We start from the raw sequence: 57671 nt of genomic DNA, 5'->3' as shown, positions 1-57671 counted from the left end.
CCTTCGTTACTTCTTACATTAAAAACAGTTTCGTCATCAAAAATTAAATATTGTCCTTTTATTCCGACTAATTTACCTTTATAAGTTGGTGTTTTAATCAAGTTTAAACTTTTAGGCTTTTCTGGATATTTAACTACAGGAAAATTAATATGTGTTTCCGTATTATTTTCGATAAAGTATTCTTTTGCTTCTTCTGGAATAAATTCTTTTAATTTTTCTCGCCAAGCTACCAAATCTACATCTTCAATATCATTTTTTAGCATTTTGCGCCAATTGGTTTTATCTGCTACATGGTCTTTTAAAGCAACCTCGGTAATACCTGCTAAATATCTATTTGGAGCTTCCAAAATTTCAATAGCTTCATGCGCTCCTTGATCTATCCAACGTGTTGGTACTTGTTGTTTTCTGGTAACGCCCACTTTTACATTGCTCGAGTTTGCCAAATATACAATATGTGGTTTTAGTTGCACTGCTTGCTCATACGCCAAATCTCTATCTTCTATACCTAAATGTGCTTTGCTTAATTCTGGTTTCATAATCCAATCTGCAGCACTCGGTATTTCAAAAAAACAAGATTTACAAAAACCTTGTCTATAAATAGTCTTTTCTAAATGGCAGTTTAAACATTCGTAGGTAACAAAATTAATTGTTATTTCTTTATTTATTAACTGATTCATATTTATAAAATCAGTTTTCATATCTAAATAATACTGAATTTGTTCTGCTTTTTCAGTCATCATTTTTTTTAAAACTCCTTGGTAAATCATCGCACAAATTTTAGTATTTTTAACAAAAAATTATTCGTCATTACGAGTAGAACGAAGTAATCTGTTTTTTTTTAAAGAGAGATTGCTTCATGACGCAAAAAAAAGCGTAATTCGCAATGACTTTGTACAAATTTACGAATTTCTATGGCTTTTCAAATTATCAATTCTATAATTTCTTGGTTTTTAAAGAAACGGAAACATCAAATAGAACTCTTTTTAAAATATCCTATTGATGTGCAAGATGAATTACTTTTAAAACTTGTAAATCTTGCCAAAAACACTCAATTCGGTAAGGAATATAAATTTTCTAGCATAAAGAATCATAAAGATTTTACAACAAATGTTCCTATTCAGAAATATGAAACTTTTGAGCCTTTAATTGAACGTTGTAGAAAAGGAGAACAAAATTTATTTTGGCCAACAGACATTAAATGGTTTGCAAAAAGTAGTGGAACAACCAATGCTAAAAGTAAATTTATACCTGTTTCTGATGAAGCTTTAGAATATTGCCACATGAAAGCTGGCAAAGATATGTTGTGTTTGTACATCAATAACAATGAAGATACGCAGCTTTTTACAGGAAAAGGATTGCGCTTAGGTGGAAGCTCTGATATGTACCAAGATAACAATTCTTATTTTGGAGATTTATCTGCTATTATTATAGAAAACATGCCTTTTTGGGCAGATTTTAGCTCTGCTCCTAGTCAAGAAGTTGCTTTAATGAGCGATTGGGAAACAAAAATGGATGCTATTATAGATGAAACCATAGATGAAGATATTACCAGTTTAGCAGGCGTACCAAGTTGGATGTTAGTTTTACTTAACCGAGTTTTAGAACGTTCTGGAAAAGAAAATATTTTAGAAGTTTGGCCTAACCTAGAAGTCTATTTTCATGGAGGCGTAAACTTTAATCCTTATAGAGAGCAGTATAAAAAAATTATACCTAAAGATAGTTTTAAGTACTACGAAATTTACAATGCTTCGGAAGGTTTTTTTGCCATTCAAGATAGAAATAATTCAAAAGAATTGTTATTAATGTTAGATTACGGAATTTTCTATGAATTTATTCCGATGAGTGATTATAAAGGTGAAAACTCTACAACAATAACACTTGCTGATGTTAAAAAAGACATCGATTACGCTCTAATTATTACTACAAATGGAGGTTTGTGGCGTTACTTAATTGGAGATACCATTCGTTTTACCTCTTTAGAACCGTATAGAATTAAAATTACCGGACGCACCAAACATTATATAAATGTTTTTGGAGAAGAGTTAAATATAGAAAATGTAGAGGATGCTTTAAAATTAGCATGCGAAAAGACAACTGCTACTATTGCAGATTATACAGTGGGACCTATTTTTATGGAAGGCAAAGAAAAAGGTGGACATGAATGGGTTATAGAATTCACAAAAAAGCCTGATTCTATGGGCTATTTCTCTGAAGTTTTAGACAATGCTTTAAAATCTATCAACTCAGATTATGAAGCTAAACGTTATTTAAATATTACTTTAATGGCGCCAAAAGTGCACCAAGCACAAGAAGGATTATTCTACAAATGGCTAAAACAAAAGAACAAATTAGGGGGCCAACATAAAGTACCTAGATTGTCTAATTCTAGAGATTTTGTAGATGAATTAATAGTGTTAATGAAACCTTAAATTTATTGTAATTTTAACTTAATTAGGCATGATTGTTGATAAATAGCTTAGAGATTTATCAACATCAAAAACCTAAAAATGATTAAAAAAATTACTTTTATTTTTTTTCTTTTACTCTTAAACTACACTACAAGCGCTCAAATTCTTACAGTACTTAACAAAGAGACTAAAGAAACCTTAGAGCAAGTAACCATATTTAACAAGCTAACCAATAATTACGTTACTACAAACGGAGAAGGACAAGCAGATATTAGTGATTTTATAAATGCAGAAACATTAGAAGTTCGGTTTCTTGGTTTTAAAACTAAAATTAAAAGTTACGAAGCTTTTAAACAAAATAACTTTCTAGTACACCTAACTCCTACTATTTTAAGAATAGATGAAATTGTAATTTCCGCTACAAAATGGAAACAAAAAACATCTGATTTAGCTACTAAAGTTACTGTTATATCTCCAAAAGCCATAGCATTAATGAACACACAAACGGCTGCAGACTTACTTACCGTTTCTGGAAAAGTGTTTATGCAGAAAAGCCAACAAGGAGGTGGAAGTCCGTTAATTAGAGGTTTTGCTACCAACAGATTGTTATACACTATTGACGGAGTTAGAATGAATAATGCCATTTTTAGAGCTGGTAATATTCAGAATGTAATTTCTTTAGATCCTTTTGCCATAGAAGAAACCGAAATCATTTTTGGTCCTGGTTCTGTTATTTATGGAAGTGATGCTATTGGTGCTGTAATGAGTTTTAAAACCCTATCGCCAAGTTTGTCTTTAGATGATGAAACATTAATTACAGGAAATGCGTTAACACGTTTTTCTTCTGCGAATGAAGAAAAAACCTATCATGCAGATTTTAATCTAGGCTATAAAAAATGGGCATTTGTTACCAGTTTAAGTTATAATGATTATGGAGATTTGAGAATGGGAAGTGATGGACCTGAAGAATATTTAAGAAACGTATATGTAGAAAGACAGAACAATGAAGATATTATAATTACCAATAAAGACCCAAAAATTCAGACGCCTTCTGGATACACACAAACCAACTTGATGCAAAAAGTGAGGTTTAAACCAAATGAAAAATGGAATTTTGAGTATGGTTTTCATTTATCAGAAACCTCTAGTTATTCTAGATACGATAGACATTTAAGAACAAAAGATGGAAATCCTCGTTATGGAGAATGGAGCTACGGTCCACAAAAGTGGATGATGAATAATTTTGAAATCAACAAAAAAGGAAGCAATTCTTTTTATGATGATGTTACTTTAAGATTAACGTATCAAAAATTTGATGAAAGTAGAATTAGTAGAAATTTTAATGATAATGAAAGAGAAACAAGAACAGAACGTGTAGATGCCTATTCTACCAACTTAGATTTTTCTAAAAGCTTAAGTGCAAAAAGTAAATTATTTTACGGAACAGAGTATGTTTATAATGATGTAAATTCTACTGGAGTAAACACAGATATAGATACCAACATTTCTCAAGCAGGACCTAGCAGATATCCAAATTCTAATTGGTCTTCTTTAGGAGTTTATGTTTCTAACCAATATAACCATTCTAAGAAATGGGTTTTACAATCTGGTTTGCGTTATAATTTTTACAGCTTAAACGCTACTTTCGATACTACTTTTTACCCTTTACCTTTTACCGAAGCAAATATAAATGACGGTGCCTTAACGGGTAGTTTAGGTTTGGTTTTTAGACCGGAAGAAGATTGGTTATTAAGTACAAACTTCTCTACTGCTTTCAGATCGCCCAATGTAGATGATGTTGGTAAAATTTTCGATTCAGAACCTGGTTCTGTAGTGGTTCCAAATCCTAATTTAAAAGCAGAGTACGCTTATAATACTGATGTTTCTGTTGCAAAAACTTTTGGTGATTATTTAAAAATTGAATTGACCGGTTTTTACACCAATTTAAAAGACGCCATGGTACTAAGAGATTTTACTTTAAATGGTAAAACTGAAATGCTATATGATGGTGAATTAAGCACAATACAAGCAATACAAAATGCAGCTGTTGCTAATGTGTATGGATTTCAAACTGGTTTTGAAGCAGATTTAGGAAATGGCATTGGATTTTCATCAACAATTAGTTATCAAAAAGGAGAAGAAGAGTTAGACAACGGAGAAAAAAGTCCTTCTAGACACGCTGCTCCTTGGTTTGGCACAACACGACTATCTTATAATGCGAGTAAATTAAAAGCGCAATTATATGCAGATTATAGTGGTTCTGTCTCTTATAAAGATTTACCAGAAAGTGAAATAGCAAAAGATTATATCTATGCAATTGATGCAAATGGAAATCCATATTCCCCTTCTTACATTACGATAAACTTAAAAACGTCTTATAAATTTACCGATAATTTATTAATATCTACAGGTTTAGAAAATATTGTAGACAAACGTTACAGACCTTATAGTTCTGGAATTGTTTCTCCTGGTAGAAACTTTGTAATTTCTTTAAAAGCAAATATTTAAAAGTATCCTAAACTATATTTTACGTTTTACCACGTAATCTATCATGGTTAATAGCGAACTTTTATATTCAGATTCTGGATAGTTTTCTAAAATAGCTATTGCTTTATTTTTGTAGTCATTCATTTTAACGGTGGTATATTCTATACCGCCATTTTCTTTTACAAAAGCAATTACCTCTTTTACGCGTTTTTTGTCTTTATTGTGTTTTTTGATAGAATTGATCAACCAAGATTTCTCTTTTTTAGAACAGGTATTTAAAGTATAAATTAAAGGCAGTGTCATCTTCTGTTCTTTAATATCAATTCCGGTAGGCTTACCAATTTTATCATCGGTATAATCAAACAAATCATCTTTAATTTGGAAGGCAATACCAATATATTCTCCAAATTTTCGCATTTGCTGTACCGTGTCATTATTTGCACCAACCGAAGCTGCACCAATACCACAACAAGCTGCAATTAAAGTAGCTGTTTTTTGTCGAATTATATCAAAATAAATATCTTCTGTAATGTCTAATTTTCTTGCCTTTTCTATTTGAAGCAATTCCCCTTCGCTCATTTCACGAACAGCAATAGAAATTAGTTTTAGCAAATCGAAATCTTCATTATCTATGGATAACAACAATCCTTTTGATAATAAAAAATCACCAACTAGAACTGCAATTTTATTTTTCCAAAGTGCATTTACAGAGAAAAAACCACGTCTTCGGTTACTTTCATCCACCACATCATCATGCACTAAAGTAGCAGTATGAATCAATTCTACAACAGAAGCACCTCTATATGTTCTTTCATCAAAACCACCATCAGAAACCATTTTTGCTACTAAAAAAACAAACATTGGTCGCATTTGTTTTCCTTTTCTACGAACAATATAATAGGTAATTCTGTTTAAAAGCGGAACTTTAGACAACATAGAATCTTTGAACTTCTCTTCAAAGAGTTCCATTTCATTTTTAATGGGAAGTTTAATAAGTTCTACTGGTTTCATTTTACGAAAAATAAATTCGAAGCAAAAATAATAGATTAATAATAAAAACAGAGTTTTAAACAAAAAAACAATAATTTTACACTAAAATTTATCTATTTATTAAGACTAAAAAAACAATGAGAAAAGCATTTATCTATTTTATTATTTTATTTCTATTTCAAAACGTAATTTTTTCGCAAGAAACAATGCTTTGGAGAGATGTTGATATTCAAAAATTTGGAAAAGAAACCATTTACAAAGATTTAAAAGGAGACAAATTAAAAGGTACTTTTAAAATTGCTGAACATGATGGATCTTATTCTGAAATTTCATTTACAGATGGAATTATTTTTAATATGCGCATAAATTATGATAGTAATGGTAACTTACTTTCTGAAGTAAATTATAAAGATGGCCTTAAAGAGGGAGGTTTCACTACTTATTTTGAAGATAAATCTATAGAACAAAAAGGAAATTTCTCTGCTGGTAAAAAAACTGGAGAATGGATTACCTATAATAATGAAGGAGAAAAAATAGAGAAAGAAAACTATAAAAATGATTTAAAACATGGAATCTTTTGGAAAAAATCTAACTACAGAAGAAATACAGAAAAAATTATTATCAGTCAAGAAGAGTATCAAAATGATATTCCTAAAGGAACTTGGTTTAGTAAAATTGAAGGAGAAAACCTTCTTTTTGAAAAAAAATACACTGCACCAAAAACGTATACTTTAAAAGCATATCATACAAACGGAAATCTAAAATATGTCCAAAACTATAAAGAAGGTAAAAAGGATGGTTATTGGTTTGAAAAAAATGATGAAGGTATCTTAAAATGGGAAAAAACATATCTTTCTGAAGGTGATTATACTGAAAAAAGGTTTTATGACGATGGTACTTTACGCTCTAAAAAAACATATAAAGACAGACGTGTTGATGGCGAATATGTTCAATATAATAAAGAAGGAGAAAAAACAAAAGTTGAGTTTTTTAAAAATAACAAAAGACACGGCAAGTGGTTTAGACAATATTCTGGAGGTACTATTTATTTAGAAGAATATAATTTAGGAGAACCTAGTGGTAATTGGGTTGAAAAAGATAAAGATGGAAACGTTACCTACGAAAAATCTTACAAAAGCCCTAAAAGTTATGCCTATAAGAGATATCATATAACAGGAAAATTAAAAGAATCTGGAACCTATGAAGATGGAAAATTAGAGGGAGATTATTTTAAATACAATGTAAACGAAATGGTTTTGGTTAAGCGATTCTATGAAAAAGGGAATCCAATTAATTTAGAATCTTATTTTGAAAATGGAAATAAAAGAGAAATTACAAAAAGAATAGGAAAATCGGACAATGCTACTGTAGAAATATATAATAGTGATGGTGTTTTAATTAAAAGTGGAAATTTTTTCAAGAAATATAAAAACGGATTGTGGAAGTTTTTTGATTCTAAAAAAGGCAGATTACTTGAAGAGATTACCTATGAAAACAATTACAAACATGGCCTTTACAGAAAATATAACGCAGCCAATACCCCTTCTATAGAAGGTAATTATGCAAATAACGATAAAGATGGTATTTGGAAACACTATAGTTTGGCGGGAGATGTAACTCAAGAAATTCTTTATAAACTGGGTAAAAAAATATCTACAAAAACTTTTAATTAAACAATTATAAAAAAGATAAAACTCATTTAATAAGTTACTGATTTTTAATTTTCTACTATCTTAGAGCTAAAAATTCACAAACTAAATTACTATGCAAAACATTCATTTTCCGATTACTTTCGAATTTAAAATATCTACACTAGCCAATGATTTTACCGCAAAAGATAGCAGCGGAAAGCCAATTGCTTGCGTGCGTCAAAAAATGTTTAAATTAAAAGAAGATATTCGTATTTATGAAAATGATACAAAAGCGAAATTAAATTATCAAATTAAAGCTGATAAATGGTTAGATTTCTCTACTGCGTATTCTTTTTTTGATGAAAAGGGTGTAGCGTTTGGTAAAGTTGCTAGAAAAGGATGGAAATCTCTTTGGAATGCTCATTATGAAATTATAGATCAGCATCAAAAAAAACAATATGTAATTAATGAGAAAAATCCGTGGGTTAAGGTTTTAGACTCTATGCTTGGAGAAATTCCTGTTTTAAGTTTTTTTACTGGGTATCTTTTTAACCCAACCTATTTGGTAAAAAACTCAAAAGGTGAAACTGTTGTAGAGCTTAAAAAATTAAAATCTTTCTTTGGGAAAAACTTCGAAGTTTCTAAAATAGGCGAACTAGATAGCGATGATGACGATAGAGTTATCTTGTCTTTAATGATGTTTGTTTTACTAGAAAGAAGAAGAGGTTAAATCTGTTTCTTAAAAACATAAAAAAGAGCAAAACAAATTTTAAAAATTTGTTTTGCTCTTTTTTATGTTACACTATATTTTTCTAAAACTTAAGATTTGTTTGCCAACTGACCGCAAGCAGCATCAATATCTTTACCTCTACTTCTTCTTACATTTACAGTAATATCATTCATTTCTAAATTAGAAATATAATTATTAATTGCAGACGCACTAGCTTGTTGAAACTCTCCATCATCAATAGGGTTGTATTCTATTAAATTGATTTTACAAGGCACCGCTTTACAAAACGCAACTAAAGCCTTAATATCCTCTTTTCTATCATTAATTCCGCCCCAAACAATATATTCATACGTAATTGCTCTTCCTGTTTTTTCGTACCAATATTCTAAAGACTCTCTTAAATCTTTTAAAGGAAAAGTAGCATTAAAAGGCATTACTTTAGTTCTAATTTCATCAATTGCAGAATGTAATGAAACGGCTAAGTTAAATTTCACCTCTTCGTCTGCCATCATTTTTATCATTTTTGGCACGCCAGATGTAGAAACTGTAATTCTTTTAGACGACATACCTAAACCTTCTGGAGATGTAATCATCTCTATAGATTTCATTACATTTTTATAGTTCATAAGAGGTTCTCCCATTCCCATAAAAACAATGTTGGTTAGTTTCTTGTCATAATACAATCTACTTTGCTTATCAATTACTACAACCTGATCGTAAATTTCATCTGGGTTTAGATTACGCATTCTTTTTAAACGTGATGTTGCACAGAATAAACAATCTAAACTACAACCAACCTGACTAGAAACACAGGCTGTTGTTCTTTTTTCTGTAGGAATTAAAACAGATTCTACAATTAAACCATCGTGTAATTTTATTCCGTTTTTTATAGTTCCATCTTTACTTTTTTGCATAGAATCTACTTTGATATGGTTAATAACAAAGTTTGCTTCTAACATTTCTCTGGTTTCTATAGAGATGTTTGTCATTGCATCAAAGGTATGTAAAGACTTACTCCAAAGCCATTCATATACTTGATTTCCTCTAAAGGCTTTGTCGCCATTTTCTACAAAAAAATCGCGTAATTGTTCTTTAGTTAAGGCTCTTATGTCTTTCTTTTTAGTCAAGTTTTCTAGTTTTTAAAAATAGAGTTGCAAAAATACGCATATAATTTTAGCTTATTACTATATTTTGCTAATTGGCTGCGTTAGTGATTGAAGTGGCATCCTTTTTTGTTTTTTTAACAAAAAAGATATAACGGAAAGCGCGACCTTTTTAGGGAACGCCAAAAAATAGAAAAACTGACAATTAAAATAACTGTCAGTTTTTAGTTTTTAAATTCTTAACGGTTCGTATCTTAAAACTAATCGATTTAAAAGCATCAAATTTTTCGGTAAGCACAGAGTTTAACTCAGCTAAAAACCTTAAACGTACTACTGCTTTGCCTATTTTTATAGATACTTTATTACCTGTCTTCTTTTTTATGTTTCTAAAACTTATACAAGTTTAATCCAGTCTCTTTATCAGAATAACGATCAACAGTACCATCAAAACTTTCTATAACAAACTCTCCAGCTCCATTAATTTTAGCGGTAAGCAAATGTCCTGCTAACGCAGAATAATCGTAACGACCAAGTGTTATGTGCATGTGTATGTAGTGCTTCTCATTTTGTTGAGAAATATTACCTGTTATGTTGGTAATTTCCATTTGTTCAGAAAAAGTTTTATCTACAAACTTTTTAGTCGCTGGATCAAGAATTCGTAAAGTTGCTTCATTTACAGCACCAAGACCAGTAATTGTTCCTGCTTTTATATCTTGTTCTTCAACAAACGCAGTAATTGCTTTTGTAATTTCAGAATGGTTTAGAATACTTATAACATACTTGTTACCAAACTGCTTGTAAGTGTATAATTTAGAATTTGATTGTGCGTTTGCTAAAAAAGATACTGTAAGACACAGTACTATTAAAATTGAACGTTTCATTTTGTATACTATTTTAAGTTATAAAATTAATAACACTCTTTTATGATATCTATTGTTAAACTATCTGCCTTTTTTCCAAGATCATTCTTTAATACTAAAAAATGCGCTGTTTGATTATGAAAGTCGATTGCTTCTTGAGATTTCCATTCTTCTAAAATGATAACCTTTAAGCTGTTATTAATATCTTCATGTAATACATATGAGATATTACCTTCCTCTTTACGTGTTGCATCAGTTACGGTTTGCAACATGCTTAAAACTTCTTCCTTAAACTCAGGTTTTACAATAATTGTAGCTATAATTTTTAATTTACTCATAATAAATACTATTAAAATTAATTTTTACGATATATTTTCTTTTATGCGTCTAAACCATTAATATGAACTTTTAAATAAGGTTAAACAGTTTCCGTTGCCTTTTTTATTATTTCATATTATGTAGGATGTTTGTTTACCAACCCCCACTAACAGCACTATATAATTAACATAGCATCTCCGTAAGTAGAGAATTTATAACCTTCTTTTATTGCTACTTTGTATGCTTCCATAACAAAATCGTAACCACCAAAAGCAGCTGCTTGCATTAATAAGGTAGATTTTGGTGTGTGAAAATTAGTAATCATTGCAGTTGCAATACTAAAATCATGCGGAGGGAAAATAAATTTATTTGTCCAACCTGTATAACCGTTTAACTCACCTTTAGAAGAAACTGAAGATTCGATAGCTCTCATTACTGTAGTACCCACAGCACAAACTCTTCTTTTTTCTTTTTTAGCTTTGTTAATTTTATCTGCAGTAGCGTCTGAAATATCAATTTGCTCAGAATCCATTTTATGCTTAGATAAATCTTCTACCTCTACTGGGCTAAAGGTACCTAAACCAACGTGTAATGTAGTTTCTGCAAACTCAATTCCTTTAATTTCTAAACGTTTCATTAAATGTTTAGAAAAGTGTAAACCAGCAGTTGGTGCTGCAACAGCTCCTTCATGCTTTGCGTAAATAGTTTGGTAACGCTCATCATCTAAAGGCTCTACATCTCTACCAATTGCCTTAGGTAATGGAGTTTGACCTAATTCTAATAATTTTGCTCTAAATTCTTCATAAGAACCATCAAACAAAAAACGTAAAGTTCTACCTCTAGAGGTTGTGTTGTCAATAACTTCAGCAACTAAACTATCATCGTCTCCAAAAAATAATTTGTTTCCAATTCTAATTTTTCTTGCAGGATCTACTAAAACATCCCACAATCTATTTTCAGAATTTAGTTCTCTTAATAAAAACACCTCTATTCTAGCGCCTGTTTTTTCTTTATTACCATACATTCTAGCAGGAAAAACTTTGGTATTGTTCAACATCATAACATCACCTTCTTCAAAGTAATCTATAACATCTTTAAAAACCTTATGTTCTATGGTTTGTTCTTTCCTGTTTAATACCATTAAGCGAGACTCATCTCTATGTTCTGCAGGATACGTTGCTAACAATTCTTCTGGTAAATCAAATTCAAAATGCGATAATTTCATATATATATTTGCTTATAACAACTGCAAAGATACGATATCGGAATAGGCGTTGTCAAGTGTTTGCCTAATTATTTACACTTTATCTATTTTAATGCCAATTTGTTGCATGTCTTCCCAAAATTTTTGATACGATTTTGTAACTACTTCAGCATCTAAAATTTTAATAGGAACTCTTAATGCTAAAGGAGCAAATGCCATTGCCATTCTATGATCGTTGTACGTTTTTATAGCAATATTTGACTTTATTACCGTAGAAACTTCTAAATGTAAACTTTTATCTGTAACAGAAATTGTAGCACCTAAATTTGTTAATTCGTCATTTAGAGCGACTAACCTATCTGTTTCTTTAATTTTTAAAGTATGTAAACCCATTAAATTACACGCAATATTTTCTGCAAAACAAGTTACAGCAATTGTTTGTGCAATATCTGGTGCATTTTTTAAGTCGATTTCTAAAGTTGCCTTCTTTGTTTCTTTTACTTTTTTTAAGGTGATAAAATTTTCACCGAAAACAGTTTCTACTCCAAAATGTTGATAGATTTCTGCCAAACAAGAATCTCCTTGTAAGCTTTCTTTTTTATACGCTGATAAAGAAATTTCCGATCCTATTTCTGCCAAAGCAGCAATTGAATAAAAATAACTAGCAGAAGACCAGTCTGATTCTACCACAATCGTTTGCTTTTCTACAGATTTCTTAGGCAATACTTTAATTATATTTCCTTCAAAATTAGTTTCAATTCCTAATTGATTTAACAAACTCAACGTCATATTTATATATGGTACCGAAGTAATTTTACCCAGCAATTCAATTTCTAATCCGTTTTCTAATTTGGATGCAATTAGCAACATCGAAGAAATATATTGACTACTTACATTTCCATTAATTTGGACTTTATCTGTTGTAATTTTAGCACCTTTAATTCTAATTGGCGGATAGCCAATTTTATCTTCGTAAGAAATATTAGCACCTAAATCTTGCAATGCATTTACTAAGATTTCAATGGGTCTATTTTGCATTCTTTCAGAACCTGTAAGAACCACTTCTCTACCTTCTTTTACAGCAAAATAGGATGTTAAAAAACGCATTGCAGTACCAGCATGACCAATATTTACAACTTCATCTGTTGTAGAAAGTGCATGTTGCATGTGCACAGAATCGTCTGAATCTGATAAATTTTCTATAGAAAGTTCTGGAAATAAATTTTGTAAAATCAACAATCTATTAGATTCACTCTTAGAACCAGAGATTGTTATTTTCTCATTAATCTTTTTATTATCTACAACATTTAACAATATATCCATCTCTGTAAGTTCTATAAATTGGTTTTATTAACAAAGTGCCAAAGTTACTACTCAAAAGGCTTTTACCAAAGTTTCTTTGCTTTAAATAAATGTAAAAATTCTATACTTTTATTAAGAATTGATAGAGATATCACTATTTAAATCCAATTCAATTGCATTTTCTAAATCTTGCAAATGTTGTTTTCTAACTTTTAACTTTGTTGCTGCATGTGCTTTTTTATTCAATTTAGAAAACATGCCTGCTACTTTTATTGTAGTTGGTAACAAATGGTCTGCAGGAACAATTAGGTCTAAAAAACCAGCTTTTACGGCATCTTTTGGGTTGTAAATTTCAGAATTATTTACACTTCTGTTTAAATACACCTCAGACAATCTAGATTTTGCAATCGCAATACCAGCATTGTGCATGGTCATCCCAATCATTACTTCATTTAATCCTATTTTAAAATCGCCTTCTACTCCAATTCTATAATCTGCAGAAAGCAATAAAAATGCTCCTTTTGCAATAGCGTGACCAGAACATGCAATAATAATTGGTTGTGGAAAAGACAACATTTTTAAAGATAATTTAGAACCTTTTGTAACCAATTCTTTAGCTGCTTCTGGTGATTTTGTCATCACTTTTAAATCAAATCCTCCAGAGAAAATTCCATTTTGACCTGTAAGAACAACTACTTTATTTTCGGTTGCTGCTTTGTCTAACCCAGCATTCAAACCTTCTATTACTTCATGAGAAATTGCGTTTGCTTTTCCGCTGTTAATAGTAATTAAAGCGTAATTTTCTTCTGATTGATAGGTAACAAATTCGTTCATTATTTTTATATTTTAAAACAACTTACAATATAATCTAAAATTACAACATCAACAATTCGTCGTTCATCATTCTTTTTATTTGGGCGTTACCTAAAAGTCGGGCTTGGAGTTTATCTTGGGCGAAGTCGAAAGGGTACAATCTTTTTATTCGTACCTCAAAAAAAGGATTTCCACTTCAATCCCTAACGCAACCTACTTGCCAACAATCTATAATTGAAGATTTATTAGTTATTATTTGTTTATTTTTGCCAAAAGGAAAGAATTTAAAACTCCTTTTATATACAGAGGTTTAAAAACACATGGATAAAATTAAAAAGTTTTTTCTTCAATTTCAACAAAGTTTCTCTTTCGTTTTTCTATTAAAATGGACTTTTATTTGCTTACTTATTGGCGCATTAACGGGTAGTACTTCTGCTGTTTTTTTATGGACTTTAGAATGGGCAACAAATTATAGAGAAGCAAACCAATGGATTATTTGGCTCTTACCTATAGCGGGTTTTGTAATAGGTTTATCTTATCATTATTATGGAGAAAGTGTTGTAAAAGGGAACAATTTATTACTAGAAGAGTTCCACAACCCTAAAAAAGTAATTCCTTTTAAAATGGCTCCTTTGGTCTTTTTAGGTACTATTCTTACGCATTTGTTTGGAGGATCTGCAGGACGTGAGGGAACTGCCGTACAAGTTGGTGGCGCTATTGCAGATCAGTTTACAAAAATTTTTAAATTAAACAACTTAGATCGAAAAATTATATTGATTGCTGGTATTAGCGCAGGTTTTGCTTCTGTTTTTGGAACGCCTTTAGCTGGTGCTATTTTTGCACTTGAAGTAATGGTAATCGGTCGCATAAAATTTGATGCAATAATACCGAGTTTTCTTGCGGCTGTTTTTGCAACCTATTTTTGCGATGTTTGGCAAATTTCTCACCACACACATTATACTATTTCTACTATTACAGCATTAACGCCAGCAAGTATTTTATGGGCTTTATTAGCAGGAATTATTTTTGGATTGGCAAGTATGCTATTTTCTAAATCTACACACTTTTGGGGAGTATTTTTTAAAAAACAAGTTAAATATGCACCACTTCGTCCGGTAATTGGTGGTGTTGTAATAGCTGTAATTGTATACCTTATGGGAACTACAAAATACATAGGACTTGGTGTACCAACAATTGTAGATGCTTTTAATATCGATTTAAATTCTTATGATTTTATCTTAAAAATCTTATTCACTTCTTTTACTTTGGGAGCCGGATTTAAAGGAGGAGAAGTAACACCTTTATTTTACATTGGTGCAACTTTGGGTAACGCCTTGGTGTGGTTTATTCCTTTGCCAATGGGTCTATTAGCAGGTATGGGATTTGTTGCTGTTTTTGCAGGAGCTACAAATACGCCAATTGCTTGTACTATTATGGGAATTGAATTATTTGGAATTGAATCTGGTGTTTTTATAGCCTTGGCTTGTATAACTTCTTATTTATTTTCTGGGCATACGGGTATCTATACCGCTCAAGTTATTGGAAGTCCAAAACACTTATTTTCTAAAATTGAAAAAGGATTAACACTTACTGAAATTGAAAATAATAGAAGTAGAAAATAATTTACTTAGAAGAATTAAAATCAACGGTATAAAATATACCACATAGTAATATATTTTCTATGTGACTATGTGGTAAGTCAAAATAACTTTTACGCTTATAAAAAACTATGCTTTATCAGGTTCTGATTTGTTTCTAACACTTTAATCACCTCGACATTAACCTTTAAACATTCTAAATATTGATAGTTATTTGTAAAATAGATTACAATTCTATCTCATCAACATCTACCCAATTTTTCTTTTCTACAACAGTTCCTTTATCTAAAATAACAACTCCAGGATTTCCTCTAATAATGGTTTTTAGTGTTGTTTCGTCACAGAATAAAAAGTCGAAAGGCAAGTCATACTTTTCTTTTGCAAGAATTAAATCATCAGAAAAAGAAGCCGAAACTCCATAAACTGTATATCCTTTTGCTTTCGCTTTTGTAGCAATATCTTTAATTGCCGGAAAACCATTTTCATCAGCTTTATCTAAATTATAGACAATTACCAACATTACTTTTTCCTTCTTTAATAATTCTGGTGCTAAATCTGCTTGTTCATCTTCTAACATAAAATCATGCACTGGCGGTATGCTACCATCTTTAGGAAAAACCATTCCTTCTGGAATACTCTTACCAATTGCGTATGCTCTAAAATCGATGATTGGTAAATGTGTTAATACATGTTGTACAATAAACAAGAAAACACCTAACGATAAAAACGTAATCATCTTTGGTATTTTACCTCCAAAAATAGGTTGAATCAGTTTTACTTTTACCAATAAAATAATTATCAATGCAATTAAAATAACGTTTTTATAGAAAGTTCCCCAAGTAGATAATTTCACAGCATCTCCAAAACAACCACAATCGGTAACTTTATTATAGTAAGCAGAGTACCAAGTTAAAAACAAGAAGATAAGAGTTAATAGAAACAAACTAAAAACCGTAAACTTTGGTTTGTAACCTATTAAAATCATCACTCCTAATAATATTTCTGCAACAATAAGTAAAACTGCAAACGGTAATGCAAACGGAATTAAAAATTCCATGTTTAAAACATCCGCAGAAAAATATTCTTGAAACTTATATTGAGAACCAATTGGATCTACCAATTTTACAAAGCCAGAAAAAATAAATAAGGCTCCGACTAATATTCTTGATAATTGTACTAATATTTTCATTTATTCTAATTTAAACTTTTCTTTAAAAACTATTTTTTTAATTCCTATTCTTAAATACAGATTGCTTCGTTACTCGCAATGACTAAGACTCTGTTACTTTTAAGCTTTGAAACTTTGCAACTATTTTTACCATAAATGAATCATTGCAAAAATTGCATAATTAATCATGTCTTGATAGTTGGCATCAATTCCTTCAGAAACTAAGGTTTTCCCTTTATTATCTTCAATTTGTTTCACGCGTAATAATTTCTGTAAAATCAAATCTGTTAAGCTAGGAACACGCATATCTCTCCAAGCTTCACCATAATCATGATTTTTATTCATCATTAATTCTTTGGTAATTTTAGCATGTTTGTCATACAAAACAGTTGCTTGCTCAGTATTCAAATCTGGGTTTGCAACAACACCATTTTCTAACTGAATTAACGCCATTATAGAATAATTGATGATTCCAATAAACTCAGATTTCTCTCCTTCATCAACTTTTCTAACCTCGTTTTCTTGTAATTGACGAATTCTTTGTGCCTTAATAAAAATCTGATCGGTTAAAGATGGTAAACGTAAAATTCGCCACGCAGAACCATAATCACTCATTTTTTTTATAAATAAACTTCTGCATTCTTCAATTACAGCATCGTATTGTTTAGATGTATCTTGCATTTTCTCTTGTTAAAAAGTATTTGCTCAAAAATACTAAATCCTATAGGCATTTCATTAATTTTACAAAAAAAATTTAAAACTCATAAAGTTGAAAAAAGTTGTTGTTTTTTGTGGTGCAAGTCTAGGTTTTAATCCTATTTATAAAGAAGCTGCAATAGAGTTAGGAAATCATTTTGCAAACAACAAAATTGGTTTGGTCTATGGTGGCGGAAAAATAGGAATGATGGGCGCAATTGCCGATACAATTCTTGCTCATAATGGCGAAGTTATTGGCGTAATACCCCAATTATTAGAAAAGGAAGAAGTGGTACATGCTGGTGTAGAAGAAATGATTGTTTGCAAAACCATGAGCGAACGTAAAGTAATAATGAGCCAATTAGTAGACGGCTATATTACACTTCCTGGAGGTTTTGGTACTTTAGATGAGTTGTTTGAAGCACTTACTTTAGGCCAATTATATATTGAACAAAAACCAGTCGGACTTTTAAATATTAATGGATTTTTCGATGCTGTTTTAGTACAATTAGACAAAATGATAGCAGAAGGTTTCTTAAAACAGACCAATAGAGATATGTTAATAGTTGGCACTTCTGTAGAAGATTTAATGCAAAAAATGAATGCTTACAAAGCACCAAAAATCACACACGTAATAAATAAAGTAGTTAGTTAAATGACCATAAATTGCAAAGGTACTTTAGTAGATTTAACATCACCAAAAGTGATGGGGATTTTAAATATTACACCAGATTCTTTCTTTGACGGCGGAAAATATAAAAATGAAACCGATATTCTTTCTCAAACAGAAAAAATGCTTTTAAACGGCGCAACTTTTATAGATGTTGGTGCCTACTCGTCTAGACCTGGCGCTAAACACATTTCTGAAGAAGAAGAACTGCAAAGAATTGTTCCGGTAATTAATTTATTAGTTCAGAATTTTCCTGAAATTATTATTTCTGTAGATACTTTTAGAAGTAAAGTTGCCCAAGAAACCATAAATGCGGGTGCAGCAATTGTAAACGATATTTCTGGCGGAAAAATGGATGCTAATATGTTTGCAACCGTTGCCAATCTGCAAGTTCCTTATATTTTAATGCATATGTTAGGTACGCCGCAAAACATGCAGAAAAATCCTATTTATACTAATGTAACGCAAGAAATTATTTCCTTTTTTGCAGAACAAATTTACAAATTACATCAACTTAAATTAAACGATATTATTATAGATGTTGGTTTCGGTTTTGGAAAAACAAATGTTCATAATTTTGAAATTCTTAAAAATTTATCACTTTTTAAAAGTTTAGACGCACCCATTTTAGCCGGAATTTCGCGTAAATCTATGTTGTATAAAACGTTGGATATTTCTGCCCAAGAAGCTTTAAATGCAACTACTTCTGCAAATACTATTGCCCTTTTAAATGGCGCGAATATTTTACGTGTTCACGATGTTAAAGAAGCTGTAGAAGCTGTAAAAATTGTAAATCAGGTTAAATAATCGTCATTGCGAGGTACGAAACAATCTTATAATTATTAAGAATCTTTTTTTTAGAAGCTATTTCCTGCTTTCCACTATATCTTTTTTACGGCTAGTTCTCGATACAATTTTTCTTCCTTCGTCAGAAAAACCACTCGAACTAACAGTAAAAAAGGATGCCGTTTCAATCAGGGCTAAACCTGTTTGCGTACTAATAGCATAAATTAAATTAGCTTGTCATTCCGAAATAAGCTTTTTCAGCGATTGAGAAAACTCATAATAGTAAAATTAAGTTAATCATAAAAAACATCAAATCTTATTCTCTGGTGCAGAATTTAATAATTGATATTGCTGGCAACAAATTTATTAGTAATTTAGCCTAAAATCAGTCAATTTTCATGTTCGATTTTATTGAATTTTCTTTATTAGATGCTTTAGACATTGTATTAGTTGCCACACTACTCTATTACATTTACAAGCTATTAAAAGGTACAGTTGCTATTAATATTGTAATTGGAATTGCGTTTATTTTCTTAATTTGGAAAATTACACAAGCCTTAAAAATGGAAATGCTGAGTGGTATTTTAGGTTATTTACTTTCCGGTGGAGTTATTGCATTGATCATTGTTTTTCAGCAAGAAATACGAAAATTCTTATTAATGATTGGTACCACAAACTTTACCAATAAACGAAGTTTTTTAAAACAACTGAAATTTTTACATACAGAAATAGGTACAGAGATTGATACAGAAACAATTTTAGATGCATGCAAAAACATGGCTAAAACTAAAACCGGTGCTCTAATTGTTATTGAACGTACCAATGCTTTAGATTTTTTAATAAACACAGGAGATAGCATGAATGCTTTGGTAAATGTGGCTATTTTAGAAAGTGTATTCTATAAAAATAGTCCTTTACATGATGGAGCATTAATTATTAGAGACAATTATATTGTGGCAACAAGAGTTATTTTACCCGTTTCTGACAGTACTAAAATCCCGTCTAGATTTGGATTAAGACATAGAGCAGCAATAGGAGTTTCAGAAAAAACAGATGCCGTTTGTTTATTAGTATCAGAAGAAACTGGAGAAATTTCTTACATAAAAGATGGTGGATTTGAGTTGTATGCTGATTTTGCTGAACTGGATGAAAAGCTGAAAAAAGATTTAATGTAAGCTTATTAAACATAAAAAAAACATAAAAAAAGGTTCTCAAAATTGAGAACCTTTTTTCATTTATAATGATTATTTTCTAGTTAGCTGCTGCCATCTTAGATTGAATAGCTGCTAAAACACTTTTGTATTTTTCTACTTCACTTTTATCTAACCCAGAAGTTAATTCTTTTCCTTCTTTTAGTAAAGAAGCTCCCTTAGAAGCCATACCTCTAATTTTCACAAAATCACCCTTAGCTTCTATATAATTTTTAGCATATTGCGCATAACCTAATAGATTCTGTGTTACAGCTTCATTAGAAAAACTAGGAATTGTAACTCCTTCTACTGCAGAAGTTAACTCTTTACTAACTTCTTGTTCAATTTCTTCTTCCTCAATTAACTCTAACTCTTCATTAGCAACCGTTTCGGTTTCTACAACTACTTCTTTTACATCTTTCTTTTCAGATTTACAAGAAGAGAATACTAATGCTCCTATTACGAAAATTGATACAACGATTTTTTTCATTTTTTTTGATTTGTATTATTAGTATTACAAATGTAAATCAAAAAAAATGATTTTAAGAAGCATTTTGTATGCTAAATTGCTTGTCGTACAGGTTTTTATAATACCCTTTCTCTCTCTCTAACAACTCATTATGAGTTCCTTCTTCCACAATTAAACCCTTATCCATAACAATAATTTTATCTGCTTGTTTTATGGTTGCTAATCGATGTGCAATTACAATTGAGGTTCTACCTTTTGTAATGGTTTCAGTTGCATATTGAATCATTTGTTCTGCATAAGAATCTACAGAAGAAGTAGCTTCATCTAAAATTAAAATACTTGGCTTGCTTACATAAGCCCTTAAAAAAGCAATTAATTGTCTCTGTCCAGAAGATAACATAGCACCACGCTCTTTTACATTGTATTGATAACCCCCTGGAAGTGTCATAATAAAGTCATGAATTCCAATTTGTTTTGCTGCTTTCTCCACTTCTTCTAAAGTGATATTTTTATCTTTTAATGTAATATTATTAAAAATTGAATCTGAAAACAAAAAGACATCTTGTAAAACTATAGCAACTTGGCTTCTTAAACTATCTAAAGTGTATTGATCTATAGAAACATCATCAACACAAATAGTACCACTATCTATTTCATAAAAACGGTTTATTAAGTTGATTATGGTAGATTTCCCTGCACCTGTTGCGCCAACAATAGCTACCGTTTGTCCTCTTTTTACATCCAAAGAAATTCCTTTTAAAACTTCTTCTCCTTCAATATAGCTAAATCTAACATCTTTTAAATTGATATCTCCTTTTAAATTTCTAGCTGTAATAGTTCCGTTCTTAACAATACTACTGTGGGTATCTAAAACCTTAAAAACACGTTCTCCAGAAACAATTCCCATCTGTAACTGGTTAAATTTATCTGCAATTTGGCGTAAAGGTCTAAATAACATTTGTGCCATTTGCACAAAAGCCATCACCGTACCAGGACCAGGAACAGCACCTCCAATAATTTGTTTACTTCCAAACCAAACAATTAAACCAATACCAATAGATGATAAAATTTCTGCAATAGGAAAGAAAATAGAAAAGTACCAAATGGTTTTTACGTACGCTTCTTTGTGTTTATTATTAATATCATTAAAATTCTTATATTCTATTTTTTCTCTATTAAAAAGCTGCACAATCTTCATTCCGGTAACTCGCTCTTGTACAAATCCGTTTAGATTTGCAACTTGATTTCTTACCTCTTGAAAAGTAGCTTTTATGGCTTTCTGAAAAATTCTCGTAGCATAAATTAAAATAGGCAAAACGGCTAGTGCTATTAAGGCTAGTTTCCAATTAAAATAAAACATTAAAACAGCTACAGCAAACATTTGTAAAATATCACTTACTATTGTAAAAACACCACTACTAAAAAAGGCTGCGATAGTTTCTATATCAGAAACCACTCTAGTAACTAATTTACCAACAGAATTTTTATCGAAATAAGACATTTTAAACTGTAAAATGTGCCTAAATGTTTTTGCTCTAATATCTCTAATTATATGCTGACCAACCCAATTTGCAAAATAAATAAATGTAAAACGTAGCAACACTTCTACAAGTACAACTACAAGCATTAAAATTATATTATTTACTAGCCCTTGTGCGTCTTTTTCTGTAATGTATTTATCTACCGTTTCTTTTATTAAATAAGGATTTAATAGTGCTACAAGCGATAATAATACAGTAGAAAAAACAGCAATAAAAAAATTTAACTTATAACGTTTTGCAAAAGACATTAGTCTTAAAAAGATTTGTAAATCAAATGCATTTCCTGTTTTACCTGCCAAAACTTAATATTTTATATTTGTTAAAAACAATCCTTTTGCAGGAACTGATAACCCTGCGTTGCTTCTATTTTTACTTTCAATAATTTTTCTAAAATCTTCTTTTGATATTTTTTCTAAACCAACATCAACTAAAGTACCTACAATGGCTCTTACCATATTTCTTAAAAACCGATTTGCTGTTATATAAAACACCAACTCCTTTCCATTTTGTTTCCAAACAGCTTCTGTAACATTACAATTATAGGTATACACATCTGTCTTCACTTTAGAAAAAGTCTGAAAATCTGTATATTCTAACAATAATTTTGCAGCCTCATTCATTAAATCTATATTTAATTCTTGTGAATGTATTTGCCACGAAAAATCTAATAAAAAAGGGTTTCTACCCATCCATATTTTATATTCATAACTTCTGCTTAGTGCTCCAAAACGTGCATGTTTTTCATGATCAACTGCAAACACATTATAAACCACAATATCCATAGGAAGTAATGAGTTTAACTTGTGCGGAATATCTCCTTTTAATGTTTTTTCTATATCAAAATGAGCAAACATTTGCGAAGCATGCACTCCGGTATCTGTTCTACCTGCTCCTACAACTTCAATTTTTTCTTGAAATATAGTACTAACCGCTTTGTTTAATTTTTCTTGTACAGAAATTACATCTGGTTGAATTTGCCAACCATGATAATTTTTTCCGTTATAAGAAAGTTCTATAAAATACCTCAAGAAAGTCTGTTTTTGTAGTCATCAAAATTACGGAATTTATTTTGTTATGATTACATTTGAAGCTAATAGAGACGTTAAACTTTTCTAACTATTTCTTTTTATGAAGAAAATCTTATTATTATCTGATACTCATAGCTTTATTGATGCTCAAATATTAAAATTTGTAAAACAGGCAGATGAAGTTTGGCATGCAGGAGATATTGGAAATTTAGAAGTTACCGATACTATAAAAAAATTGAAACCTTTACGTGCTGTTTTTGGAAATATTGATGGAGCTGATGCTAGATCTGAATTTCCATTAGACACAAAATTTGAAGTTGAAAATGTAACTGTTTGGATTACACATATTGGTGGTTACCCCAATAGATATGATCTAAGAATTCGTGAAGAAATAAAAGTGAATCCTCCAAAAATTTTTATCTCGGGGCATTCTCATATTTTAAAAGTACAATATGATAAAAAATTAAATTTATTACACCTAAACCCTGGTGCAGCAGGAAATCATGGTTTTCATAAAGTAAGGACCATGTTGCGTTTTACTCTAGAAAATGGAGAAATAAAAGATATGGAAATTATAGAATTGGCTAAGCGAGGTTAGTTTTTTATTTTTTCTAAAATAGGCAAAACAACTTTAACAACAGTACCATTTTTAAGTGAAGTATCTATATTAAATTCTCCTTGCATCATTTGTATTCTTGCATCAATCTGATTTAAACCGAGTCCTTCTTTACTTATTACCTTCTTTTTATCAAACCCAATACCGTCATCAGAAATTCTTAAATACAACTTTCCATCTGCTTCATCTAACTTAATCATTGCCGTTTCCGCCTTACTATGTTTTAAAATATTATTAATAAATTCTTGAATAATATTATATGCTTTTATTTCAAAATTTTGTTCGTACCTCCTTGTTTCACCTATTCTGGTATCAATCTTAATTTGAGAATTAGAGTATTTATCCGCCATATCTTTTATGGCATATTTTAATCCAAATTTTAACAATACAGACGAAACCAAAGTATGAGATAAATCTCTTATAGTTTGAGATGCTTCCTTAATAATCTTTTGCGTCTTGTCTATTTCTACAGGGGTTTCTCCTTTAAAAAGACCTCTTGTAGCTTGTAAATGAAGGTTTGCAGATGATAAAAGCGCACTTACACTATCGTGTAAAGTTTCTGCAATTTGTTTTCTCTCTGACTCTTTACCATCTATAGTAGCATTTAAAATTCTTACCTGAGAATCTGATTTTATTTTTTCTAAATTTTGAAGTTGTACCAATTGGGTTTGCGATAACTGTAAGCTTAAATTTTTTTGGCGAAGTTTATAAAAGTTTAAGGCATATAATAATGTTATAATTATAATTAAGCCACCTATACCAAGTGACCCAAATGTTCTTTGATTTTTTAGGCGTTTATTTTCCTCTTCTTTTAAAACTAATTTTTTAGCAGTATCAACATCATATTCAGCATTAATTGTTTTTACAATTCCTCTAATTTCAGTATCCCTTAACTCATCTTTTATATCATAAGATATTTCTTGAAACTCATACGCTTTGTAATCTTTTAACTTGTACATAGCCCAAGATAAATTAGCATATAAACTTGCTTTAAACCTTATCGCTTTTGCACTATTATCATTCTTAATTAAGTCTAAACCTTCTAAATATATTTTTTTTGCCAGGTTAAAGTCTTCTTTAATTAGGTAAATACTCGCTAAGTTACCTAAACCTGCAGCTTGATTAAGTTTATCGTTATTAGATTTATGAATACTTATTGATAAATTTACATATTTTTCTGCCAAATCATACAAAGAATCATTTATATAAAAAGCAGATAAGTTACTATAAGTTTTAGCTTTAGCCTCTAAAGAACTATTATCTAAATCATTAAAATCTATTACTTTATTGTAGTAATATAAAGTACTATCTCTATACTTTTGTAAAAATTCTCTTTCTTTAAGTTTGTGATAAGAACTGCCTAAGCGTAGGTAGTTTTGAAGTAATAGTTGATTTGAATCAAAATTAAACTTATTAGTATCTAATAATAACGAATCTTTTAACAAACCATTCACATTAGCCCTAAAATATTTAATCCCATCTTTAAAACTTAGAGTTTCATAGAAAATGCTACCTATTAGATAATTTGTTTTATAAAAAATTTCTCTATTATTATTTCTAGAGCTATCTAATAAAACAAATGCCTCTTTTAAAGCTAAGTCAAATTTTTTTTCTTCATAAACTTTATTAATATCCTGTAATTTTTCAATTAAGGTACTATCATTTAATTGCATATAAAAAGAAGCTGTATTAGATACAGCTTCTTTTCTATTTGGTAATGTTTTAAAAACAATCACCAAAAACAAAAACAAAAATATTTTATCTTTAAAATTCAATACTTATTATATTATAATTACTTCTGGTCTTCTTTCTTTTACGTACTTATATTCTTTTTCATCTTCACTATTAGATCTAGCAGAAGTATTATTATCAATAACATATTTTACGAAATCAATTTTTAGAGTTTCACCTTCTATTTTTTCAAAGGTTTTAGAAAAAACTGATTGTTCAGACTTTCCTTCTTCTAAATGAACTTCATATATTTTTAATTCTTCATTAAAAACAAAATCTACTTTCACTGTACTTCTTACACTAAAGTTTAAAGTATAAGTTCCGTCTTCGTTTCCAGAAATACTGTACTCAGATAACATATCTTCATTTTCTGTTCTAGCAAATGTAGCATCTTGATCTTTAATAGTAATTTGTGGGTTCTTACTAGAATTAGTATCTACAAAACCAATTTTAAGTTGGTTTCCATCAATAGTAAAATCTTGAGTAACCTTATTACTAAGACTATTTTCTGATGTGTATAAATAGATATAATTTGTATTAGTAGCCTCATCAACAACGTTTTCTGTTTCTACATTTCCATTTAAGCTATAATCTAAAGAATATGCTCCGTTAATATCTCTTTTAATTGTATGCGTTTTTAACAAATCGGTAGATTGTTCTTCTGGCAATACTGTTTCATTGAATGAGCAAGAAGTTAAAACAAATGTTAACGAAACTAATGCTGCAAATAAGTTAATTTTTTTCATAAGGGAGAGAGTTGTAATTAATTTTATATTTAATTAGGGTTAACTATTCATATTTATAGTAAGCTAGAATGCATGCAACAATTAGTGTTCTTAGGGCTAACTATTAAACTTTTTAGGGGATCGATTTATAAATAAATCAAAGTTTAATCGTTACTTTTTTAGGGGTATAAGAACTATACTATATTGTTTTTTACTGCATACATTGCCAAGCCTACTGCATTTTTTACTTTTAATTTTTTTAACAAACTTTTTCTATATGTTTCTATAGTATTTCTACTAAGATGCATTAAATCTGCCATCTCAATAGTACTATACTCTTTTGTAATTAATTTTAAAACATCTAATTCTCTTTCCGTTAAACTTTCTAACAAGTATTTGTCTGGCATGTCTCCTTTAGGAACCATTTGACCGGATAAAGATTTTAATAACATTTTCTGAATATCATCACTAAAATATTGCTCGCCGTTTGCAACCGCTTTTATAGCATTTACAATATGTTCTCCAGCATTATTTTTAGAGATATAGCCATTACAGCCAAGGGACAAAACTTCTTGAACAATTTTAAGATCATCATAACTAGATAAAACAATAACTTTTTGGTCTATTTTTCTTTTTCTAAAGTGTTTTAACACCTCAAATCCATCTAAAATAGGCATTGTAATATCTAATATTAAAACATCTGCCGAGTTTTCTTTATCATCAAACCAATCAATTACCTCTTGCCCTGTTAAAGAATATCCTTTAATTTCAATCTCTTTATCAGTATTTATTACAGCGATGATACCTTCAATTAAAATTTTGTGATCATCTGCTACGTGAACGTATATTTTTTCTTTCATTATTATATTACAAATTTAGAGTACAGTTTAAAAACCTACAATACCCATTTTCAGTGAAATTTACATCTCACTGTTTTCGGTGAGGCTTCTCACTGAAAACAGTGAGACATAAGTTTTATTTAATTGATTAACAAGGAGTTAAATTACGTAAGATTCTATTATTTAAGTTAATAAAAATACAAATTAAACATTCAAATTAGATTTATATTTTAGAAAGATGTAGAAAACAAAAAACCGAGAAATAAATTCTCGGTTTTTTTTCGCACTAAATATACTAATATGTAAGGTTTATCGCAATCTATCTACAGATTTCACAAGATCTTCATCCTTTTTAATAGCTTTATTTGCCAAAACAATAAGCAAAATAACTAAAATTGGTAAGAACATCCCAATACCTTTCTCCGAAATCGAAACTTCTCCAGGTAAAGTTAGAGATACATAAATCAATAATCCTAATAAAAAAAGATTGATCAAAATTACTAAACGCCCTACTACAAATTGTAGCTTTCTATTTTTAAACAAAAAAATAGTTGCAAAAGATACAATTGCGGAAAGCAAATATAACAAAGGAATTACTTTTAAAAGCATAGAATCTCTAGAAAATAAGTCCAAAGCAAAAAATTCTTCTTTAATACTACTCCAAATATCAAATACAAATATTAACCCACCAGAAACTGCGGTTGCTAATAATAAGTATATACTCTGTATTCTTTGAATCATATTAAAAAATAAGACTACAAAAGTAGAACTTTATTTTTTAAAAAGAAAACCTAAAACTTAAAAATTTTGTATATATTTGTAATATTAAGAACCACCTATTAAATATTGTGTAGTACTATATACAATATATAAACTCTAAAAAAATTATAATTAATCTTATCTAAAATAAGGTTTACAATTTAACTTAACATATAACGAATGTTCGAAATCTCAGAACTAAAAGCAAAAACACTTGCTGATTTACAGGTAATTGCAAAATCTATTGGTCTATCTAAGACGAGTCAACTTAAAAAACTAGATTTAGTGTATCAAATATTAGACACACAAGCAGCAAACCCTGTAGATACTTCATCTTCTCCTGTTACTGAAGTAAAACCAAAAACAGAGAAACCTAAAAGAAAAAGAGTTTCTAAGGTCACTGATTCTGTAACAGCAACGAACGAAACTGAAGCAGAACAAACTACTTTAGAAATACCAGAAGAAAAGGTAAAACAAGAAAAACCAGTACAACGTAAACCTAACCCTAGAAAACCGGTTAAGAAAGAAGTTGTACTAAAAGAAGTTGAAGCAGATACAGAAACGAAACCAAAGGTTAATAAAGAAAGAGTTGTTAAAAAAGTAGATAAACAGGAGCAAAAACCTGCAAATACTCAAAATAAAACACAACCAAATAAGCCTCAGCCAAAAACAAATCTACCAAAGAAAAACCCTAACCAAACTAGAGACAAAAACAACTCTAATAGAAGTAACGGTAATAAATCTACAAATCGTTATAAAGATCCAGATTTTGAATTTGATGGAATTATTGAAAGTGAAGGTGTCTTAGAAATGATGCCAGATGGTTATGGTTTCTTACGTTCTTCTGACTACAACTACCTATCATCTCCAGATGATATTTATGTTTCTCAATCTCAAATTAAATTATTTGGATTAAAAACAGGAGATACTGTTAGAGGTAATGTACGCCCACCAAAAGAAGGTGAAAAATATTTTCCATTAATTAGAGTGTCCAAAATAAACGGTTTAAACCCTAACTTAGTTAGAGACAGAGTTTCTTTTGAACACTTAACTCCGTTATTTCCTCAAGAAAAATTCAATTTAGCAGAAAAAGGAAGTTCTTTATCAACAAGAATTATCGATTTATTTTCTCCTTTAGGAAAAGGACAAAGAGGTATGATTGTAGCACAACCTAAAACGGGTAAAACCATGTTATTAAAGGATGTGGCAAATGCAATTGCAGCAAATCACCCAGAAGTTTATCAAATTGTTTTATTGATAGATGAGCGTCCGGAAGAGGTTACAGACATGAAACGTAATGTACGTGGAGAAGTTGTTGCATCTACTTTTGATGAACCTGCAGACAAACACGTAAAAGTGGCCAATATTGTTTTAGAAAAAGCAAAACGCTTGGTAGAATGTGGGCATGATGTTGTTATTCTTTTAGATTCTATTACACGTTTGGCAAGAGCTTACAACACCGTTGCACCAGCATCTGGTAAAATACTTTCTGGTGGTATCGATGCAAATGCTTTACACAAACCAAAACGTTTCTTTGGTGCAGCTAGAAACATAGAAAATGGAGGTTCTTTAACTATTATTGCAACGGCACTTACAGAAACTGGTTCTAAAATGGACGAAGTAATTTTCGAAGAATTTAAAGGAACAGGTAACATGGAACTTCAATTAGATAGAAATATTTCTAATAGACGTATTTATCCTGCTATCGATTTAATTAAATCTTCTACAAGACGAGACGATTTATTATTAGACGCTAAAACTGTGCAAAGAATGTGGGTTTTACGTAAATATCTTGCAGATATGAACCCTATTGAAGCAATGGAATTTATCAATGATAAAATTAAATTCTCTAAAAATAATGATGAGTTTTTAATCTCTATGAATGGTTAGAAATAACATTTATACTTTTAAATAATACTTTTTGCAAAACCTTTTTGAGCAATCAAGAAGGTTTTTATTTTGAAGCTATTTCCTACTTGGAGTTTATCTTGAGAGTAGTTGAAAGGCACTCACTTTTATTATTCAGAAAAAGAATAATAAAGAGCTTAAACAAATGCTTCAATCAAAGCTAAACTTAGTTGCCCTTTCTATTAGTTAAATAAAAGGAGGACTATCTAAATACTCTTTTACAGTATCTAATTAGCTAAATATAGAGCATAAAAAATCCGTTCAAAAGACTTGAACGGATTTTTTTATTATTAAAATAAACTTATACTAGTTACTAGTGTATAAATTTGATCTATAATCTTCTACATCAGAAGCATTTTTAATAGCCTCATAAATTGCAAAAGTTTTAGTTTTTATAGACTCTGCAATACTTTTTCTTGTAGTTTCATAGTTTGGTAAAGCAGTTGGTAACTCTTTGTTTGTTACTGCAAAAGCATACACACCTCTATTACCTTCTATGTTTTTATACACTTTATTAATTTCTGCATTATACATAGCTCCTACAACTTTAGGTTCTGAACCAGCACCAGATAATGTAGGACTTTTTAAATTAATACCGCTTGCATTTCTAACGTCTGTATTGTTATCCTTAGCAATATCTGCTAAAGTACTTCCGTTAAATTTATCTCCAATTAATTTTGCTTTCTTTTGGTTTATCAAAATAGGTTTAACACTATTTGTAGCTTTAGCAGCAGACATTAATCCTTTTTCTGTTTTAGCCGTTACAAAAGCAACAACATGACTACCTTCTAAATCAAAACGTTTAAAATCTCCAGGTTTAGTATCATTACTAAAAGCCCAAGAAATAATTTGTCTTTGGTTACCTAAACCAGGTACATTTTCATCTAAAACTTTTAAACCAATAGCAGGTCTTGCAACATAATTATTTTCTTTTGCTACATCAAAGAACTTTTTATCTTTAGATGTTGCTAAAGCAAATTGTTCTGATTTTTGAAAAACAGCACTTTCCGTAGCCTCAGAAGCTATAATTTGTCTACTTAAAGTAGCTAACTTTAAAGCTGTTTGCTTGTTCTTTTGTCCATCTATCTTAATAATATGAAACCCAAATGGAGTTTCAACAACATCAATATCACCTGTATTGCCTTCAAAAACAAAATCTCTAAATTCTGGTGTCATTCTATTATAAGTAAACCAATCTAAATCTCCTCCTTTTGCTCCAGAACCAAGATCTGAAGACATTGTTTTAGCTAAGTCTTCAAATTTATTTCTATTGCTTTTTACAACATTTAAAATACTATCTGCTAAAATCTTAGCTTCACCTTGCGTTCTTGTTATATCTGCAGCAGCTCTTTGAGCTCCTAAAAAAGGAATTAAAATATGACTTGCTCTAGCAGAGTCTGGCATACTAGTAACGTCTGTAATTTTAGATATTTTAAAATACCCTTGTTCTTTATAAGGACCAAAAACATCTCCTTTAGCACCTGTAAAAATTTCTGAAGCTACCGTTGCATTAATCTCTCTTTGAAATTTAAAACTATCATCAATACTAGTATCAGAATCATTTTCGCTTAAAAATACGCTTTCATTAGATGTATTTTTAAAATCTTCAATTAATTCAGAAAGACTCGCTTTAATAGCATTTTCATCTTCCGTAGTTGCTGCAATATTAAACTGCACATAAGAAATATCTCTAGATTCTTCTACTTTAAAATCATTAGAGTGTGCTTTAATGTACGCTTCTATTTCTCCTTTAGAAACGGTAACTAAACTATCTACAATTGAAGTATAAGGAACAAATACAAACTGAGAAGTTAGTTTTGTGTTATCTGCAAAATATTGAGATTCTCCTTCTTTTAAAGAAGCACCAAGACCTGCAGTAACTAAATTATTATATGTATTTCTCTCTCCATTATCTCTAATTTGAGTCATGTAGTTAGACCAAGCTCCCCACATTTCTGGATTATTTAATTTTGTGTCTGCTAAAAATTGTTTGAACTTTACTTCGTCAAAAAAGCCTACTTCATTTTGAAATTGAGGATTGTCTTTAACAGAAGGAGCATTAATTACTTCGTTCCAAACATCTGCTTCACCAACAGTAATACCTGCTTGTGCTAATTGATTTTGATAGATTTTTTTTCTAACAATATTATCCCATACACTTTTAGATGCTTGCATTTCAGTAACTCCGTTACCTACTTGTTGCTTATATGCCTCTAACTCTGCAGTAAACTCTTGTAAAGAGATAGACTCTCCATTTACTTCACCTACTTGATTTACTTTACTTGAATTGAAAAAATCACCTAAAGTAGATGGATCTAATACAAAAGCAAAAAGTGCTAAACCAATTATAATGATTAAGAACATTGAACGTTCTCTAATTTTTGATAAAATTGCCATACGAATTTATTTAATTTTCAGTTTGCGAATATACGATTTGGGTTTTAATATTGCAACCGATTTTATACTTATTAGCAGTAACTAAATTGACTTATAGATAGTTCTAAAAACAAAGACAACTTTTAGGCGTCTTCATCTACAATTTTTAAGCGGACTTCTTCTATTTTAGCACTACTCATTTTTAAGATTTTAATTTCAAAATCTTCAATATCAACAACTTCATTTTCTATAGGAATACTTTCTGTTTGCTCTATAATAAACCCTCCTAAAGTTTCATAAGCTTCAGATTTAGGAATATTCAAACTATACTCTTCGTTTAAATAATCTACTTCTAATCTTGCAGAAAAGTTAAATTCTGTTTCAGATATTCTCTTCTCTAAAAACTCTTGAGTATCGTGCTCATCTTCAATTTCACCAAATAATTCTTCAACAATATCTTCTACAGTTATCATACCAGAAGTACCTCCATATTCATCAACAACAACAGCTACGCTTTTACGCTTTTTCATTAAACTGTTTAAAATATTGTTAATCATCATAGACTCTGGCACAATCTCTACTGGTAATAAAATAGATTTAATAGTTTTGGGTTTCTTAAATAATTCAAAAGCATTTATATAGCCTATTACATCATCTAAAGAGGTTTTATAAACCAGCACCTTAGACAGTCCAGAATCTATAAATATATTTTTTAAGTTTGCTACTTTTTCATGTAACTCAACCGCAACAATTTCGGTTCTGGGAACCATAACCTCTCTTGCTTTTACATTATGAAAATCGAGTGCATTTTGAAAAATTTGTATTTCAGAATCTACTTCATCATCATTATTACCAGTTTCTAGTTGTTCTGTAATATAATACCCTAATTCTTCTTTACTAAATTCTGTTTGTTGTTCTTCTGCATCTGTTTTAAAGAATACACGCAGAAAAAAATCTGAAATAAAAGAAATAATTTCAGAAAAAAAATGGAATAAAACATAAAAAAAATAGGCAGGTACTGCAAATAATTTTAAAACCTCATTTGCATAAATTCTAAAAATAGCTTTTGGTAAAAATTCTGCTGTAATTAGTATTACTATGGTAGATATAATTGTTTGTAAAAGTAGTGTAGTAAACTCGTTAAAGGTGTTTTTAGGTAGAATTCTAATTAAGAATCCTCCCATATAATAACTATAAATTACCAAAGAAATATTATTACCAACTAACATGGTAGTAATAAATTTTGATGATTTTTGAGTGATTTTATTAAGAACACTAGGTATAAAGCCTTCTCTTTTCTTCTCTAATTCTATATGCAACTTATTAGCAGAAACAAATGCAATTTCCATTCCCGAAAAAAAAGCGGAAAGAATAATAGAGGTTAATATTATGATAATTTCAATTTCCATTAAGAAATTTATAATCTATTTTTGGTTATTTCTGGTTTCTACTTTTTTTCTAAAATGTCTTTTAAAGAAAAAAACTAAGGTAATAAAAATAGAAGCACCAAAAAACAAATAAGCTTTCTGTCTATCTTCTGCCCAAATAAGAAAACCTTCTACCAAACATATTAAAGCGACTACTAAATAGCCATATTGAAAAAACTTCCAAATTGTATTCATTTTATTCTGTTTCTGATGTTACTAACTTACCTGTTGTTTTCTTTGCTAAATGCTTACTTAAATCTTCTTTACACTCAAACCCAACACCATATATAGTATCTTTTAAAGTGGTTAAAGTAAATGGTTTTTCTGAAAAAAAATACTTAGTGTTTTGATCCCAAAATAATTGTTCTGTTTCTAATTTAGAGTTTTCTTTAGGATTTACGACCACTACATTTCCCTTTATTTCAGAAATTTGAGTATTTGAATATGATAATGCATAATTTCCTGTAATCGTTACAGAATCTATTCCATCAAAATTTATAATTTCAATTCCTTCAGGAAATTCATTATAGGGATGTTGTTTTCTATTACTAAAATCATAAAGTAAAGGCGTAATTAGTTTTGATGTAATTCTACCAGAATCTTTATATACATGAAATGCATTTTTGGCAATACCGATTGGCAAGTTTTTAGACACCAAAAAATCTCTCACTTCTTTTGTATTATTAGAGCAAGAAAAAAGCATTACTGTAACAAATAGTACAGCAATGCTTTTATAAAATATGTTTTTTATGTTTTTCAAAAAATTAATTTGAAGGTACTCTTACTGTTTCACCAATCCAACATTTTATAGTATAGCTACTACCAGGTGTAACACCTGCAGTAAAAATAACTTTAGAACTTGGTACATTACCTCTATAACTTCTAATATAAGAACTTGCAGTAGACGAAATACTTGGATCTACAGATGCAGCTCTTTGTGCTTGGTTTAATGCAGCAACATATACCATTCTCTTTTCAAACTCATTTCCACCACAATTATTTACACTAGATTGGTATAATCTTGCAATAAATAAATATGCTTTACCATAGTTAGGGTTAAAGCTTAAAGCTTCTCTTGCTAAACTTCTAGCTTTACTTAATTGACCTCTAGATTTAGCTGCTTGCGCAAATTTTAATTTATACTTTGCTTTCTTTAATGGGTCTGTTTCTAAATTAAAAGATTTCTCTCTCATTTCATTTGCCCCAGCATTATCTCCATTATCTTCTAAAACACTCGCTAAGAAAGAGAATGCCTCTGGTGATGGAGACGCATGAGCATACGCTCTTACTAATTCTTGGTATAAAGGATCTTCTTGACATCCTTTGTTAAACATTCTAGATACAGATCTTTTTAACCAAACAGCATCATCTTTATTTGCTTCAAAATCTCTTTTGTAAATAGGTATTAATCTTTCACAAGTTGCTATTTCAGAAATAATATTATCTAAACCACCTTCTACAGTACCTAATGCTCTAGAGTTTGTAGAATATGCATGAATCAATCTTTTATTTGCTACAGAATCTTTAGAAAGATCTTTTAATTTTGCTGCATATCCATCTAATTTAGAACTTACAGACTCTAATACATCATCATAAGTATCAAATACTTTTTGAGGATTTGTATCTTTATTTCTATCTGTAACTCCTTGAAAATAAATATATAAGTTTTTTACACCCATTTTAGTAGGGTCTATATTATATCCTTTTTCTAAAATAGCAAATACTTCATCATCAGAAGCCAATTTATTATCTAACAAATAAGTAGCATAATCACTATGTAATTTTGCTGGATTGTCTTTAGGAAAATACTGTAATCTTTGCTCGTAAACTCTTTTTGCTAGAACAGGATCTTTTCTAACATCTTCTGCCAAAGTAGAACCTAATTTGTAAATATTTACAGATAAATCTTTACAGTTATCCATTAAATAAATCCAGTTTGTATAAGCTTCTTCATACTTTTTAGATTGGAAATCTCCTTTAAAAAGATTATACTTAATAGTACATTCTCTTTTTGCATCATCTTGCGCATTTGTTTTTGCTGATGCCAATAACAACATTGCAGCTAGTAAAAACGTAATTTTCTTCATTTTGTTAGTTTTTTGTTAATCTATTTTTCTTTTCTGAAACCAATTAGTATCTGTCAAAGATAAACTTAATCTAAAATTAAAATAATTTTCTTTAATTAAATTATTAGCAGTGGTACCTCTTTGACCAAATTCGAACCCCATATTTACTGAGGATAATTGCTTCAGTGGTAAACCTAAACCAAAAGATATGCCAAAGTCGTCTACATCTGTATAATTTGTGTAAGGATCAGATCCATCTACTAACAATCCTGTCTTTTTTAAACGGACACCAGCTCTATAAGTAACTCGCTCCCAGTAACTTGAAATTGAATTGATTTTAGGAATATAAAATCCACCTAAAGAAACTCTATTCGACTCACCATAAGTATATGCACTGTTAGATGTATTTAAAAAACCTGTAGTTTCTATTGCATCTTGTTTTTCATACTCTAAACCAACATACCATTTATCATCTTTCCCTACTCCTGCTCCTAAAATTGCTTTTAAAGGCAATTTATAATTTCCGCTAATTTCAGATTGAGAAAGAGTATCTCTTCCAAATTCTCCTCCAGAACTAGTAAAAGAAAGAGAGTTTAAATATTCATCTCCAGTAACTTTTAAATCATTCCCCATTTTAACAGTAGCTCCTCCGCTTATAACCAATTTATTTTTAAGCGCTTTTTTATATTGTGCTCCTAATGCAACCGATCCGCCTCTAACAATAGTCGCTTCTTTATATTTTGTAGCTAAAGAAACACCTGCTTTTTCGTTAATAATACTATTATCTATACTACCAAATTTATAATCTACTTCTATACCTAAAGATAATTCTTTATATACTTTTATACCAAAACTACTGTAAATTCTACTTACACCTCCTTCTCCAGAAAAGGACGTTCGCTCTAAAATCGTTCCATTGTTGTCTAAAATAGAATTAGATAAAGAGTATCCTACAGAAGATACTGGTTGTAGTCCAAAAGACATACCTGCTTTATTACCTATAGGAAATGCCAATGCAAAATAACTTAAACTAGTAGAGTTAGAAGATTGTTTTACGCCACCATTCTCTACCGTTAATTTATTATTTAATAAACCAAAAGAATAGGTTGTATATCTTAAGTTAGCGTACGCCGCAGGATTTGTAAAGTTTAAGTATTTATAGTGGCTAAAAGCAACTCCTATACCTCCCATTGCACTTTGTTCTACTGTAATAGGATTAAATTCATCTCCTATACCAAAAAAAGAATATGGTGATGAACTTGTTCTTTGAGCTGTTATAGCTGAAGAGGTTATTAGCATAAAAACTAATAATATGTTTTTAATCATTTGTCTATATTAAATATCAATATTCTATTTAATCCTTTAAGAAGAAAATTTTTCTTGGCAAATATGCTACTTTTTAATTGCTTTGACAAGAAATTTGTGTCTCCTCCTGTTAAAACGACTGTTAAATCTATATATTTCTTTTTATATTGATTAATTACACCTTCAATTTCTTGAACCACTCCATTTACAACACCAGAATTCATACTCTCTTTAGTATTGCGACCAATAAAACTGTTTACTTCATCTTTTTCTAGTAATGGTAAATTTGCTGTAAAATGATTTAAAGAATCAAACCTCATTTTTATTCCTGGAGATATTGCACCACCTAAATATTCCGATTTACTATTCACAAAATCGAAAGTAATACAAGTCCCAGCATCAATAATTAGTGTGTTTTTGTCAGGAAACTCATTTACGGCCCCCACCACCAATGCAATTCTATCTACTCCTAAGGTTGTTGGTGTTTTATACAAATTGATAAAAGGAACGTTTGTAGAAGAAGACAAAACCGTCAATTGCATTAAATCTTGAAGCTTAAGTAACGTTTTTTCTGATATAAAACTTACCGATGACAAAATTGCACAGGTAATTTTATATTTTTTTAAAATTTTTTTTATTTCTGATAAAATTTTTTTTCGATCAACAAAAACCACTTCTAAAATGGTATCCCCCTCAAATACAGCTGCTTTAACTCTTGTGTTACCTGCATCAATTATTAAATTCATCTTTACAATATTTATAAAAATCAAAAATACAATACATTTTTTAAAAAAATGCTTGCACATGTTAAAAAAGGTTGTATATTTGCCACCGCTAAGGGAAAGATATTAATCTAACTTTCTTTTAAAGTAATGGTACCTTAGCTCAGTTGGTAGAGCAAAGGACTGAAAATCCTTGTGTCCCTGGTTCGATTCCTGGAGGTACCACTTAAAACCCTATAAACATTCTGTTTATAGGGTTTTTACTTTTTCGAATACTAAATAAAAAAAGGTGTACTCTAAAATTCAGAAACACCCTACCCCTATTAATTAAACAAACCTTAGGTTGTTTAATTAAAATAAAACCTGTTACGGATCAAGTCCAAAAGTTGTGGGATTTAGAAATTAGGCATAAATATTTGAGAGTCTAAAAAGGAAAAATTTGATGTTTCTAACACCTCTAAATTGTGCTCTAAATGCTTTTATTTTAGCATTAAACGATTCTGCAGAAGCATTTGTACGGATCAAGTCCAAAAGTTGTGGGATTTAGAAATTAGGCATAAATATTTGAGAGTCTAAAAAGGAAAAATTTGATGTTTCTAACACCTCTAAATTGTGCTCTAAATGCTTTTATTTTAGCATTAAACGATTCTGCAGAAGCATTTGTACTTCTATTGTCAAAATAGTTGAGTATATTCTGATAATGTATAGACATTGTTCTAGCAATGGTATTAAAGCTTTTAAACTTCGCTTGTCTTACATTTTCATCCCATTTAGCAAGTCTAGTTAAGGCAACGGTTTTATCTTTTGTTTGATTGTAAATCCAGGATAAGTTTTGACATAAATTGTATGCCTTTTCTATATCTGGATAAGTTTTAAAAAGTATTTCAGCTCTTTCTTGTTGGGAGTTAGTCCATTTGTTACTAGATTTATACAATAGGTATCTACTTCTAGCTAATAATTGTTTTAGAGTATCTCCATTTGGTAGTAGTTTAGGAACATATTTTAAGGAGTTGTTTCTAGCATTTTCTATGGCGTCGTTATCTTTATCTATTGCTTCCCAACGATGTTTAATTCTAATTTCTTGCAAAGCATCTAAAGCTAATTTTTGCACATGAAATCGATCTATAACTAGTACTGCTTTTGGAAATGATTTTTTAACGATTAACCCCATGTTTGCTGCCATGTCTAAGGTTACTTCTTTTACTTTTTTTCGTTGTTTTAAAGAGATTTTATTAAGGATTCTAATAACATCTTCTGCTTTAGTGCCTTTAATCATGGCCAGTAAAGCACCTTTTTTTCCATTCGCATTTTTATTAGTCACGATAGTATATAAATCTCCATTAGAAAATGCTGTTTCATCTATGGAAAGATAGCTTCCAGTATTTTCAGGAAAAAGCAACCATTGTTCAGCATGTGGTTTTTGGTTCCATTGCTTAAAATCACTTAAATAATCTTTGTATTGTCTCTGTAAGTTTCTAGGGCTTACTCCGTAAAAGGTTGCTACAACAGATGTACTTGTAGCATTATTACAGACTGATTTGTTTTAAAAAAGCAGCAAATTCACTAGTAATTCTAGTGCCTTTTGCTACTAACTGCCAATCTCTTATCACTAATTTTTTAGAATTATCATCAATCCAACGCCTTCTAATAACATGTAGAAAAACGTTTTTACCTCGAATAGGAAAATCTTGAATAGTGGCTTCTGGAAAAAATCCTTTAGAGCTTAATTTAAGTGTTTTAAATTCTTCAGGAATTGTGTTTAACTCAGTGAAATAGAAATGGAGTTCTTCATTTTTAACTTCGTGTTTGGTAAGTTTAAAATAGTTAACAAGTATTTCTGGTAGTAATAATTTAATAAGCTCAATTGAAGTATCCAAAATAGAAGTAATTTAAAAGTCAAAGTTCTTCCTTTTTATTTTACTCCACAACTTTTTGTGTTGATCCATTTGTACTTCTATTGTCAAAATAGTTGAGTATATTCTGATAATGTATAGACATTGTTCTAGCAATGGTATTAAAGCTTTTAAACTTCGCTTGTCTTACATTTTCATCCCATTTAGCAAGTCTAGTTAAGGCAACGGTTTTATCTTTTGTTTGATTGTAAATCCAGGATAAGTTTTGACATAAATTGTATGCCTTTTCTATATCTGGATAAGTTTTAAAAAGTATTTCAGCTCTTTCTTGTTGGGAGTTAGTCCATTTGTTACTAGATTTATACAATAGGTATCTACTTCTAGCTAATAATTGTTTTAGAGTATCTCCATTTGGTAGTAGTTTAGGAACATATTTTAAGGAGTTGTTTCTAGCATTTTCTATGGCGTCGTTATCTTTATCTATTGCTTCCCAACGATGTTTAATTCTAATTTCTTGCAAAGCATCTAAAGCTAATTTTTGCACATGAAATCGATCTATAACTAGTACTGCTTTTGGAAATGATTTTTTAACGATTAACCCCATGTTTGCTGCCATGTCTAAGGTTACTTCTTTTACTTTTTTTCGTTGTTTTAAAGAGATTTTATTAAGGATTCTAATAACATCTTCTGCTTTAGTGCCTTTAATCATGGCCAGTAAAGCACCTTTTTTTCCATTCGCATTTTTATTAGTCACGATAGTATATAAATCTCCATTAGAAAATGCTGTTTCATCTATGGAAAGATAGCTTCCAGTATTTTCAGGAAAAAGCAACCATTGTTCAGCATGTGGTTTTTGGTTCCATTGCTTAAAATCACTTAAATAATCTTTGTATTGTCTCTGTAAGTTTCTAGGGCTTACTCCGTAAAAGGTTGCTACAACAGATGTACTTGTAGCATTATTACAGACTGATTTGTTTTAAAAAAGCAGCAAATTCACTAGTAATTCTAGTGCCTTTTGCTACTAACTGCCAATCTCTTATCACTAATTTTTTAGAATTATCATCAATCCAACGCCTTCTAATAACATGTAGAAAAACGTTTTTACCTCGAATAGGAAAATCTTGAATAGTGGCTTCTGGAAAAAATCCTTTAGAGCTTAATTTAAGTGTTTTAAATTCTTCAGGAATTGTGTTTAACTCAGTGAAATAGAAATGGAGTTCTTCATTTTTAACTTCGTGTTTGGTAAGTTTAAAATAGTTAACAAGTATTTCTGGTAGTAATAATTTAATAAGCTCAATTGAAGTATCCAAAATAGAAGTAATTTAAAAGTCAAAGTTCTTCCTTTTTATTTTACTCCACAACTTTTTGTGTTGATCCCCTGTTACTTTAAAAAATATTAAAGCAAATTTAATCTTCTCATTAATTCACTTTTATTAGATCTACTAATTGGAATAACACTTTTTTGAATAAGTACACTGTTATCCTCAATATCTACTATCTCAGAAACATTAATAATAAAAGACCTGTGTATTCTAAGAAATAAAGAAGTAGGCAGCTTATCTTCTATTTTCTTTAGTGTAGAATGTACAATATAACTTTTAGTACCTGTCTTGATATTAATATAATCTCCCTTTGCTTCTACAAAATAAATACTCGGAATATTAATTTTAACAAGTCTTCTCTCTACACTTACATAAATAAAATCAGAATCTTCGTTGGCAGCAACTGTTGTGTTTGGAGTAATATCTGTTTGCTTTAAACTGGCTAATTTCTGCAAAGACTTATTAAACCTTACTTTAGCAATAGGTTTTACAAGATAATCTACTACACATTCATACTCAAATGCTTGTAGTGCAAAATTTTTGTCTGATGTTGTTAAAATTATTTTAGGAGGCGATTTTAATGCTTGAATAAAGTCAAAACCAGAAAATGTAGGCATGTGAATATCTAAGAATATTAAATCTACTGCATTTGAATTAAGATATTTCATAGCCTCTATAGCTGAATCAAACTCCTCTAAAACAGTAATTTCCTTAAAATCAGCACATAGCTTCTTAATAATTAATCTTGCAGTTGCATCATCATCTATTACTATACAATTCATACTATTTATAAAAATTATTAGACTTTTAAATATACATGAATTTTGTTTAAAACATTTACAAAATCGTTATATAATTTAGTTTCATTGTTTTTTAAATCTAGCTCAAATCTAGATGCTAATTCAAATCCCTTTTTTAAACCTAAAATACTAATTTTATGTTTTAACTTATGTACTTTATCTGCAGCCTCTGCGTACTCTTTATTCTTAAAATCTTCATTAAAAAGTAAAAATTCTTCTGGAAATTCATTTTTTAAAACTATTAAGATACTTTCTTCAAATTCCTTATCTCCTCCAGAAAGCTCTTTTATATAATTTAAATTTGGTTCTTCCATATCTGTTAATCTTATTTTAATTAATTATATTTATTCTCTTTCCAATAATTTAATAGTGATTCTACTTTTACAGCGTATTTAGAAAATTGTACTGGCTTTGTAAAAAAACCAGAAATTCCAAAATCATAACACTTCTTTAATTCTTCATGATCATCAGAATTAGACATCACTATTATAGGTATATTTTTATACCTAATATCAGCTTTTAAATTACCTAAAAACTCAAGCCCATTCATTTCAGGCATATGTAGGTCTAGAATTATAATATTAAATAAATACTCTGCTTTATTTAGAATACTTAAGGCCTCTTTTCCATTTACTGCTTCCACAATATTAGAAAGGGAATTATTATCATAACAAACCTTTTTAAACTTCATTCTTTCTATCTCATCATCATCAATAAGTAATATGGTGAGGGAATTCATATTTTTTTTACATTTTTGTTTTCGATGATGTAAAAATGAACCAATAAAATTGAAAAAAAATATTTGTTAGCTTACATGAAGCAAAAACACGTTAAGTGGTAAAATTTTAATGTTTAATATAATTCTAGATATGTATTTGTCTATCAATTTGCTGATTGAGAGAAATAAATGTTTCAAATTTAGTAACACCATTAATCATTTTTATCTTGGTATCTAACAAACACATTAAATCTACATTGTCTTTGCACAATACCTTAATAAAAATTGTAAAATTACCAGTTGTATAATGGCATTCTACCACTTCTCTAATCTCTTTAAGTCTTTTTATGATAGATGATAGTACTGCTGTAGTTTCTAAAAACACACCTACAAAAGCAATTGTAGTATATCCCAAAGCTTTTGGGTTTATTACCATCTGATAACTATCTATTAATTCAGATTTCTCTAATTTTCTTAATCTTTGATGAATTGCTGCTCCAGAAATACCAACATCTCTAGCAATGCTTAAAATAGGTATTCTTGCATCTTTTACTAAACTTCTTATAATTTTTTTATCAATACCGTCTATTTTCATCTTTATATCTTAGACTATAAAGGTAAAAAAAAATAGAGAACACAAATTGTGTTCTCTATTTTAATATCAAGTTTAAACGAATGATTTATGTTTTATTTCATAACAAAATCTTCCATAAATTTAGTTGTATAGTTTCCTGCAACATAATCTGGATGATCCATTAATTGCCTATGAAAAGGAATTGTTGTTTTAACCCCCTCTATCACAAACTCATCTAATGCGCGTTTCATTTTATTAATAGCTTCTTCTCTTGTTTGAGCAGTAGTTATTAACTTAGCAATCATAGAATCGTAATTTGGCGGAATCATATAACCAGCATATACATGCGTATCTACTCTTACTCCATGACCTCCTGGAGAATGAAAAGTTGCAATTTTTCCTGGAGCGGGTCTAAAATTATTATATGGATCTTCTGCGTTTATTCTACATTCTATAGAGTGCATTTGAGGAAAATAATTTTTCCCAGAAATAGGCACACCTGCAGCTACTAAAATTTGTTCTCTAATTAAATCATAATTTACTACTTCTTCTGTAATAGGATGCTCTACTTGTATACGCGTATTCATCTCCATAAAGAAGAAATTTCTATGCTTGTCAACTAAAAACTCTACAGTTCCTGCACCTTCATATTTTATAAATTCGGCTGCTTTTACAGCTGCTGTTCCCATCTTTTTTCTTAAAGCATCTGTCATAAAAGGAGAAGGAGTTTCTTCCGTTAACTTTTGATGACGACGTTGAACAGAACAGTCTCTTTCTGATAAATGACATGCTTTTCCGTAAGAATCTCCAACAATCTGAATTTCTATATGTCTTGGCTCTTCAATAAGCTTTTCCATATACATATCATCATTACCAAAGGCTGCTTTAGATTCATGTCTTGCAGAATCCCAAGCTTCTCTTAAGTCTTCTGCTTTCAAAACAGCACGCATACCTTTACCTCCACCTCCGGCAGAAGCTTTTAACATTACTGGGTAACCGGATTCTGCTGCAATTTTTTCACAATCTTCAAAGTCTACAATAACACCTTCACTACCTGGTACACAAGGTACACCGGCAGCAATCATAGTAGATTTAGCATTTGCTTTATCTCCCATTTGATCAATCATCTGACCAGAAGCACCAATAAATTTTATGTTATGCTCTTCACATAATCTTGAAAATTTAGCATTTTCAGACAAAAACCCATAACCTGGGTGAATTGCATCTGCATTTGTAATTTCTGCAGCTGCAATAATATTAGACATTTTTAGGTATGATTCAGAACTTGGAGCTGGACCAATACAAACTGCTTCATCTGCAAATCTTACATGCAAACTTTCTGCATCCGCAGTAGAATATACTGCCACAGTTTTAATCCCCATTTCTTTACAGGTTCTAATAACACGAAGTGCTATTTCTCCTCTGTTGGCAATTAATATTTTTTTAAACATAATTTAAGAGTTATAAGTTATAAGTTATAAGATTTGAGTTAGAAAATCTACACTCAAAATCTAAACTCTTTCTATTACGATGGATCAACTAAGAATAATGGCTGATCAAATTCTACAGGAGAAGAATCATCCACTAAAATTTTAACGACTTTACCTGAAATTTCAGATTCTATTTCATTAAATAATTTCATTGCTTCAATAACACAAACAGTATCTCCTACAGAAATATCTGTTCCTACTTCTACAAAATTAGGTTTATCTGGTGATGGTTTTCTATAAAAAGTTCCTATAATAGGAGACTTTACAGTAATATATTTAGAATCTTCACTTTCGGCTTGTGGAGCTGCTTCAGAAGCTGCAACCGGTTGAGCAATAGGTGCTGCTACTTGAGGCATACCTGCCATTGGAGCTGCTTGTAAAATTGTAGTTTCTGTTTTACCAGAACCTGTTCTAATAGTAATCTTTACATCTTCCATTTCTAACTTTACCTCGCTAGCGCCAGATTTAGCTACAAATTTAATAAGATTTTGAATCTCTTTAATGTCCATACTCATAATTATTTATTTATTGTATTTATGAATTATACGCCCATTTAACGTAAGCTGCTCCCCATGTGAAACCGCCACCAAATGCCGCAAAAATTAAATTATCTCCTTTTTTTAATTGACTTTCATAATCTGCCAGTAAAAGTGGTAAAGTTGCTGATGTAGTATTTCCGTATTTTTGAATATTCATCATTACTTTTTCTGATGGCATCCCTACTCTTTTAGAAATTGCTTCAATAATTCTTTTATTAGCTTGATGCGCTACTAACCATTGAATATCATTTTCAGTAAGATTATTTCTTTCTAATACTTTTCCGGCAACATCTGCCATATTAGAAACTGCATACTTAAAAACAGTTTTACCTTCTTGATATACAAAATGCTTATCTGCTGCAACAGTTTCTTTAGTTGTTGGCATTAAAGACCCGCCTGCCTCAATTCTTAAGAAGTCTCGCCCTATACCATCGCTTCTTAAATACTCGTCTTGTAAACCTAAACCTTCATAATTAGGTTCAAACAATGCAGCTCCTGCTCCATCACCAAAAATAATACAAGTAGCTCTATCTTTATAATCTATTATAGAAGACATTTTATCTGCTCCTATTAATAATACTTTTTTATACCTACCAGATTCTATATAACTAGCTGCAGTAGACATACCGTATAAAAAGCTAGAACATGCTGCTTGTAAATCATAACCAAAAGCATTTATTGCTCCTATTTCTGATGCCACATAAGCCGCTGTAGATGCTATAGGTAAATCTGGAGTTGCAGTACCAATAATAATTAAATCTATTTCTGCAGGATCTACGTTTGATTTTTTCAATAATTCTTCCGCAGCTTTTATAGCCATGTAAGAAGTACCTAAACCTTCTCCTTTTAGAATCCTTCTTTCTTTAATCCCTGTTCTACTGGTAATCCACTCATCATTAGTATCTACCATAGTTTCTAACTCTTTATTGGTTAGAACATATTCAGGAACATATTTCCCTACTGCTGTAATTGCTGCAGTGATTTTTGTCATAATTTTAGTTGTTTTCCATGTGGTTAGGAAGATCAAAAGTAGTGAAATTTATTTCACTTTTTAAGGTAAAAATTATCAAAAGAAATAATTTCTACTTTAAAAACGCAAAAAAACCCTCAATTAATGAGGGTTTTAAAAAAAACTTTTAATTCTTTTATGCTTCTATTGCAGATGCCGATTCTAAGACGATCTGTCCTCTATAGTATAATTTACCTTCATGCCAGTGAGCTCTGTGATATAAGTGAGACTCTCCTGTTGTAGGGTCTGTAGCAATCTGCTGATAAGATGCCTTATAATGAGTTCTCCTTTTGTCTCTTCTAGTTTTGGATATTTTTCTCTTAGGATGTGCCATTTTATGTCTTTTTTTCTGTTATTAAATTCTTTAATTTATCCCACCTTGGGTCTGTCTCTTCAACAGTCTTTACTTCTTTTATTTCTAATTCTCTTAACTTCTTTAATGCTTCAGAGTCCATTGTTCCGTCTAAAACTTTTGGATGAACTCTTTTATTAGGAACTGATAATACAATCATTTCATAAATAAACTGAGCTACACTAAACTCATACGCCTCATGAGGCAATATTAATATCTCCTCATTGTCATCACTAAATTCTGGTCCAAAGTTTACAACTAAAGGTAAAACTGCTTGAACATCTTGTTTATAAAGTTCATTAGAAACATCACATGGTACTTCTACATAACCACTGGCTGTAAAAGTTAAATCTAGTAACGTACTCTTCTTTATAAAATTTAATGATATTTTAATTGATGAACTTTCAAATTCATCAAAATTAAAAACATTAAAGAACGTATTATTAATTTCATATTCAAATAAATGAATTCCTTCTTTTAATCCTACAAACTGTATGTCGAACTCCTTTAAGTCTTTCATTTCCAAATATCAATTAAGCGTGCAAAGATATAAAATTTTATTATTCTACACTCTTTTCTATTAAAAGTTTTTTATTTTACTAAAAGAGGACTTTTTGTAAGCTCTTTATATTCTTTTCTTGTCTTATAAATTTCGATTGCAGCAAACAATGCTTCTTTAAAAGAAGATGGGTTTGCTATGTTTTTTCCAGCTATATCAAAGCCTGTACCATGGTCTGGAGATGTTCTAATTTCACTTAAACCTGCCGTGTAATTTACACCACTACCAAAAGACAATGCTTTAAATGGTGCTAATCCTTGATCATGATATGTTGCTAAAACACCATCAAATTGCTTATATGTTTCCGAACCAAAGAAACCATCTGCCGCATAAGGTCCAAAAACCAACTTACCAGACTCTTTTATTTCGTCTATAGTTGGTTTAATAATTTCATCATCTTCTACACCAATAACTCCTTTATCTCCGCAATGTGGATTAAGTGATAAAACTGCTATTTTGGGTTTATTGATACCAAAATCTTGCACCAACGAAGCATACATTGTACCTACTTTTTCTTTAATTAAGGTAGGAGTAATTGACTCTGCTACTTTAGAGATAGGAATATGACCGGTTATCAATCCTATTCTTAATGCATCTGTCATTAAAATCATCAAGCTCTTCCCTTCTAACTTATCTTCTAAATACTCAGTATGTCCAGGGAAATTAAAAGTATCAGATTGTATGGTTTCTTTATTAATTGGAGCAGTTAATAAAACATCTATCTTTTTTTCTTTTAAATGAGTCGTTGCTATCTCTAAAGATTTTGCTGCATACGCTCCAGATTCTTTAGTTGCTTTGCCTAATTCGATTAAAACATCTTCTTTCCAAATATTTAATACATTAATTTTATTGTGATTAACTTGCTCTAAAGAGGTAATTCCATGAACAGGAGTATCTGACTGCAATGCTTTTTTATGAAAAGTAACTACTTTTGTACTTCCAAAAATAACTGGCGTACAAAAATCTAGCATTCTTTTATCTTCAAAGGTTTTTAGAATTACTTCTAAACCAATTCCATTTAAATCTCCTATTGAGATACCAACTATAATTTTATCAGATTTATCCATAGTAACTATTCTATTATTCCTATTTTTGAATATCACAAAAGTAACTAAATTTTACAAATATGTTTACCGGAATCATAGAAACACTTGGTACAATTACAAATATCACCAAAGAACAAGACAACATTCATTTAACTGTAAAAAGTAATTTTACTAATGAGTTAAAAATAGATCAAAGTGTTGCACATAATGGAGTTTGCTTAACAGTAGTTAATATTAAAACTGATGAATATACTGTAACTGCTATTAAAGAAACGTTAAACAAAACAAATATTGGAAGTTTAACTAAAAATGATTTTGTAAATTTAGAAAGAGGAATGAAATTAGGAGACCGTTTAGACGGCCATATTGTACAAGGGCACGTAGACCAGACAGCAACTTGTGTAGGTATTAAAAACGAAAATGGAAGTACTGTTTACACTTTTAACTATGATGCTTCTAATAAAAACATTACAATAGAAAAAGGTTCTGTTACCGTAAATGGAGTTAGCTTAACAGTCGTAAACTCTAAACACAATGAATTTAGTGTTGCTATAATACCATATACAAGGGAAAACACAACCTTTAAGTTTTTAAAACTAAATGATTGTGTAAACTTAGAATTTGATGTTATTGGAAAATATGTTAGTAGACTAACTAATTCTTAACTTTTTTTATTCCATAAACAATACCTGAAACTACTAAGAAAAGTAAACCTCCATCTATCGCCAAACCAGGTGGCGGTGGTGGTCCTGCAGGTTGAGGTACACTACCTCCCTGTGCGTTAACTACGTATACAAATGCTAGCATTATTATAAATGCAAAATATTTTTTCTTTATCATTTTATATCCCCCCAGATTAAAAATTAATATTAACAATGCTTATTATAACAAATGTTTTTTTTTGTTAACAAGAAGCAAAATGAAATAAAGTGGTATCAGTTGATATAATCACATCAAATATAGAAACCTCCTCTATAATTACTTATAAAAATTAGCTATTTTGGGAATCAAAATAGTCTATAATTATTTATCAGGCAAATATATATACTTTTCTTTATTAATAGCAATTTTTTCCTCCCGTTTTAAAAATAATTTTTCCTATGATTAATAATCATCTGAAAAAATGAATTTATTTAAAAAAAAGAGTTTAGGCAGTATGCATAGACGCTAGCTCATTCTATTTATCAAATAAGCACTTCATCTTACTTTAAATAAATTTTCAAATACTTATTTTAACCGATCTTGATCATCTAACGTAAGGGAACGACTCTTTAAATTAAGGTAAAGTAAACTCCATTAAAAGATTATTTAGTTCATTCTTAACAAATAATTCAACAGAATACTTTTGTCTATGATAACGTATTTTTAAACATGAAACAATATCATAAAATTCCTACCACTTTAATCAATTCTAGTTTCATAATAAATTACGTGCTTTTTCAAGAATTAAAACAGTTTCTTTTCCAATAGAAATTAAGGTTTCTTTTTTAAACCACAACCGTTTCTTTCTCCAAACTTATATAATGAGGTTTTAATCATCTATTAAATGTCTTTTTAAAACAAAAAAAAGCCTCTACATTTCTGTAAAGGCTTGCTATTAAATGTGGTCCCACTTGGGCTCGAACCAAGGACCCTCTGATTATGAGTCAGATGCTCTAACCAGCTGAGCTATGGGACCAAAATAATTGGCTGCAAATGTAATACTTTTTATTACATTATTAAATAAAATATTAGTTTTTTTTTTAAACTGTTCTATTCATTAGCCAAAGTCCAAAATTCTTTAAACTTTCTTTGTTTTTTTCTGTGATATCCATTGCGTTTAAAGTATCAAAAGATTTCTCAGTATAACTCTTAATTTGTTCCTTTATTAAAACAGGAATATTATTTTTCTCAAAAATATGTGTTACTTCTTTAATTTTTATTGAATTCTCTGTTAAATTTTGATTGTAAAAAACACTCAACGCATTCTTATCTTCCTCAGAGGCAATATCTAATGATTTTAAATATAAAAAAGTCTTCTTATTCTCTATAATGTCTCCTCCTATTTGTTTCCCAAATGTTTTTGGATCACCAAAAGTATCTAAGTAATCGTCTTGTAACTGAAAAGCTAAACCTAAATTTAAACCAAAGTCATATATTAAGTCCGCATTTTCTTCACTAGTTTCTACTACTATTGCTCCCATTTTTAAAGCAGCTGCAACTAAAACAGAAGTTTTTAAACGAATCATATTAATATATTCTTCAATAGTTACATCATTTCTAGTTTCAAAATCGACATCTAATTGTTGTCCATCGCAAACCTCTAAAGCAGTTTTACTAAATAACTTTGCTAATTTATGAAAAACAATAGGCTCATAATTCTCAAAATACTGATACGCTAAAATTAACATTGCATCTCCAGAAAGAATTCCTGTATTCAAATCCCATTTTTCATGCACTGTCGCTTTTCCTCTTCTCAAAGGAGCATCATCCATAATATCATCATGAATTAAGGTGAAATTATGAAAAACCTCAACAGCTAATGCTGCTGGCATTGCTTTTTCATATTCTCCAGAAAAAATATCTGCCGCCATTAATGTTAAAATTGGGCGCATTCTTTTACCCCCTAATTTTAAAATATAATCTATTGGCTCATATAAATTTCTAGGTTCATTAACCCACTTTTTAGATTCTAAATAATTGATAAAATATTTCTGATAATGTAAAATCTCCAAATCTGTTATTTTTTTTGTAAAAATAACGTAAAGTAATTTTACATCACAATTACAATGTTAAAAAATAAATAAAACTTTGGAAACTTTTTTTGTTTCTAAAGTTTCCATTCGTACATTTGCACCCGAATATTATTTTTTTTTTACAGAATTCAATATTTATATTCCCGTGTTCACGAGAATGACAATTTTAAAGGAAACCTTTAGAAAAACTAAAGGAAACTTTTTTATAATTATGAGAGAAAAAATATTAGAAAAATCCAATGAGCTCTTCTTAAACCTAGGCTTTAAGAGTGTTACTATGGATGAGATTGCTAGCGCATTAGGTGTCTCTAAAAAAACTATTTACAAGTATTACAAGAATAAAACAGAACTTGTAAACGGTGTTACACTCTCTATGTTTAACACTATATGTAGTGGAATTGATGGTATATGCGAATTAAACCTAAATCCTATTGATGAATTATTTTCTATAAAAAAGTTAATAATGGATAATTTAAAGGATGAAAAATCCTCTCCACAGTATCAACTACAAAAATATTATCCTAAAATTTACGCGTCATTAAAGCAAAAGCAATATCACATAATGCAAAATTGCGTTGTTAATAATTTAAAAAAAGGGATTGAATCTGACTTGTATAGAAAAAATATTGACCTAGAATTTATTTCTAGAATATATTTTAACGGAATGATCAGTATTAAAGACAAAGATCTATTTCCTTTAAAAAATTATTCTATGAACTCCTTAATGACCTATTATTTAGAGTATCATTTACGCGGAATTTGCACAATTAAAGGAATACAACAATTAGAAAACCAATTAAAACAGAAATAAAAACACATGAAAAAAATAATTCTGGTATGCATAAGTACCTGTTTTTTCTTAATTACAAATGCTCAAGAAAAAACAATGAACTTATCTCTAAAAGAAGCAATAACCTTTGCCTTAGACAATAGTTATAACACCAAAGCTTCTAAAAATGATGTGGAATCTGCACGTAAAAAAGTTTGGGAAACAACCGCTACAGGTTTACCTCAAATTTCTGGTAAGGTAGATTATCAAAACTGGTTAAAACAACAAGTCTCCTTATTACCAGCAGAATTTGTTGGAGGAACTGCTGGTACTTTTCAACCAGTTACATTTAGTCCAAAACAAAACGTAAGTGCATCTGTTACTTTAAATCAGTTAATTTTTGACGGCTCTTATTTAGTGGGGTTACAAGCATCAAAAACATATTTAAAAATATCTAATCAAGCCAATGAAAAAACAGAACTCCTAACCAGAGAAGCTGTTATTAACGCTTACGGAAATGTATTAGTTGCAGAAAACAGTATTACCATTTTAGAAGGAAATATTAAAATTTTAGAAAAAAACTTATACGACGCAAGAAAAATCTATGAAAACGGATTTAATGAAGAAGAAGATGTGGAACAATTAGAAATTACTACAGGAAATCTTAAAAATCAACTAAATAGCGTTAAAAGAATGAAAGACATCGCATATAAAATGCTAAACCTTTCTATAGGAAGTTCTATTGACACAAAATTAATTTTAACGGATTCTTTAGATTCCTTGGCAGAAGAAAACATTAATCTAGGGTTAATTGCAAGTGAATTTAACATAAATAATCATATAGATTATAAAATTGCAGAGAACGATAGAGAATCTAAACACTTACTGGTTAAATTAGAAAAAAGCAAAGCGTTACCAAGCTTATCTGCTTTTGTAAACTACGGTGCACAAGCTTACGCTAGTGATTTCTCTTTTTTTGAATCTGATAAAAGTTGGTATAACTCTTCTTTATTAGGCGTTAGTTTAAACATCCCTATTTTTAGCAGTTTACAAAGAAGCTCTAGAACAGCACAAGCTAAAATTGCTTTAGAAACCGCAGATATTAGATTAGAAGAAACAAAGCAACGTTTAAAGCTACTAGCAGAAAAAGCAAAAAGCGAATATCAACTAAGTATAGAAAACTACAACACTGCTAAAAAGAATGTTGGTTTAGCAGAGAGAATAGAAAAGAAACAAAGAATTAAATTTTTTGAAGGTATTTCTACTAGCTTCGATTTACTACAAGCACAAAACCAACTATACACACAACAACAAGCGTACATACAATCTATGTTAGATGTAATTGCTAGTAAAGCAGCATTAGAAAACGCATTAAACACACCAATTAAACAATAATTAGGCATGAGAAAAATATATACACTATTAGCATTCACACTTGTTTTAATCTCTTGTGGAGAAAAAAAAACAACATCAGTTGCAGCGATTATTTCTGGAGGAGATTTAAAAGAATTAACTGCTAAAAAGAAAGAAATTACAGAAAAATTAGAAACTATAAATGCGGACTTAGAAGCTATAAATAATGCGATTGCTGAAAAAGATACGCTTAAAAAATTTCCTTTAATAACCACTTTTACTGCAAAAGAGGCCGTTTTTAAACATTATTTAGAAATTCAAGGAAGTGTAAAAACAAAACAAAATATTTTAATTTACCCAGAAATGCCAGGTATTTTAAAAAGAGTATATGTTAAAGAAGGTCAAAAAGTATCTAAAGGACAATTATTAGCAACTATAGATGATGGTGGTATTGGCAACCAGGTTGCACAATTAGAAGCAACCACACAATTAGCAAAAACAACTTTTGAACGTCAAAAACGTTTATGGGACCAAAAAATAGGGTCAGAAATTCAGTTTCTACAAACTAAAACAAATTATGAATCTCAAAGAAACTCTTTAAAACAACTAAAAAGTCAGCAAAATAAAGCATCCATTAGAGCACCATTTTCTGGAGTTATAGATGATGTTATGAAAGAAGCTGGAACTGTAATTGCTCCTGGTCAAGGTTCTGAAGTTTTTAGAATTGTAAACTTAAATAATATGTATGTTGAGGCAGAAGTGCCAGAAAGATACATTACAAGTATTCAAAAAAATAAAGAAGTAAAAATAGAATTTCCTGTACTTGGCACAAGTGTAGATAGCAAAGTAAGACAGGTTGGTAGTTTTATCAACCCAAATAATAGATCTTTTAAAATTGAAGTTCCTGTTGAAGATAAAAGTGGAAATGTAAAACCAAATTTAACAGCAAAACTTAAAGTTAATGACTATACGGATGCAAATGCTATTTTAATTCCGCAAAGCATTATTTCTGAAAACGCAAATGGAGAACAATTTATTTATACCATTAAGAACAAAAAAGAAAACAACGAAGCTACAGCAGAAAGAGTTATTATTAAAACTGGTAAAACTCAAGGAAATCTTATTGAAGTTTTAGAAAACTTACCTGCTGGCACAGAAATTATTGATGAAGGTGCTCGTAGTGTAAACAATGGGCAAACAGTTAAAGTTATCAATAAATAAAAATAGTAACGATGACAAAACAAAAAAAACAAGTCGATAAAGAGTTTAAATTATCTGCTTGGGCAATTCATAATAAAACAACCATTTACGTACTAATGGCTGTATTATTTTTCTATGGTGTTTCTGCTTATTTAAGTATGGCCCGAGAAAATTTCCCAGAAGTTAAAGAAACCAAGATATATATTAGCACCGCCTACCCTGGTAATACCGCAGAAGACATAGAAAAACTAATTACAGACCCTATAGAAGATAAGGTAAAAACAATTAGTAATGTTGTAGAAGTTACCTCAACATCTCAAGAAGATTACTCTATGGTAATTGTTGAGTTTGATGAAAATATTTCTGTAGAATTAGCAAAACAAAAGATAAAAGACGAATTATCTACAGAAACTGCCAGTGAGGATTGGCCTACTTTTAATGGCGCTAAAATAGAACCTAATGTGTTCGATTTAAGTTTATCGGAAGAAGTACCCATCTTAAATATTAATATTTCTGGTGATTACCCTGTGTATAAATTAAAGGAATTTGCAGAATATTTACAAGATGATATTGAAGATTTATCAGAAATTAAAAAAGCTGATATTCGTGGTGCACAAGAAAAAGAAGTAGAAGTAGCAGTTGACATTTATAAAATGATGGCAGCTAAAGTTAGTTTTAACGACATAACTTCTGCTATTAATAATGGAAACGTAACCATGTCTGCAGGTAACTTTATTACCTCCGGACAACGAAGAACGGTAAGAATTATTGGTGAAATTGATAAACCTAAAGCCTTAGAAAGCTTTGTAATAAAATCTGAATTCGACAATCCTATTTATTTAAAAGATATAGCAACAGTATCTTTTAAAGACAAAGACAGAACAACATTTGCAAGAGAAAGAGGGCAAGAAGTTGTAATGTTAGATGTTAAAAAACGAGCTGGAGAAAATATGGTTGCCGCTTCAGAGCAAATACAAGTAATTGTAAGCGATGCTATTGAAAATTATTTTCCGCATGATTTAAGTGTTACCATAACCAACGATCAATCTAACAAAACCATTGGTCAGGTAGATGATTTAGTAAACAACATTATTTTCGGAGTTATTTTAGTAGTAACTGTTTTAATGTTTTTCTTAGGATTTAAAAATGCCGTATTTGTTGGTTTTGCAATACCAATGTCTATGTTTATGTCTTTAATGATTTTAAACTTATTAGGCTACACCATGAACACCATGATTCTTTTTGGGTTAATTATGGGACTAGGAATGCTGGTAGATAACGGAATTGTCGTCGTAGAAAACGTGTATCGTTTAATGGATGAAGAAGGAATGGGCAGAATTGAAGCTGCTAAAAAAGGGATTAGCGAAATTGCATATCCTATTATTATTTCTACTGCAACAACCGTTGCCGCATTTATTCCTTTAGGTATGTGGCCTGGAGTTATGGGAGATTTTATGGTTTTATTACCAATAACATTATCTACCGTTTTAGGGTCTTCTTTATTAGTTGCAATATTCTTTAACTCTGTATTGGTTTCTCAATTTATGAGTGTAGAGGATGTAGATATGCCAATTAAAAAAATTGCTATCGTAACAGGTGTTATGACTCTAATAGGAATTTTAATTTTAATTGCAGGCGGAACTTATAGTGCTATTGGAGCATTAATGATTTTTATAGCTATAATGCTTTGGGTGTACCGTTTATTCTTAAGAGGATGGGCTAATAGTTTTCAAAATAAAGTTTTACCCGTTTTAGAAAAATGGTACGAAAGTAGTTTGCGTTTTTCTTTAAGAGGTAAAACTCCTTACTTATTAGTTTTTGGTACCACTATTCTTTTAATTGCTTCATTCATGGCATTTGGTTGGTCTTTAGGTACTCAAAGAACTAAGGTTGAGTTTTTCCCTGACAATAAACCAAATCAAATAATTGTTTATATAGAATACCCAGAAGGAACGGATATTCAGAAAACAAATAATATAACCAAAAAAATTGAAGAGAAAGTAGAAGGTGTTCTATATGCTGATGAATATATGGACGGCGACTATAACTTTATGGTAGAAAGTTTAGTTTCTCAAGTAGGTGAAGGAGCAGGAAACCCACAAACTGATGGTGGTTCTGCAGCAGAAATGCCTCATAAAGGAAAAGTAACAGCCTCTATGAGAGAGTACAAATACAGAAGAGGCTTAGACAGTGAATTAATGCGTCAGAAAGTACAAACTGCACTGGTTGGTATTTATCCTGGAGTTTTAATTTCTGTTGAAAAAGATGCCAACGGACCACCAGCAGGATCTCCTATTAATATTGAAATTGAAGGTGATGATTATGCAGAATTAATTCATGTAGCGCAAAGAATGCGAGACTTTATCAACACAAAAAGTATTACTGGTATAGATGAATTAAAGATTGATGTAAACCGAGATAAACCCGGAATGGAAGTTATTGTAGACCGTAAAAAAGCCGGTGAATTAGGCGTATCTACAGGTCAGGTTGGGCAACAATTAAGGGCTTCTATTTTTGGAAATAAAGCAGGTGTTTACAAAGAAGATGGAGACGATTATGATATCTACGTTCGTTTTAACAAGGAAAATAGATACAATAAAAGTGCTATTTTTAATCAGAATATTATTTTTAGAGATATGGCTTCTGGTAAAATAAAAGAGATTCCGGTTTCTACGGTTGCAACACAATCTAACAACTCTGGTTTTAGTGCTATTAAGCACAAAGATATTAGAAGAGTTGTTACTGTTTATTCTGCATTATCTCCAGGAGAAACGGATGCTGGTGCTGTGGTTGGTAAGATTAGAGAAGAAATGAAAAACTTTAAAAATTTACCTAAAGGAATAAATATTGATTATACAGGTCAGTTAGAAGAACAAAACAAACAAATGCTATTCTTAGTAGGTGCGTTCTTTACTGGGTTGGCTTTAATTTTCTTTATTTTAATTTTTCAATTCAACTCGGTTTCTAAACCAGGAATTATCATGTTGGCAATTTTCTTAAGCTTTATTGGAGTTTTTGGAGGAATCGTTATTTCTGGTAGTTCTTTTGTTATTATGATGACCATGATGGGAATTATTTCATTAGCCGGAATTGTAGTAAACAATGGAGTGGTATTATTAGATTACGCACAATTGTTAATTGACAGAAAGAAAGGTGAATTAGAAATAGAACATGAAGATTATTTAGACAAACAAATGTTATTTGAAGCAATTGTAAATGCTGGTAGAGCACGTTTAAGACCTGTTTTGTTAACCGCAATTACAACCATTTTAGGATTAATACCGCTAGCAATTGGTTTAAACATTAACTTCTTTAGTTTATTTACAGAATACAACCCGCACATTTATATGGGTGGAGATAACGTTGTTTTCTGGGGACCTTTAGCTTGGACTGTTATTTATGGTTTATTAATAGCTACTTTTTTAACACTAATTGTTGTACCTGTTTTATTTTACTTAGTAACCTTATTTAAAATGTGGATTAGAACCAAAACAACTTCAAATGAAATGGTTGCTCAAGAAGTAATTTCTGCGGATAAAAGAATAGATGAAAAGAATCAATTCTAAATTTTAAACATATTTTTTATATAAAAAAGAGATGAAATTCATATAATTTCATCTCTTTTTGTATTTTCGAACCAATGATAAAAAAGAAATCTTTTACGGTAGATGAATTAAAACGCAAGTTAGAGAACTACTGCGTTTATCAAGATAGATGCCACAAAGAAGTGGAGCAAAAAATGCGTGAATTCAGCCTGATTCCTGAAGCTAGGGAAATGATTTTATTAAGCTTAATGAAAGATAACTTTTTAAATGAAGAACGTTTTGCTAAAAGTTATGCGCGCGGAAAATTTAGAATTAAATCTTGGGGAAAACAACGTATTGTA

Annotated in this window: 57 protein-coding genes and 2 tRNA genes (2 of these 59 cut by a window edge); 17 read left to right on the top strand and 42 right to left on the bottom strand. The window is 30.0% G+C overall.

The window, feature by feature from the left end; genetic code table 11:
- Window positions 1-767, bottom strand: partial view of a DUF2797 domain-containing protein gene (locus tag KV700_RS14335; protein WP_166385673.1) — the 5' portion only. The gene continues 25 nt to the left of window position 1, outside the view; 767 of the gene's 792 nt are visible here — the first part of the coding sequence; its start codon is at window positions 765-767; its stop codon lies beyond the left edge, outside the window.
- Between the two features lie 144 nt (window positions 768-911).
- Between KV700_RS14335 and KV700_RS14330 the strand changes: the two genes are divergently transcribed.
- On the top strand, window positions 912-2429 hold the full coding sequence (locus KV700_RS14330) for a GH3 auxin-responsive promoter family protein (protein ID WP_166385675.1): 1518 nt from the start codon (window positions 912-914) through the stop codon (window positions 2427-2429).
- 78 nt (window positions 2430-2507) lie between these two features.
- Entirely contained in the window at window positions 2508-4916 is a 2409-nt protein-coding gene (locus tag KV700_RS14325; protein WP_218598279.1) for a TonB-dependent receptor, read from the top strand.
- A 12-nt stretch (window positions 4917-4928) separates the two neighbouring features.
- Here KV700_RS14325 and KV700_RS14320 read toward each other — a convergent pair whose 3' ends face one another.
- Window positions 4929-5906 (bottom strand): polyprenyl synthetase family protein, encoded by a 978-nt coding sequence (locus KV700_RS14320; protein WP_166385679.1) that lies wholly within the window; start codon window positions 5904-5906, stop codon window positions 4929-4931.
- Window positions 5907-6022: 116 nt separating this feature from the next.
- On the opposite strand from KV700_RS14320, the gene KV700_RS14315 reads away from it, so the two are divergent.
- Window positions 6023-7558 carry a toxin-antitoxin system YwqK family antitoxin gene (locus KV700_RS14315; RefSeq protein ID WP_218598278.1) on the top strand — a complete coding sequence of 512 codons (1536 nt, stop codon included), beginning with the start codon at window positions 6023-6025 and terminating at the stop codon, window positions 7556-7558.
- Between the two features lie 91 nt (window positions 7559-7649).
- The gene (locus KV700_RS14310; RefSeq protein ID WP_218598277.1) at window positions 7650-8246 is read left to right on the top strand and encodes a hypothetical protein; all 597 of its coding nucleotides are present in this window, start codon (window positions 7650-7652) and stop codon (window positions 8244-8246) included.
- Between the two features lie 89 nt (window positions 8247-8335).
- Here the strand turns inward: KV700_RS14310 and rlmN are convergent, their stop codons facing one another.
- The 6 genes from rlmN to KV700_RS14280 all read right to left on the bottom strand — a co-directional run bounded on the left by rlmN (window position 8336) and on the right by KV700_RS14280 (window position 13867).
- Window positions 8336-9373 carry a 23S rRNA (adenine(2503)-C(2))-methyltransferase RlmN gene (gene rlmN, locus KV700_RS14305; protein WP_218598276.1) on the bottom strand — a complete coding sequence of 346 codons (1038 nt, stop codon included), beginning with the start codon at window positions 9371-9373 and terminating at the stop codon, window positions 8336-8338.
- Between the two features lie 362 nt (window positions 9374-9735).
- Window positions 9736-10230: a PPC domain-containing DNA-binding protein gene (locus tag KV700_RS14300; RefSeq protein ID WP_166385687.1), complete on the bottom strand. Its 495-nt coding sequence runs from the start codon at window positions 10228-10230 to the stop codon at window positions 9736-9738.
- A gap of 26 nt (window positions 10231-10256) precedes the next feature.
- On the bottom strand, window positions 10257-10547 hold the full coding sequence (locus tag KV700_RS14295; RefSeq protein WP_166385689.1) for a putative quinol monooxygenase: 291 nt from the start codon (window positions 10545-10547) through the stop codon (window positions 10257-10259).
- Between the two features lie 155 nt (window positions 10548-10702).
- Window positions 10703-11752 carry a tRNA preQ1(34) S-adenosylmethionine ribosyltransferase-isomerase QueA gene (queA, locus tag KV700_RS14290; protein WP_166385691.1) on the bottom strand — a complete coding sequence of 350 codons (1050 nt, stop codon included), beginning with the start codon at window positions 11750-11752 and terminating at the stop codon, window positions 10703-10705.
- 72 nt (window positions 11753-11824) lie between these two features.
- Entirely contained in the window at window positions 11825-13054 is a 1230-nt protein-coding gene (locus KV700_RS14285) for a 3-phosphoshikimate 1-carboxyvinyltransferase (RefSeq protein ID WP_218598275.1), read from the bottom strand.
- Between the two features lie 111 nt (window positions 13055-13165).
- Window positions 13166-13867, bottom strand: coding sequence for a crotonase/enoyl-CoA hydratase family protein (locus tag KV700_RS14280; RefSeq protein ID WP_218598274.1), 702 nt, complete (start codon window positions 13865-13867; stop codon window positions 13166-13168).
- Window positions 13868-14166: 299 nt separating this feature from the next.
- Here KV700_RS14280 and KV700_RS14275 point away from each other — a divergent pair, with 299 nt between their 5' ends.
- The gene (locus tag KV700_RS14275; RefSeq protein ID WP_218598273.1) at window positions 14167-15468 is read left to right on the top strand and encodes a voltage-gated chloride channel family protein; all 1302 of its coding nucleotides are present in this window, start codon (window positions 14167-14169) and stop codon (window positions 15466-15468) included.
- Between the two features lie 202 nt (window positions 15469-15670).
- Here the strand turns inward: KV700_RS14275 and KV700_RS14270 are convergent, their stop codons facing one another.
- Both KV700_RS14270 and KV700_RS14265 read right to left on the bottom strand, forming a co-directional pair.
- Window positions 15671-16633 (bottom strand): DoxX family protein, encoded by a 963-nt coding sequence (locus KV700_RS14270; protein WP_166385698.1) that lies wholly within the window; start codon window positions 16631-16633, stop codon window positions 15671-15673.
- Between the two features lie 126 nt (window positions 16634-16759).
- The gene (locus KV700_RS14265; protein WP_218598272.1) at window positions 16760-17293 is read right to left on the bottom strand and encodes a DUF1599 domain-containing protein; all 534 of its coding nucleotides are present in this window, start codon (window positions 17291-17293) and stop codon (window positions 16760-16762) included.
- Between the two features lie 88 nt (window positions 17294-17381).
- Between KV700_RS14265 and KV700_RS14260 the strand changes: the two genes are divergently transcribed.
- From KV700_RS14260 to cdaA, 3 genes are all read left to right on the top strand, one after another.
- Window positions 17382-17963 (top strand): TIGR00730 family Rossman fold protein, encoded by a 582-nt coding sequence (locus KV700_RS14260; RefSeq protein WP_218598271.1) that lies wholly within the window; start codon window positions 17382-17384, stop codon window positions 17961-17963.
- Window positions 17964-18785 carry a dihydropteroate synthase gene (gene folP / locus KV700_RS14255; protein ID WP_218598270.1) on the top strand — a complete coding sequence of 274 codons (822 nt, stop codon included), beginning with the start codon at window positions 17964-17966 and terminating at the stop codon, window positions 18783-18785.
- Between the two features lie 377 nt (window positions 18786-19162).
- Window positions 19163-19939: a diadenylate cyclase CdaA gene (cdaA, locus tag KV700_RS14250; RefSeq protein WP_218598269.1), complete on the top strand. Its 777-nt coding sequence runs from the start codon at window positions 19163-19165 to the stop codon at window positions 19937-19939.
- Window positions 19940-20015: 76 nt separating this feature from the next.
- Here the strand turns inward: cdaA and KV700_RS14245 are convergent, their stop codons facing one another.
- Genes KV700_RS14245 through truA form a run of 3 tightly spaced genes read right to left on the bottom strand, consistent with a single transcriptional unit; the run spans window position 20016 to window position 22992 of the window.
- Window positions 20016-20444 (bottom strand): hypothetical protein, encoded by a 429-nt coding sequence (locus KV700_RS14245; protein ID WP_166385708.1) that lies wholly within the window; start codon window positions 20442-20444, stop codon window positions 20016-20018.
- 52 nt (window positions 20445-20496) lie between these two features.
- Complete coding sequence (locus KV700_RS14240; RefSeq protein ID WP_166385710.1) at window positions 20497-22263, bottom strand: ABC transporter ATP-binding protein; 1767 nt, start codon at window positions 22261-22263, stop codon at window positions 20497-20499.
- Window positions 22264-22266: 3 nt separating this feature from the next.
- Window positions 22267-22992 (bottom strand): tRNA pseudouridine(38-40) synthase TruA, encoded by a 726-nt coding sequence (truA, locus tag KV700_RS14235; protein ID WP_166385712.1) that lies wholly within the window; start codon window positions 22990-22992, stop codon window positions 22267-22269.
- Window positions 22993-23092: 100 nt separating this feature from the next.
- Here truA and KV700_RS14230 point away from each other — a divergent pair, with 100 nt between their 5' ends.
- Entirely contained in the window at window positions 23093-23590 is a 498-nt protein-coding gene (locus KV700_RS14230; protein ID WP_218598268.1) for a metallophosphoesterase, read from the top strand.
- Here KV700_RS14230 and KV700_RS14225 read toward each other — a convergent pair.
- From KV700_RS14225 to KV700_RS14210, 4 genes are all read right to left on the bottom strand, one after another.
- Window positions 23587-25383, bottom strand: coding sequence for a tetratricopeptide repeat-containing sensor histidine kinase (locus KV700_RS14225; RefSeq protein WP_218598267.1), 1797 nt, complete (start codon window positions 25381-25383; stop codon window positions 23587-23589). The genes KV700_RS14230 and KV700_RS14225 overlap by 4 nt on opposite strands.
- Window positions 25384-25389: 6 nt before the next feature.
- Window positions 25390-26085, bottom strand: coding sequence for a hypothetical protein (locus tag KV700_RS14220; protein ID WP_166385718.1), 696 nt, complete (start codon window positions 26083-26085; stop codon window positions 25390-25392).
- Window positions 26086-26258: 173 nt separating this feature from the next.
- The gene (locus KV700_RS14215) at window positions 26259-26924 is read right to left on the bottom strand and encodes a response regulator transcription factor (RefSeq protein WP_218598266.1); all 666 of its coding nucleotides are present in this window, start codon (window positions 26922-26924) and stop codon (window positions 26259-26261) included.
- A gap of 288 nt (window positions 26925-27212) precedes the next feature.
- A complete protein-coding gene (locus KV700_RS14210) occupies window positions 27213-27644 on the bottom strand; it encodes a DUF4293 domain-containing protein (RefSeq protein ID WP_218598265.1) in 432 nt (143 codons plus the stop codon).
- 198 nt (window positions 27645-27842) lie between these two features.
- On the opposite strand from KV700_RS14210, the gene rho reads away from it, so the two are divergent.
- Window positions 27843-29552, top strand: a complete 1710-nt coding sequence (gene rho, locus KV700_RS14205; RefSeq protein ID WP_218598264.1) for a transcription termination factor Rho — start codon at window positions 27843-27845, stop codon at window positions 29550-29552.
- 324 nt (window positions 29553-29876) lie between these two features.
- Here rho and KV700_RS14200 read toward each other — a convergent pair whose 3' ends face one another.
- From KV700_RS14200 to KV700_RS14170, 7 genes are all read right to left on the bottom strand, one after another.
- The gene (locus KV700_RS14200) at window positions 29877-31967 is read right to left on the bottom strand and encodes a peptidylprolyl isomerase (protein ID WP_218598263.1); all 2091 of its coding nucleotides are present in this window, start codon (window positions 31965-31967) and stop codon (window positions 29877-29879) included.
- Window positions 31968-32089: 122 nt separating this feature from the next.
- Complete coding sequence (locus KV700_RS14195) at window positions 32090-33355, bottom strand: hemolysin family protein (RefSeq protein ID WP_166385729.1); 1266 nt, start codon at window positions 33353-33355, stop codon at window positions 32090-32092.
- 15 nt (window positions 33356-33370) lie between these two features.
- Window positions 33371-33568, bottom strand: coding sequence for a hypothetical protein (locus KV700_RS14190; protein ID WP_166385730.1), 198 nt, complete (start codon window positions 33566-33568; stop codon window positions 33371-33373).
- Window position 33569: 1 nt separating this feature from the next.
- On the bottom strand, window positions 33570-34133 hold the full coding sequence (gene lptC, locus KV700_RS14185) for an LPS export ABC transporter periplasmic protein LptC (RefSeq protein WP_218598262.1): 564 nt from the start codon (window positions 34131-34133) through the stop codon (window positions 33570-33572).
- A gap of 4 nt (window positions 34134-34137) precedes the next feature.
- Window positions 34138-35460 (bottom strand): lipopolysaccharide assembly protein LapB, encoded by a 1323-nt coding sequence (locus KV700_RS14180; RefSeq protein WP_166385734.1) that lies wholly within the window; start codon window positions 35458-35460, stop codon window positions 34138-34140.
- A gap of 15 nt (window positions 35461-35475) precedes the next feature.
- Entirely contained in the window at window positions 35476-36765 is a 1290-nt protein-coding gene (locus tag KV700_RS14175; RefSeq protein ID WP_166385736.1) for a hypothetical protein, read from the bottom strand.
- The gene (locus KV700_RS14170) at window positions 36762-37490 is read right to left on the bottom strand and encodes a type III pantothenate kinase (protein WP_218598261.1); all 729 of its coding nucleotides are present in this window, start codon (window positions 37488-37490) and stop codon (window positions 36762-36764) included. Before KV700_RS14170 ends, KV700_RS14175 begins: the two co-directional genes overlap by 4 nt.
- A 128-nt stretch (window positions 37491-37618) precedes the next feature.
- Here KV700_RS14170 and KV700_RS14165 point away from each other — a divergent pair.
- A tRNA-Phe gene (locus tag KV700_RS14165) sits at window positions 37619-37691 on the top strand.
- Window positions 37692-37868: 177 nt separating this feature from the next.
- On the opposite strand, the gene KV700_RS14160 is transcribed toward KV700_RS14165, so the two are convergent.
- From KV700_RS14160 to pdxA, 15 genes are all read right to left on the bottom strand, one after another.
- On the bottom strand, window positions 37869-37991 hold the full coding sequence (locus KV700_RS14160) for a transposase (RefSeq protein ID WP_368384775.1): 123 nt from the start codon (window positions 37989-37991) through the stop codon (window positions 37869-37871).
- A gap of 25 nt (window positions 37992-38016) precedes the next feature.
- A complete protein-coding gene (locus KV700_RS14155; RefSeq protein ID WP_218598260.1) occupies window positions 38017-38865 on the bottom strand; it encodes a transposase in 849 nt (282 codons plus the stop codon).
- A 127-nt stretch (window positions 38866-38992) separates the two neighbouring features.
- Window positions 38993-39343 (bottom strand): transposase, encoded by a 351-nt coding sequence (locus tag KV700_RS14150; protein WP_218597728.1) that lies wholly within the window; start codon window positions 39341-39343, stop codon window positions 38993-38995.
- A gap of 40 nt (window positions 39344-39383) precedes the next feature.
- On the bottom strand, window positions 39384-40151 hold the full coding sequence (locus KV700_RS14145) for a transposase (RefSeq protein ID WP_218598259.1): 768 nt from the start codon (window positions 40149-40151) through the stop codon (window positions 39384-39386).
- Window positions 40152-40278: 127 nt separating this feature from the next.
- Window positions 40279-40629 (bottom strand): transposase, encoded by a 351-nt coding sequence (locus KV700_RS14140; RefSeq protein WP_218597728.1) that lies wholly within the window; start codon window positions 40627-40629, stop codon window positions 40279-40281.
- A gap of 86 nt (window positions 40630-40715) precedes the next feature.
- Window positions 40716-41423, bottom strand: coding sequence for a LytTR family DNA-binding domain-containing protein (locus KV700_RS14135; protein WP_218598258.1), 708 nt, complete (start codon window positions 41421-41423; stop codon window positions 40716-40718).
- 17 nt (window positions 41424-41440) lie between these two features.
- The gene (locus KV700_RS14130) at window positions 41441-41755 is read right to left on the bottom strand and encodes an Hpt domain-containing protein (RefSeq protein ID WP_166385742.1); all 315 of its coding nucleotides are present in this window, start codon (window positions 41753-41755) and stop codon (window positions 41441-41443) included.
- Between the two features lie 20 nt (window positions 41756-41775).
- Window positions 41776-42180 carry a response regulator gene (locus KV700_RS14125; RefSeq protein ID WP_166385744.1) on the bottom strand — a complete coding sequence of 135 codons (405 nt, stop codon included), beginning with the start codon at window positions 42178-42180 and terminating at the stop codon, window positions 41776-41778.
- Between the two features lie 124 nt (window positions 42181-42304).
- On the bottom strand, window positions 42305-42754 hold the full coding sequence (locus tag KV700_RS14120) for an Lrp/AsnC family transcriptional regulator (RefSeq protein ID WP_166385746.1): 450 nt from the start codon (window positions 42752-42754) through the stop codon (window positions 42305-42307).
- A gap of 92 nt (window positions 42755-42846) precedes the next feature.
- Window positions 42847-44184 carry an acetyl-CoA carboxylase biotin carboxylase subunit gene (accC, locus tag KV700_RS14115; RefSeq protein WP_166385748.1) on the bottom strand — a complete coding sequence of 446 codons (1338 nt, stop codon included), beginning with the start codon at window positions 44182-44184 and terminating at the stop codon, window positions 42847-42849.
- 74 nt (window positions 44185-44258) lie between these two features.
- Window positions 44259-44732 (bottom strand): acetyl-CoA carboxylase biotin carboxyl carrier protein, encoded by a 474-nt coding sequence (gene accB / locus KV700_RS14110; protein WP_166385889.1) that lies wholly within the window; start codon window positions 44730-44732, stop codon window positions 44259-44261.
- 25 nt (window positions 44733-44757) lie between these two features.
- Complete coding sequence (locus KV700_RS14105; protein ID WP_166385750.1) at window positions 44758-45753, bottom strand: beta-ketoacyl-ACP synthase III; 996 nt, start codon at window positions 45751-45753, stop codon at window positions 44758-44760.
- A gap of 154 nt (window positions 45754-45907) precedes the next feature.
- Window positions 45908-46105, bottom strand: coding sequence for a 50S ribosomal protein L32 (gene rpmF, locus KV700_RS14100; RefSeq protein ID WP_165733114.1), 198 nt, complete (start codon window positions 46103-46105; stop codon window positions 45908-45910).
- A 1-nt stretch (window position 46106) separates the two neighbouring features.
- Window positions 46107-46643: a DUF177 domain-containing protein gene (locus KV700_RS14095; protein ID WP_166385752.1), complete on the bottom strand. Its 537-nt coding sequence runs from the start codon at window positions 46641-46643 to the stop codon at window positions 46107-46109.
- A 71-nt stretch (window positions 46644-46714) separates the two neighbouring features.
- Window positions 46715-47749 (bottom strand): 4-hydroxythreonine-4-phosphate dehydrogenase PdxA, encoded by a 1035-nt coding sequence (gene pdxA / locus KV700_RS14090; protein WP_166385754.1) that lies wholly within the window; start codon window positions 47747-47749, stop codon window positions 46715-46717.
- Between the two features lie 59 nt (window positions 47750-47808).
- Between pdxA and KV700_RS14085 the strand changes: the two genes are divergently transcribed.
- Window positions 47809-48393: a riboflavin synthase gene (locus KV700_RS14085; protein ID WP_166385756.1), complete on the top strand. Its 585-nt coding sequence runs from the start codon at window positions 47809-47811 to the stop codon at window positions 48391-48393.
- Here KV700_RS14085 and KV700_RS14080 read toward each other — a convergent pair.
- From KV700_RS14080 to KV700_RS14070, 3 genes are all read right to left on the bottom strand, one after another.
- Window positions 48383-48568: a PID-CTERM protein-sorting domain-containing protein gene (locus KV700_RS14080; RefSeq protein WP_166385758.1), complete on the bottom strand. Its 186-nt coding sequence runs from the start codon at window positions 48566-48568 to the stop codon at window positions 48383-48385. The two genes, KV700_RS14085 and KV700_RS14080, sit on opposite strands and share 11 nt — an antisense overlap.
- Window positions 48569-49332: 764 nt before the next feature.
- Window positions 49333-49406 (bottom strand) — tRNA-Ile (locus tag KV700_RS14075).
- A gap of 64 nt (window positions 49407-49470) precedes the next feature.
- Complete coding sequence (locus KV700_RS14070) at window positions 49471-50442, bottom strand: polyprenyl synthetase family protein (protein WP_218598257.1); 972 nt, start codon at window positions 50440-50442, stop codon at window positions 49471-49473.
- A gap of 232 nt (window positions 50443-50674) precedes the next feature.
- On the opposite strand from KV700_RS14070, the gene KV700_RS14065 reads away from it, so the two are divergent.
- The 5 genes from KV700_RS14065 to KV700_RS14045 all read left to right on the top strand — a co-directional run.
- A complete protein-coding gene (locus KV700_RS14065) occupies window positions 50675-51274 on the top strand; it encodes a TetR/AcrR family transcriptional regulator (RefSeq protein WP_218598256.1) in 600 nt (199 codons plus the stop codon).
- A gap of 6 nt (window positions 51275-51280) precedes the next feature.
- Window positions 51281-52627: a TolC family protein gene (locus KV700_RS14060; protein ID WP_218598255.1), complete on the top strand. Its 1347-nt coding sequence runs from the start codon at window positions 51281-51283 to the stop codon at window positions 52625-52627.
- A gap of 6 nt (window positions 52628-52633) precedes the next feature.
- Window positions 52634-53806: an efflux RND transporter periplasmic adaptor subunit gene (locus KV700_RS14055; protein ID WP_166385766.1), complete on the top strand. Its 1173-nt coding sequence runs from the start codon at window positions 52634-52636 to the stop codon at window positions 53804-53806.
- 11 nt (window positions 53807-53817) lie between these two features.
- Window positions 53818-57351: an efflux RND transporter permease subunit gene (locus tag KV700_RS14050; protein ID WP_218598254.1), complete on the top strand. Its 3534-nt coding sequence runs from the start codon at window positions 53818-53820 to the stop codon at window positions 57349-57351.
- 74 nt (window positions 57352-57425) lie between these two features.
- Window positions 57426-57671: the 5' portion of a regulatory protein RecX gene (locus tag KV700_RS14045; protein WP_254712923.1), read on the top strand. It continues 228 nt past the right edge of the window; 246 of the gene's 474 nt are visible here — the first part of the coding sequence; it begins with the start codon at window positions 57426-57428; the stop codon falls past the right edge of the window.

The organism is Polaribacter sp. NJDZ03 (assembly GCF_019263805.1).
Classification (GTDB): Bacteria; Bacteroidota; Bacteroidia; order Flavobacteriales; family Flavobacteriaceae; genus Polaribacter.
The sequence above is the reverse complement of the archived record's forward strand: the minus strand, read 5'-3'. Positions and strand labels throughout refer to the sequence as shown.

What these genes read in the sequence shown, in the direction of transcription:
- KV700_RS14330 (WP_166385675.1), top strand. Translation starts at nt 912, where the DNA reads ATGGCTTTTCAAATTATCAATTCTATAATTTCTTGGTTTTTAAAGAAA.
- KV700_RS14325 (WP_218598279.1), top strand. Translation starts at nt 2,508, where the DNA reads ATGATTAAAAAAATTACTTTTATTTTTTTTCTTTTACTCTTAAACTAC.
- KV700_RS14320 (WP_166385679.1), bottom strand. Translation starts at nt 5,906, where the DNA reads ATGAAACCAGTAGAACTTATTAAACTTCCCATTAAAAATGAAATGGAA.
- KV700_RS14315 (WP_218598278.1), top strand. Translation starts at nt 6,023, where the DNA reads ATGAGAAAAGCATTTATCTATTTTATTATTTTATTTCTATTTCAAAAC.
- KV700_RS14310 (WP_218598277.1), top strand. Translation starts at nt 7,650, where the DNA reads ATGCAAAACATTCATTTTCCGATTACTTTCGAATTTAAAATATCTACA.
- KV700_RS14300 (WP_166385687.1), bottom strand. Translation starts at nt 10,230, where the DNA reads ATGAAACGTTCAATTTTAATAGTACTGTGTCTTACAGTATCTTTTTTA.
- KV700_RS14295 (WP_166385689.1), bottom strand. Translation starts at nt 10,547, where the DNA reads ATGAGTAAATTAAAAATTATAGCTACAATTATTGTAAAACCTGAGTTT.
- queA (WP_166385691.1), bottom strand. Translation starts at nt 11,752, where the DNA reads ATGAAATTATCGCATTTTGAATTTGATTTACCAGAAGAATTGTTAGCA.
- KV700_RS14285 (WP_218598275.1), bottom strand. Translation starts at nt 13,054, where the DNA reads ATGGATATATTGTTAAATGTTGTAGATAATAAAAAGATTAATGAGAAA.
- KV700_RS14280 (WP_218598274.1), bottom strand. Translation starts at nt 13,867, where the DNA reads ATGAACGAATTTGTTACCTATCAATCAGAAGAAAATTACGCTTTAATT.
- KV700_RS14275 (WP_218598273.1), top strand. Translation starts at nt 14,167, where the DNA reads ATGGATAAAATTAAAAAGTTTTTTCTTCAATTTCAACAAAGTTTCTCT.
- KV700_RS14270 (WP_166385698.1), bottom strand. Translation starts at nt 16,633, where the DNA reads ATGAAAATATTAGTACAATTATCAAGAATATTAGTCGGAGCCTTATTT.
- KV700_RS14265 (WP_218598272.1), bottom strand. Translation starts at nt 17,293, where the DNA reads ATGCAAGATACATCTAAACAATACGATGCTGTAATTGAAGAATGCAGA.
- folP (WP_218598270.1), top strand. Translation starts at nt 17,964, where the DNA reads ATGACCATAAATTGCAAAGGTACTTTAGTAGATTTAACATCACCAAAA.
- cdaA (WP_218598269.1), top strand. Translation starts at nt 19,163, where the DNA reads ATGTTCGATTTTATTGAATTTTCTTTATTAGATGCTTTAGACATTGTA.
- KV700_RS14245 (WP_166385708.1), bottom strand. Translation starts at nt 20,444, where the DNA reads ATGAAAAAAATCGTTGTATCAATTTTCGTAATAGGAGCATTAGTATTC.
- KV700_RS14230 (WP_218598268.1), top strand. Translation starts at nt 23,093, where the DNA reads ATGAAGAAAATCTTATTATTATCTGATACTCATAGCTTTATTGATGCT.
- KV700_RS14220 (WP_166385718.1), bottom strand. Translation starts at nt 26,085, where the DNA reads ATGAAAAAAATTAACTTATTTGCAGCATTAGTTTCGTTAACATTTGTT.
- KV700_RS14215 (WP_218598266.1), bottom strand. Translation starts at nt 26,924, where the DNA reads ATGAAAGAAAAAATATACGTTCACGTAGCAGATGATCACAAAATTTTA.
- KV700_RS14210 (WP_218598265.1), bottom strand. Translation starts at nt 27,644, where the DNA reads ATGATTCAAAGAATACAGAGTATATACTTATTATTAGCAACCGCAGTT.
- rho (WP_218598264.1), top strand. Translation starts at nt 27,843, where the DNA reads ATGTTCGAAATCTCAGAACTAAAAGCAAAAACACTTGCTGATTTACAG.
- KV700_RS14200 (WP_218598263.1), bottom strand. Translation starts at nt 31,967, where the DNA reads ATGGCAATTTTATCAAAAATTAGAGAACGTTCAATGTTCTTAATCATT.
- KV700_RS14195 (WP_166385729.1), bottom strand. Translation starts at nt 33,355, where the DNA reads ATGGAAATTGAAATTATCATAATATTAACCTCTATTATTCTTTCCGCT.
- KV700_RS14190 (WP_166385730.1), bottom strand. Translation starts at nt 33,568, where the DNA reads ATGAATACAATTTGGAAGTTTTTTCAATATGGCTATTTAGTAGTCGCT.
- KV700_RS14180 (WP_166385734.1), bottom strand. Translation starts at nt 35,460, where the DNA reads ATGAAGAAAATTACGTTTTTACTAGCTGCAATGTTGTTATTGGCATCA.
- KV700_RS14175 (WP_166385736.1), bottom strand. Translation starts at nt 36,765, where the DNA reads ATGATTAAAAACATATTATTAGTTTTTATGCTAATAACCTCTTCAGCT.
- KV700_RS14170 (WP_218598261.1), bottom strand. Translation starts at nt 37,490, where the DNA reads ATGAATTTAATAATTGATGCAGGTAACACAAGAGTTAAAGCAGCTGTA.
- KV700_RS14135 (WP_218598258.1), bottom strand. Translation starts at nt 41,423, where the DNA reads ATGAATTGTATAGTAATAGATGATGATGCAACTGCAAGATTAATTATT.
- KV700_RS14130 (WP_166385742.1), bottom strand. Translation starts at nt 41,755, where the DNA reads ATGGAAGAACCAAATTTAAATTATATAAAAGAGCTTTCTGGAGGAGAT.
- KV700_RS14125 (WP_166385744.1), bottom strand. Translation starts at nt 42,180, where the DNA reads ATGAATTCCCTCACCATATTACTTATTGATGATGATGAGATAGAAAGA.
- KV700_RS14120 (WP_166385746.1), bottom strand. Translation starts at nt 42,754, where the DNA reads ATGAAAATAGACGGTATTGATAAAAAAATTATAAGAAGTTTAGTAAAA.
- accC (WP_166385748.1), bottom strand. Translation starts at nt 44,184, where the DNA reads ATGTTTAAAAAAATATTAATTGCCAACAGAGGAGAAATAGCACTTCGT.
- accB (WP_166385889.1), bottom strand. Translation starts at nt 44,732, where the DNA reads ATGGACATTAAAGAGATTCAAAATCTTATTAAATTTGTAGCTAAATCT.
- KV700_RS14105 (WP_166385750.1), bottom strand. Translation starts at nt 45,753, where the DNA reads ATGACAAAAATCACTGCAGCAATTACAGCAGTAGGGAAATATGTTCCT.
- rpmF (WP_165733114.1), bottom strand. Translation starts at nt 46,105, where the DNA reads ATGGCACATCCTAAGAGAAAAATATCCAAAACTAGAAGAGACAAAAGG.
- KV700_RS14095 (WP_166385752.1), bottom strand. Translation starts at nt 46,643, where the DNA reads ATGAAAGACTTAAAGGAGTTCGACATACAGTTTGTAGGATTAAAAGAA.
- pdxA (WP_166385754.1), bottom strand. Translation starts at nt 47,749, where the DNA reads ATGGATAAATCTGATAAAATTATAGTTGGTATCTCAATAGGAGATTTA.
- KV700_RS14085 (WP_166385756.1), top strand. Translation starts at nt 47,809, where the DNA reads ATGTTTACCGGAATCATAGAAACACTTGGTACAATTACAAATATCACC.
- KV700_RS14080 (WP_166385758.1), bottom strand. Translation starts at nt 48,568, where the DNA reads ATGATAAAGAAAAAATATTTTGCATTTATAATAATGCTAGCATTTGTA.
- KV700_RS14065 (WP_218598256.1), top strand. Translation starts at nt 50,675, where the DNA reads ATGAGAGAAAAAATATTAGAAAAATCCAATGAGCTCTTCTTAAACCTA.
- KV700_RS14060 (WP_218598255.1), top strand. Translation starts at nt 51,281, where the DNA reads ATGAAAAAAATAATTCTGGTATGCATAAGTACCTGTTTTTTCTTAATT.
- KV700_RS14055 (WP_166385766.1), top strand. Translation starts at nt 52,634, where the DNA reads ATGAGAAAAATATATACACTATTAGCATTCACACTTGTTTTAATCTCT.
- KV700_RS14050 (WP_218598254.1), top strand. Translation starts at nt 53,818, where the DNA reads ATGACAAAACAAAAAAAACAAGTCGATAAAGAGTTTAAATTATCTGCT.